This window comes from Acidocella sp. (assembly GCF_028687955.1).
GTDB lineage: Bacteria > Pseudomonadota > Alphaproteobacteria > Acetobacterales > Acetobacteraceae > Acidocella.
On the sequence record NZ_JAQTZC010000008.1, the window covers coordinates 1 to 46,121 of the forward strand.

A 46,121-nucleotide genomic window follows, 5' to 3' on the forward strand; every position below is an offset into this window, starting at 1 on the left:
CTAGCGGCTCAGGCGTCCATCTTGAGCGCGGCCAGGAAGGCGCTCTGTGGGATTTCCACCTTGCCGAATTGGCGCATGCGCTTTTTGCCTTCTTTCTGCTTGTCCAGCAGCTTGCGCTTGCGGCTGATATCGCCACCGTAGCACTTCGCCGTCACATCCTTGGACATGGCAGAGATGGTCTCGCGCGCGATGACCCGGCTGCCGATGGCGGCCTGGATGGCGATTTTGAAGAGCTGTTTTGGAATCAGATCTTTCAGCTTGGCGCAAATGGAGCGGCCGCGAGCCTCCGCCTGGGAACGGTGCGCGATGAAGGAAAGTGCATCCACCGGCTCCTGGTTCACCAGGATTGAGATTTTGACGAGATCAGCCTCGGCATAATCCTCAAGCTGGTAGTCGAAACTGGCATAGCCCCGGCTGATGGATTTCAGGCGGTCGTAAAAGTCGAACACCACCTCATTCAGCGGCAGGCGGTACACCGCCATGGCGCGGGTGCCGACATAAGTTAGGTCCGCCTGCTGGCCACGGCGCTCGTTGCACAGGGTTAGCACCGCGCCCAGGTAGTCATCGGGCACCATGATGGTGGCCTTGATCCAGGGCTCCTCGACATGGTCGATCACGCTGCCGTCGGGCATGTCGGAGGGGTTGTGCAACTCCTCCATCTCGCCGTTGGTCTTGAAGATTTTATATACCACGGAGGGCGCGGTCGCGATCAGGTTGAGGTCGAACTCGCGGCTCAGCCGTTCCTGGATGATTTCCAGATGCAACAGACCGAGGAAGCCGCAGCGGTAGCCAAAGCCGAGCGCGGCCGAGGTTTCAGCCTCGTAGTGGAAGCTGGCGTCGTTCAGGCGCAGCTTGCCCAGCGAGTCGCGCAGCTTCTCGAAATCATCGGCATCCACCGGGAACAGCCCGCACCAGACCACCGGGATCGAGGGTTTGAAGCCGGGCAGCGCCTCGGCCACCGGGTTGCGGTCGTCGGTGATGGTGTCACCCACCTTGCAATCCGCCACGGTTTTAATGGCGGCGGTGATATAGCCCATCTCGCCCGGCCCCAGGCTTTCCACGGCGCGCATTTTCGGCGTGAAGACGCCGAGCTGCTCGATGGGATGCACGGCGCCGGTCGCCATCATGCGCACCTTCTGGCCGCGTTTCAGCCGCCCGTTTTTAACGCGCACGAGGGTGACGACGCCGAGATACTGGTCGTACCAGCTGTCGATCAGCAAAGCGGAGAGCGGGGCTTCGGCATCGCCCTTGGGGGCGGGGAGGCGGGTGACGAGGGCTTCCAGCACGCCCTCGATGTTCAGCCCGGTCTTGGCGGAAATTTCCACGGCATCGGAGGCGTCGATGCCGATCACGTCCTCGATCTGCTGCTTCACGCGCGGCACATCGGCGGCGGGCAGGTCGATCTTGTTCAGCACCGGGACAATTTCATGGTGCGCGTCGATGGCCTGATACACATTGGCCAGCGTCTGCGCCTCCACGCCCTGGGAGGCGTCCACCACCAGCAGCGAGCCCTCGCACGCGGCCAGGGAACGGCTCACCTCATAGGCGAAATCGACATGGCCGGGCGTGTCCATCAGGTTCAGCACATAGGTTTTACCGTCCTTGGCAGGGTATTCCAGCCGCACGGTCTGCGCCTTGATGGTGATGCCGCGTTCTTTTTCGATGTCCATATTGTCGAGCACCTGCTCGGTCATCTCGCGCGCGGTCAGGCCACCGCAATACTGGATCAGGCGATCAGCAAGGGTGGATTTGCCATGGTCGATATGGGCAATGATGGAGAAATTACGGATCAGTTCGGTCGGCGTGTCGGTCATGGGTGTGACATACGCAGAAACGGCCGCAACGTCGACAGCTATAAAGGCGGGAAGGGGCGAATCCTTCCCGCCTGGTGGCGGCGCTACAGCGCGCCGTTGGCGAGCAGTGTAGCGCGCACGGCCTCTTCGGGCACCTCGCTGCTGGTGAATGCCTGGCCGATGCCGCGCGTCAGCACGAAATGCAGCCGCCCGCCGAGCATTTTTTTGTCCTGCTTCATGTGGGCGAGCAGATGCGCCGCCGGCAGGCCGGCGATTTGCGTGGGCAGGCCGGCGCTGCGCAGATGCGCGGCGATGCGGCTGGTATCCTCCTGCGGGCAATGGCCGAGCGCGGCGGACAAATGCGTGGCGAGCACCAGGCCGGCTGCCACTGCCTCGCCGTGCAGCAGGCCCGGGCCGTAGCCGGTCTCGGCTTCCAGCGCATGTGCGAAGGTATGGCCAAGGTTGAGCAGGGCGCGGCCGTTGTTGGGTTTGGTTTCCCGCTCGTCATCACCCACGACCTGAGCCTTGAAGCGGACTGCCCGTTCCACGGCTTCCGCCAGGGCGTGCGAATCCTCATCCAGCATTGCCGGGACGTGGGATTCGCACCATTCATAGAAGGCTGCATCGGCGATCAGCCCGGCCTTCACGATTTCCGCATAGCCCGAGCGGCGCTCGCGCGGGGGCAGGGTGGCGAGGATGCTGGTGTCGGCCAGGACCATGATGGGCTGGTGAAAGGCGCCGATGAGGTTTTTGCCATGCGGTGAGTTGATGCCGGTTTTGCCGCCAACGCTTGAGTCCACCTGGGCCAGCAGGGTGGTCGGGATCTGGATGAAGGGCAGGCCGCGCAGGGTGGCGGCTGCGGCGAAACCGGCCAGATCGCCCACCACGCCGCCGCCAAGGGCGATAATCGTGGTATGGCGGTCAACCTTCCGCACCAGCAACTGGTCCACGACGTCAGCCCAGGCGTGCAGGCTTTTGGAGGCTTCACCGGGGGGCACGATGATGGAGTCGTGGCTGACGCCGGTTTCGGTAAGGCTGTTTTGCAATGCCGCCAGATGCAGGGCCGCCACGGTTGTGTCGGTCACGATCACGCAGCGCGGTTGTGGCAACACCGGCGCGATCAGCGCGCCGGCGCGCGCAAGCAGTTGGGAGCCGATCACGACATCGTAGTGGCTCTGGGACAATTGCACGCTCACCCGGCGTGGGGCGATGTAGTTGTTCAGGGCGGTGATAACATTGCTGGTGGTCACGTGCGGGGGGTCCTCTGAACCGGTGACGATGATGTCCGCCTGGGCATAGAACGGGCTGCGTTCATGGGAAAGGCGTTGCAGGATTTGCGCCGGGTCACCGGCGTTGAGCAGTGGCCGGTGCGTACGGCCGTGGACCCGTTGCATGAGGATATGCAGGGGGCAGCGCAGCCATACCGAAATGGCGCGCTGGCGTACCGTTGCCCTGGTTTCCGGGTCCATGAAGGCGCCGCCACCCGTGGCCAGGACGATTCGTCCGTCCGCGAGCAGCCTTTGGATGACACGCTTTTCCCCGGCGCGGAAATGCGCCTCGCCATGTTTGGCGAAAATCTCCGCGATGGTGATGCCGGCGGCGCGCTCAATTTCATGGTCGGCGTCAAAAAACGGCAAACCCAACTGGGCCGCCAGGCGTTTGCCGATGGCGGTCTTGCCGGCGCCCATCAGGCCGACGAGCACGATACTCCGTTCGGAGGGGGGAAGGTTTTGGGTGTTGAGTCGCATCGTGGGAGAGGCTTATCACATCATCCGCATGACGATAGATGGCCATATCGAGGCGTTCCTGGAAATGTTGGCGGCCGAGCGCGGCGCGGCGCGCAACACGCTTGCCGCGTACCGGGCGGATCTGGAGGATTTCGCGGCATTTGCGCGTCCGCGGGGCGTAAAGCCGGGTGGGGCTAACGCTGGGCATGTGGGTGAGTATATCGGCTCGTTGCACCAATCCGGGCTGGCGGCGCGCACGCAGGCGCGGCGGCTCTCGGCGCTGCGGCAGTTTTTTCTGTTTCTGCTGCGCGAGGGCATACGCGAGGATAATCCGGCCGCCGAGGTGGCAAGCCCGCGCCTGCCGCAAAGCCTGCCGAAATATTTAAGCGAGGCCGAGGTTGACGGGCTTTTGCAGGCCGCGCGGGAGTTTCCGGGGTTGCCGGGGTTGAAGGCCTATGCCGGGCTGGAGATTTTATACGCCACGGGCTTGCGCGTCTCGGAGTTGCTGGCGCTGCCGGTCCGCGCTCTGGCCAGCGATGCCACTGTTTTGATGTTGAAGGGCAAGGGCGGGCGGGAGCGGATTGTGCCGCTTTCCGACATTGCGAAACTGGCGGCGGCGCGGTTGCGGGAGGCATCGGCCGGGCTGAAGCCGCCGCCGCGCTACCTCTTCAGTGGTCGTGACCCGGCCCAGGCAATGACCCGCCAGGGCTTTGCCCTTTTGCTCAAGCAAGTGGCGCTGCGGGCGAACACAGACCCGGCCCGCTTGTCACCGCATGTGCTGCGGCACTCTTTTGCCTCGCATCTGCTGGCGCATGGCGCGGATTTGCGGAGCCTGCAAAAACTGCTGGGCCATGCAGATATCGCCACGACGCAGATTTATACCCATGTGCTGGCCGAACGCCTGCAACGCCTAGTGCAGGCGCATCATCCGCTGGCGCGCTGAGCCAGAGCCCGGTCGCGTTAACTGCGATCGCGCTCTGGCTATTTTCAGAGGGCGTTCACGCTTTCGGCTCGCTCACCTGAGCGAACCTCAAACGATCGCGCTCTGGCTATTTTCAGAGGGTGATTCACGCTTTCGGCTGGCTCGCCTGAGTGAACCTCAAACGATCGCGCTCTGGGAGCGCTCGTGCCGGGCCTCGTTGGCGGCGATATAGCGGCGCATCTCCTTGGACATTTTGCGGCGGGTTGGAGGATCGTCGCGATAGGCGGCCCGGATGCCATCCCATGCCGCCCTCGGGCAGCCGTGCCAAAAGGCCGTTACGAGATAAGCGAGCATGCGCGGGACCAGCGCCAGCCATGAGGCGCCCCATTTGCGGCCAATGAGCAGCCGGTTGCGGACAAAAGGCGCCATATGCGTGAGGGCCTCGATGGCGGGGGCGTTTGGCGCGGTCTTATAAATGATGGCCAGCGTGCCGTCGTATGAAATGGTCCAGTTGCGGGCGATGGCGGAGAGGCAGAAGTCGTATTCTTCCCAGGCGGAAAAGAACCCTGGGTCATAACCGCCGGCGGCGTTCCAGGTTACACGGCGGATCGCATGTCCGGCGCGCGGAAGGGTTGTGGCATCGAACCGGCCGTTGGACCGGGTGATGCGATGCAAAGGGTAGGCCCAGCTTGATTTGTCCGGGGTCTGGGCGCCGGCGCTGAGGATGTTGAAGCCCAATGCTCCTAATTCTGGCCGTTGGTTGAAGGCCCGCAGAGCCTCGGCGAGCACCCATTTTCCGGCAAAGACGGCGCCGGTATCAAGCGCCACGATAATCCGGCCATGCCCAAGGGTGGCCAGAAGATTGCGTCCGGCGGCAACGCCTGGATTTTTCGCGGCGGCGTATAACGAGAAATGGGGGGTATTTGCGAATAATCTGGCCAGAGTCTGCCGGGTTTCCGGGCGGGAGCCCTGGTCCAGCACCGTGACATGGAACATGCCGCCGCGTTGCGCCAGGGCGGACTGGATTGTCTCGATTGTCTCCGTGGGCTGGTCCAGGGACAGAATGACGATGTCAGCGTCATAAGCGTCTATGGCCGGGCGGCGGCCCGCCAGTAGTTTCGGGGGCGGTTTCCTCGCTGTTACGGCGGGATGTGCCTTGAGCATCGTTGACCTACCCCAAGGTTGAATTTTAACGCTTAGACTACCTTGGATTGCATTAACTGAAGACAAATCTTCTGGAAAGAAAATAATTGAAACTCAGGCCGGCGGCGGAGCCTGCAATGATAGGGAGCACCGGCTGGGCGTGGCAGAGTTTACTTATTGAAATCAATGCGAAAAATGTTCCCCGGTTAAACACGAAACCGATGGAGTTGGCGAGGAGAAAGCGCATCCATTGCACATGTGGCGCGGTGTGGATGTGGTGGCGGAATGTCCAGATACGGTTGGCGCCCCAATTGGCTGTGGCGGCCACCAGGAAGCCCATGACGCCGGCCATGTAGAGCCCCATGACGCCGCGCAGCGCGTAGACCGTGCTGGTATCCCAGAAAAACCCCATTGTGCCGACGATGGCGAAACGGATGAATTTTTCGCTGACGCCGCTGCGCGAAAACAGCGCCACGGAGGCTTCCAGCCCGGCCAGGAGTTTTTGGTACGCCACATTCGCCACTATTCACCCCGCTTTGCGGCGCGGGGTGAAGCCATGGTGGAGCGGGGGTGGAGGACTGGCAGCACCAAATCAGCTCGCAAACGGATCCTGCACCAGGATCGTATCGTCACGCTCCGGGCTGGTTGAAAGCAGGGTGACGGGCGCTTCGACCAGTTCCTCGATTCGCTTGACGTATTTGATCGCGGCGGCGGGTAGCTGCGCCCAGGAGCGGGCGCCACGGGTGGAAGCGCTCCAGCCTTCGAGGACTTCATAAATCGGCTCGGCGGTGGCCTGGGCGGCCATGCCGGCGGGTAGATGTTTGAAGGTCTGGCCGTTGATCCGGTAGCCAACGCCGATTTTTAATTCGCTGAAGCCATCGAGCACGTCCAGCTTGGTGAGCGCGAGCCCGTTGATGCCGCCGACCTTCACGGCCTGGCGGACCAATGCGGCATCAAACCAGCCGCAACGGCGCTTACGGCCTGTTACCGTGCCGAATTCATGACCGCGTTCGCCAAGCATCCGGCCGGTATCGTCGTTCAGCTCGGTCGGGAAGGGGCCTGAGCCGACGCGTGTGCAGTAGGCTTTGGCGATTCCCAGCACGCGGCCCACGGCGTCCGGCCCCATGCCGCTGCCCGACGCCGCGGTGCCCGCGACCGTGTTGGAGGAGGTGACAAACGGGTAGGTGCCGTGGTCGACATCGAGCATCACCGCCTGCGCGCCTTCAAACAGAATACGCTGGCCATCGTGGCGGGCCTGAGCCAGCCGCTCCCAGACGGGTTCGGCGAAGGGCAGGATTTGGGGCGCCAGCGCGAGCAGGCTGGCGAGCAGGTCGGCCTTGTTGAAGGTTGGCGCCCCGAGGCCGGCCAGCAATGTGTTGTGGTGCAGCAACAGCTCGTCGAGTTTGGCGGAGAGGGTCTCCGGCTCGGCCAGATCGCAGACCCGGATGGCCCGGCGGGCGACTTTATCTTCGTAGGCCGGGCCAATGCCGCGCCCGGTGGTGCCGATTTTGCGCTCGCCGCGCGCAACCTCGCGCGCGCTGTCCAGCGCTGCGTGCAAGGGCAGGATGAGCGGCGCATTGTCGGCGATGCGCAGGGTCTCCGGCGTTACCGGCAGGCCCTGGGCGGAGAGACGGGCGATTTCCGCCAGCAGGGCGAACGGGTCTATGACCACGCCGTTGCCGATGATGCCAAGCTTGCCGCGCACCAGGCCGGAGGGCAGCAGTGAGAGCTTATACGTCTGTTCGCCGACGACCAGGGTATGCCCCGCATTGTGCCCGCCCTGGAAGCGCACCACCACATCCGCGCGGCTGGCGAGCCAGTCCACCACCTTGCCTTTGCCCTCGTCACCCCATTGCGCGCCGATAATTGTTACGTTGGTCATTTCAGATCCTTGGCAAGTGGAGCGATGGCCCCGTCTTCATAGATATAGCTGCAGCCAAGCCGGGTTGCTTCCTGCCGCGGTGCGGCGTGTGCCGCCAGCCCGGCGATGGTGGCGAAATTACGCGCCCGGCAGGAGGTCGCCTGTTCTGGCGTGGTGCCGAAGGGCAGATAGATGCGCGGACGCAGCGCCGGGGCGGGGGCAGCGCGGACAATGGTGTCAGGATACAGCGTGATGCCGGTGGCGGGTTCGCCGGCGCCGCATAGATAGCGTCCTCCCCGGCCAAGCTCCGCCTGCCGCCCGGGGGCGAACAGGGTCATGCAGATGCCGGTGTGATATTGGTAGCCGCGAAATTCCACGGGATCGGCGGTTAAGGGCAGGCCGGGCCGCTGGCGCCGTATGACGGCGACGGTCTCGGCCATGCGCACGGCCTGAATACGCGCGCTCTCCGGCAGGTTGATCGCCAGCAAGGCTGGTATCGCGCGCTCGGCGGTCCCAGTGGCATCCAGGAGCTGGAGCAGCAGCCCCGCGATGGGGCCGCCAAGCTCGGCCACCTCGGCGGCGTCCTTGCGGTCCAGCGCGCGCGCAAGGGCGGGGCGGTTTACGGCGGGGAAGTCTTCGAGCAGATGCAGGACCAGCCGGGGCACTGTGAGGTCGATGCTGATGCTGGTCAGGCCGATGGCCGCCAGAGCTTCAACGGCCGTTAAAATGATCTCGGCGTCGGCTTCGGGGGTATCATGGCCGACCAGCTCGATGCCGGCCTGGGCAATTTGGCGCTCCGGCTGCAACTGCGAGCCGCGCACCCGCAGGCATTGCCCGGCATAAGCCAGCCGCAGCGGCCGCGGGGCGCTGGCCAGCCGTGTGGCCGCCAGCCGGGCGATCTGCGGCGTCGTATCGGCCCGCAGGCCCATCATGCGCTGGCTGTCGGGGTCCATGAGCCTGAAGGTTTGCTCGGACGTGGCGGCGCCTGAGCCCGCGAACAGGCTGTCTTCAAACTCCAGCAGCGGCGGCTTCACGCGTTGATAGCCGTGCGCGGCGAAGCAATCCATGATGGCTTCGACCGAACGCGCCTCCAGCTCCGCCTCGGGAGGCAGGACATCGCGCAGGCCGGCGGGGAGCAAAGCGGGGTGGGTAAGCGAGGATTCGTTCATGGGAACCAATGACAGTGGCGCGGCGCTATAGCATTGCTGCGCCGTACGTCCAATTGCCCGGTGCTGGCGCGGCGGGGTTTGATGATAATTAGGCGATCATCGCGGCGCTCCGCCCGGCAAAGCGGGACCACGCCTCGGCTTCGTCCTCATCGAACAGTTCGGTAAGTTTGCGCATCATCGTGCCGCCCAGCTCCTCGGCGTCAACAATCGTCACGGCCCGGCGGTAATAGCGGGTCACGTCATGCCCAATGCCGATGGCGATCAGCTCCACCAGTTCGCGGGTCTCGATGTCGCGGATTACATCGCGCAGATGCCGCTCCAGATAGTTGCCGGAATTCACCGAGAGGGTGGAGTCGTCAACCGGGGCGCCGTCGCTGATGACCATGAGAATGCGCCGGTGCTCCGGGCGCGCGAGCAGCCGCCGGTAGGCCCAGACGAGTGCTTCGCCGTCGATATTTTCCTTCAGCAGCCCTTCGCGCAGCATCAACCCCAGATTCTTGCGGGCCCGGCGCCAGGGGGTGTCGGCGGATTTGTAGATGATGTGGCGCAGATCATTCAGCCGGCCCGGGTTTGGCGGTTTGCCGGCGGCAACCCATTGCTCCCGGCTCTGCCCGCCTTTCCACGCGCGGGTGGTGAAGCCCAGAATCTCCACCTTCACCGCGCAGCGCTCCAGCGTACGGGCGAGAATATCGCCGCACATCGCCGCCACGGTGATCGGCCGCCCGCGCATCGAGCCTGAATTGTCAATCAGCAGGGTGACCACGGTATCACGGAATTCCGTATCGCGTTCGCGCTTATAGGTGAGGGCCAGAAGCGGATCGACGATGATCCGCGACAGCCGGGCGGCGTCGAGCATGCCTTCTTCCAGGTCAAACTCCCAGGCCCGGGTTTGCTGCGCCTGCAGCCGGCGTTGCAGCCGGTTTGCCAGCTTGGCCACCACGGCATGCAGATGCTGTAATTGCTGGTCCAGCTGCTGGCGCAACCGGGTCAGCTCATCGGGGTCACAAAGGTCTTCGGCCTTGATCTCTTCATCATGCGTGCGGGTAAAGGCCCGGTAGGCCGCGCTGTCATCGCCATGGGCGGGCGGGCGGTGCTGCTGGGGGCCTGCGGGAGCGTCTTCAGCATCGGCGGCGCTGTCTTCGGCGTCGCTGTCTTCCCCGGTGTCCTGGTCGGCGGCTTCGCCCTCGGTCATTTCCGGCTGTGCCGCGAGCATGGCCTCTTCCTGGCTCTGGGCGTCGCTGTCCTGGGAGTTGTCCTGCTGCGAAGTTTGCTCCCCCGAATCCTCGGCGTTTTCGGATTCATCCTCCTCGGTTGCTTCTGCCTCCGCCTCCGCCAGATGGACCGCCGCCAGCAGCTTGCGCGCGGCTTTGGTGTAATGCGCCTGGCTGGCGCGGGTGGCGGCCAGTTCATCCAGGGCCGCTTCGGCGTCATCGCCCAGCGTGCCGCGCCACAAGGCTAGTATTTTTTGGGCCGGCTCGGGTAGCGAAGCAGGGTCCATCCGCTCGCGCGCAAGCAGGGCGAGAGCGCTGGCCAGGGGAAGCTGCTCACGCAGCGTCATGCGGCCGAGCCCCTCGTTTTCGCACTCCTCGTTCAGCTTGCCGCGCAAATTCGCGGCAACGCCGGCCATGTGTTCGGAGCCGAAGACCTCAACGCGGGCCTGCTCCAGCGCATCATAGGCTTCGCGCGCCTCCTTGGAGGCGGGGTTACGGGCGGCATGGATGGCATTGTCGTGATAGCGTAGGCGCAGGGCGAGTGAGTCCGCGGCACCGCGCAATTTTGCCATCTCGGGCGGCGCCAGGGCGCGCGAGGGGGCGGGCAGCCGGGCGCGCTTGCCAGCCAGCCCGGAGGGGCCGGGCTGGTAGGCAACTTCCACGTCAGGCGTCTGCGCCATGGCCCGCAGCGCATTGGCTGTGGCGCGTTTGAAGTCTTCGCTGCGGCCCTGGTCGTTATTCGCGGTCATCTGGTTTCAGGCCGGCTGGCGCAAGCCGGTTGAGATCTCCTCGTTGAAGCAGCGCTGATAATACTCAGCCACGGTGTTGCGTTCGGCCTCGTCGCATTTGTTGAGGAAGGTGAGACGGAAGGCAAAGCCGATATCGCCGAAAATCCTGGTATTTTCCGCCCAGGTGATAACGGTGCGCGGCGACATCACGGTGGAGATGTCCCCGGCGATGAACCCGGCGCGGGTGAGGTCCGCCAGCGCCACCATGCTCTCGGTCCGCTTCTTTAGGACTGTATCACCGGCTGGGATGCCGAGTTTGGCCATCACGATGGCCACCTCCTGCGCGTGGGGCAGATAATTGAGCGTGGCGACGATGTTCCAGCGGTCCATCTGCCCCTGATTGATCTGCTGCGTGCCATGGTAGAGCCCGGTGGTGTCACCCAGGCCCACGGTGTTAGCGGTGGCGAACAGGCGGAAGGCCGGGTGCGGGCGGATCACCTTGTTCTGGTCGAGCAGGGTGAGCCGGCCTTCGACCTCAAGGACGCGCTGGATCACGAACATCACATCCGGGCGGCCGGCGTCGTATTCGTCAAACACCAGCGCACAGGGGTGTTGCAGCGCCCAGGGCAGGATGCCTTCGCGGAATTCGGTGACCTGTTTGCCGTCCTTCAGCATGATCGCGTCCTTGCCGATCAGGTCGATACGGCTGATATGGCTGTCCAGATTGACGCGGATGCAAGGCCAGTTGAGCCTTGCCGCCACTTGCTCGATATGGGTGGACTTGCCGGTGCCGTGGTAGCCCTGGATCATCACCCGGCGGTTGAAGGCGAATCCGGCCAGAATCGCGAGCGTCGTCTCCCGGTCGAACTGATAGGCGGGGTCGATCTCGGGCACATGTTCGGTGCGGAGCGAGAAAGCGGGAACCTCCAGATTAACGTCGATGCCAAAAACCTCGCGGGCGTTAACCTTTATATCGGGCATGTTGATCGCCGAGGGGCCTGAGTTGCTGGTTTCGGTGAGCGCGGCGATGTTGTTCATTAAAGGTTCAATCCTGTTGCTTCGTATTTGGGTAGCGGCGTGGGGCAATTGGGCGAACGGGCTCAACCGCCGGAAGTTTGGGACGCCTGAGCAGGCTTTGCGGCCAGTTTGCCACGAAGCGCCGCATAGGCAAGGTTGATCGATTTCAACATTTCCTCGGAGTGCTTGTCGCCATTGTTTGAATCCGGATGGTGGCGCTTGGCAAGCTCCTTGTACTTTGCTTTCACGGTGGCCAGCGTGACCGGCCATGTGAGGTTCAGGACGCTGAGAGCCTCGCGGATATCAGCCGGAACGCCTGGGCTGGGCGCGGGCTTGGGCCGGGCGCCAAAAGCGAAGGCGTGCAACTCGGCTTCGAGCGTCTCATCCATCCGCGATGTTTGTCCTAACCGGCCAAGCGGCCAGCTTGGCCGCTGCCAGGAGGTGTCGGCGCGCAATTGCGCATCGATCTCTTCAGCCGACATGCCTTTGTAATAATCCCAGGAGGCGTTGAACGCGCGGACGTGATCTAGGCAAAACCAATGAAAATCCCGCGACCCGGCCCGTGATTTTGGCGCGCGGTATTCGCCTTCTTGCGGGCAGCCGGGCGAATCGCACGCCTGACCCGGGGCGTTGGGGTCTGGGGCATAGGCGCGCGGCTTGCGGGTTGGTTGCTTGCGTGTTGACGAAATCATGGCCCTAATGTGCGCGCTTGGCTTAAATTGGCAACACTCGGCTGTGGCTGATATGCGCGCGGGGCAGAAGATACCGCTACGATGATTGGATGAACGGTCGGATGATTGAAGGTATGACGTGGTGAATATGAGCAAGAGAGATGATCGGATGCGCGATCTGCTGGTGGCGGCTTTCAAGCCGGTCAGGCTGGAGATACTTGATGAGAGCCGCAAGCATGCGAGCCATGCCGCCCGCAGTGGGCTGGAGGCCGGTGAGACGCATTACCGTGTGCTCATGGTCTCGCCGGCGCTGGCCGGGCTCTCGCGCGTGGCGCGCTCGCGCGCGGTGCATGAAGCCCTGGCGGCGGAGTTTACCACCGGGTTGCATGCGCTGTCTCTAATCCTGCGCACGCCCGAAGAGGTGCAGGATTAGGAAGTTCCTCAATTGCGGCCGTAGGTATCCTCGAAGCGGATGATGTCGTCCTCTCCGAGATAGGGGCCCGATTGCACCTCGATGATGGTCAGGGGGATTTTACCGGGGTTTTCCATGCGGTGGATGCATCCCAGGGGCAGGTAGACGCTTTCATTCTCATGCACCATGAGGGTTTCGGCATCGCGCGTGACACTGGCGCAGCCGGCCACCACCACCCAATGCTCGGCGCGGTGGAAATGCTTCTGCAGGGAAAGTTTCTGCCCGGGCCAGACGACGATTCGCTTCACTTGGAAGCGGTCCCCCCGGATCAGGCTCTCATAGAACCCCCATGGCCGGTAGGTGCGGTTGTGGGTGTCGGCTTCCGGCCGTTTCATCTGCTTCAGCCGGTCGACGATTTTTTTAACGTTCTGCGCCTCGTTCTTGTGAGCAACCAGCACCGCGTCCTGCGTGGTGACCACCACCAGATCGCGCACACCGAGCAGCGCGGTCATGATACCGTCGCTGCGGGCGTAGCTGCCGTGAACGTTTTCGAGCACCACATCGCCTAGGGCAAAATTGCCATCCGTATCCTTGGGCGCGATATCGGCCAGGGCCGACCAGGAGCCTACATCCGACCAGCCGATGGCTGCGGGCACCACGACGGCCTTGCTGGTTTTTTCAGCGATGGCGTAATCGATGCTGATATCAGGCGCCGCCGCAAAGGCCTCGGCGCCAAGCCGGATGAAGTCGAGGTCGGTGGTTCGCGCCAGCATGGCGGCGCGCACAGCCTCCAGCAGCCGGGGGGCCAAGCGCTCCATCTCGCCCAGCAATACACTGGCACGGAACATGAACATGCCGGAGTTCCAGAGGTTGCCGCCTTCTGCCAATAAGCGGACGGCGGTGGTGGCGTCCGGTTTCTCGATAAAACGATTGAGGTGAAAGACGCCGGGCAGGTCCTCCAGCGCGTCGCCCTGGGCGATGTAGCCGTAGCCGGTCTCTGGCGCGGCCGGCTGCATGCCAAAGGTGACGAAGTATCCCGCCTCCGCGGCCTTGGCCGCGGTGTTCACCGCGGCTTCAAGCGCTGCGAGATCGCTGATCGAGGCGTCGGCCGCCATGATCCATAAAACCGCATCGGGATCGGTTTCCGCGGCCAGCAGCGCCGCTGCCGCAATCGCAGGCGCGCTGTTGCGCCCCACCGGTTCCAGCATGATCTGCGCTCCCGCAATGCCCGCGTTGCGTAATTGCTCGGCGACGACGAAGCGATGATCCTGGTTGGTCACGACAATTGGGGCGGCGAAACGGGCGCCGGCGGCGCGCAGCGCGGTTTGCGCCAGCATGGAGTGCTGCGAAATGAGCGGCCAGAACTGTTTTGGGAAGCTCTTGCGCGAGACAGGCCACAAGCGCGTGCCCGATCCGCCGGAGAGGATCACGGGGATAATTTTCTGACCGTGTTCTGCGAAGTCCATGATGCATCCTGCCGTTGTACAACGAAATTAAATTTGGCTCTTTACGATTGTTAACTGGAAACGGCAAAACAAGATCATGAGCGATTCCAGACAAAATTACCGGCTTGGCGATATGACGGCGGCAATCTTCGCGCAAGCAGCGGCGGCAAACCCCGTGGTCCTGCTACCGCTTGGCAGCCATGAGGATCATGGGCCGCATTTGCCGATGGGTGACTACCTGCTGGCGGAGCAGCTTGCCGTGCGTATCGCGCAGGCCGCCACGGATAAAGGTGTTGTAACCTTTGCCGCACCCTGCCTGCCCTTTGGCGTTGCGGACTATTTTGGCGCCACGCCGGGCGGTCTGGCACTTTCCCCGGCCAGTTTCCGGGCTGTGCTGGCGGAGGTGCTGGCCAGCCTGCTCGGACATGGGCTGAGCAATATTGTCATCCTGAACGGCCATGGCGGCAATGTGCCGGTGATTCATGAAGTGACGCTGGAGATCCGGCGGACGCGAAATATCATTCTACCGTCATTTTATTTATGGAAAATTGCGCGCCAGCTCATGGAAGCTCAGCTTGGCGCGGGCAGCCAGGAGCGTTTTGGCCATGGCGCGGAACCGCTGCTCTCGCTCACCAAGGCGTTGCGGGGTGCTTTTGTGCAACCCGGCGAGGTGCTGGCGCATGGGGGTGAGACCATGCTCGGTCTGCCGGTTTCAGGCTTTGGCACCTTGGATTTTCATGGTCTCGCGATTGATGCGCCGGTCGAATTCGACCAGGTGCCGCTTGCGGCCACGCAGGCCGCGTGGCCGCTGGCTTCAGCTGAACTCGGGGCGCAAACCGCCGAGTCGTTGATCAGCGCGGCGGCGCAATTCGTGGTTCACTTTGGCAGGCTGCCGCGCGGTGCCGCCGGCTGCGTGGTTTGAGCCCGGTACTACTTGAGGAATTTCAGCAAAGTGATGCCGACAGCGGCAATGGCAACCAGTGTGGCGAGAATCACGCCAAGCGGAAGCCCGAAATAATGCGGGTTGCTGGGGTCGTGGTCGTGGTTTTCAGAGCTCATGTGGTAGATCCTTTTTTCAGACAGAGGTCAAAGCGGTAATAAGAATGGTTTCCTTCTACGTATCCGGCTTGGGCTGATGGGGCAACTCGCCGCGGCGTTTCCGTTTGCAGGTGTTCTGCTCAGTTTCGCAATCCTCCCGGGTGTGGCGCCGCGTTTGTGGCACAGGTGGATGGCCCCGGTCATCGGCGGCTGGGTTGCCTTGGGTTTTGTGCTGCGGATGCTCTCAGGCGGCCTGATGGATGCGGCGCAGACGCTATGGCAGGCCTCGCTGGCCGAGTTCCTGCCATTCATCACCTTGCTGCTGGCGCTTTATGCGCTTGGCGGGGGGATTTCGATTAAAGGCGGCCCTTGGGGGCGTCCTTGCGGCAACCTGCTGCTTCTTGTCATCGGCACGGTTCTGGCCTCGATCATGGGGACGATCGGGGCCACCTTGCTGCTCATCCACCCGCTGCTGGCGGCCAATGGATATCGCGCGGAGAAACGGCACCTGATCCTCGCCTTTATTATTCTGGTTGGCAATTGCGGCGGGGCGCTCTCACCGCTGGGCGATCCGCCTTTGCTGGCCGGATTTCTCCGTGGCGTGCCCTTTTTCTGGCCGGCGGCTCATCTTTGGCGGCCGCTGCTGGTTCTGGCCGTGCCGGTATTGCTGCTTTGCTTGGTGGCGGATCTCTATTTCGCGCGGCGGGATGCCATGCCGCGTCCGCAAAAATTCCGCATCGGCGGGAGGATGAATATTTTCCTGCTGGTGGGGCTGATCCTCGCCATTCCTCTGGCCGGTATCTGGCATCCAGGCATGGTTACTATTCTGTCCGCGAAGATTCCGGGGGAGCATCTGGCGTTGATCGTGGTTGAACTGGGGTGCATCGCGCTCTCAGAGGCTCTGACCCCGCGTGCCATCCGCAGCCACAACCGTTTCGCCTGGGGGGCGATGCGCGAGATCGTCATGCTGTTTTTTGCGATCTTCGCCACCATCACGCCGGTTTTTCAGCTATTGCAGACGGCCGCCTTGGCCCCCAGCCCGCTGTCCTGGTTCTGGGCCTCGGGCATTGCCTCCGCCATTCTTGACGCCGCGCCGACCTATCTGATCTTTTTCGAGGCGGCGGGGGGGCATGCCGCCAGCCTGAGTGCCGCACCCGCTCATCTGCTGACGGCGATTGCGGCTGGTTCCGTGTTTTTTGGGCCTGTTACCTACCTTGGCAATGCCCCCAACCTCATGGTCCGCGAAATCGCGGCGCGCCGGGCCGTTAAAATGCCCGGGTTTTTCGCGTTCGCGGGACTCATGAGCCTCATCCTCACGCCGGTTTACGTGCTGATGAGTTTTTTGTTTTTTTAGACCGTCAGCGCCTGTTCGAGAACGTCCAGCCCTTCGTCGAGCAGTGCATCGGAGGCGGTGAGCGGCACGAGCAGACGGATGGCATTGCCATACACCCCGCAGGACAGCAAGATCAGCCCGTTTTCGCGGGCCTTGGCGATCACCTTTTTGGTCATCTCGGGGTCTGGTTCGTTGGTGCCGCGTGTTGCCACCACGTCAAACGCGATCATCGCCCCTGGGCCACGGATTTCAGCAATGGGGACGGTGTTGTTGCGGCGCGAGATGGCCTCCAGCCGGGGTTTCATTTTTGCACCGATATGATTGGCGCGTTCGATCAGTTTTTCTTCCTTGATGACATCAAGCACAGCCAGCGCCGCGGCGCAGGCAATGGGTGAGCCGGAATAGGTGCCGCCCAGCCCGCCTGGCTCGGCTGCATCCATGATCGCGGCGCGCCCGATGACGCCGGAAAGCGGGAACCCGCCCGCCAGCGATTTGGCGACGGTGATAATATCGGGCTTCACGGCGGAATGCTCGACCCCGAACATTTTGCCGGTCCGCGCGAAGCCGGTCTGCACTTCATCGACGATCAGCAGAATGCCGTGCTTGTCGCAAAGGGCGCGCAGGGCCTCCATCAGCTCGGTTGGCGCCTGGATAAACCCGCCTTCCCCCTGCACGGGTTCCAGCACGATCGCGGCGGTCCGCTCCGGCTCGATATCGGCGCGGAACAACATGTCGATGGCGCGCAGGCTGTCCTGCACGGCCACGCCAAAGGGGGCGTGCGGGAAGGGGACATGGTAGATCTCGGCCGGGAGCGGTGCGAATTTTTTCTTGTATGGCAACACCTTGCCGGTCATCGCCATCGTCAGCATGGTGCGGCCATGGTAGCCGCCGGCGAAAGTGATGACACCGGAACGCCCGGTGGCGGCGCGGGCGATCTTCACGGCGTTTTCCAGCGCCTCGGCGCCGGTGGTGAAAAAGATGGTCTTGGCGGGGCCTTCAATCGGCGCCAGCGCGTTCAGCCGTTCGGCCAGCGCGACATAGCTCTCGTAGGGCGAGACCTGGAAGCAGGTGTGCGAGAATCGCGAGAGCTGCTCGGTGACTGCGGCCATCACCTTGGGGTGGCGGTGCCCGGTGTTCAGGACCGCGATGCCGCCGGCAAAATCGATATAGCGCTTGCCCTCGACGTCCCAAAGCTCGGCGTTTTCGGCGCGTTGAGTAAAGACTGGGTGCGCATTGCCCACGCCACGGGGCACAGCGGCTTCGCGGCGGGCCATCAACTCACTATTCGTACTCATATTGGTTCCAACTCCTTAAGGGCCCGGTGAGCCTAGCAAGCTTTACCGGGGTGTAAACGCGATGTTGCGGATACCTGCCTTGAACGGGTTCACGGTCTGGAGGGGAGCGAGGCCCGTTTTATGAAGCCGGGCTCCGCCGGTGGTTCCGCGAGCGTATCCTTGATTGTTTCGACGATGGCGGCGCGCGGCCCGCGGCGGCAGAGCCGCAGGCATTCTTCGACCGCCACGGTGTCCCCAGCGATGAGGGCTTCCACGGCATCTTGGCCGGCATTGCGCACCCAGCCGGAAAGCCCGAGTCGCCGCGCCTCGTTTGCCAGCCATTCGCGGAAGCCGACACCCTGAACCCGGCCGGTAATGAGCAAATGGGTCGCTTTCATGCGCGGCAGAGGACCATGAAACGGGCGCTCACGGCAATATCCTGCGCGATGATCCGCCGCCGTGCGCTGGCCTCGGCGTCCATCCCCCAGCGCGCTTCCTGCCAGAGCTCCCCGAGGCTGGCGCAACGGCAGGCCGCATCAGGGTCCAGCGCCCCGGCCTCCACCGCGAGCGCCAGCACAAGGCTCCCCAATGCGGGGACGATCACGCCAAGCCCCGCCAATTTATATTCGTCCATGCGCATTAGATGCGCGGTGAAAATGTCATGGTACTCAGGCGTTTGCCGCAGCGGCATGACTCCGGAGGTCGATTCCAGCCTGATGCCGAGCTGCCGGTCCAGCCAGTTGATCCAGGGGGCCCATGCCGCGGCCTCGCTCTGCGCGAGCCCCGGCGGGCCTTCGGCGCGGTAGCAGAGCAGGTCGTTCATGCCGTAAGCCGCCAATTGCCTGGCGATCTCCGCGCGGTGCAGCCGGATACGGTCCTGCGCTGTCGTGGCGAGGCGCGTGAGGGGCAGGTCATCGGGCGTGAAATCCGCCCCGGCCGTTGCCCATTCAGTGGCAATTGCGCCGGCCAAATCCTTGAACGGCACGCGAAGCGCGCCGCCGCTGGGGAGTTTCAGGGGGCGGCTGTCCAGCAGGATGATGAAATCCACGCCTTCCGGTACGGCGGATGCTGATGTCCAGAAGCGTTTCATGGGCCGAGCAGCCCGTTCAACAGATTTTTCGGCCCGCCGGAAGGCGGGGAAACGGCGCCCGGCGTGCTGGCGGATGGCGGCTGCGTGATCGCCGCCGCCGGGCCGGGTTGGCCAAAGCGCCCCAGTTTCAGCGCCGCCGGGCAGATGTCACCGCTGGTTGCCTGGATGCTGCCGGCTGGAGCCGCCTCAACCACCGGGGCGGCGAAGCTGCCGTTAATCGCCACCGGGCTGCCCGTTCCATTGGGCAGCATTGGCAATTGGGGCAGCAGAACGACGCCCAGTGTCTCCCCTCCCGCATTCACACTGCCGCTCCCCTGCAAGCGCAGGCGGCTGGAATCCAGCGCCATGGCCCGGATGGTGGCGATGCCGCCAACGGCATCAACCCGCAACGCCATGCAGCGCACCGGCACCGGCCCCGTGGCCCCGGCCAGACCAGCGGGCAGGCCGGCGGTTTGCAGCACGCCGCCAAACAGGCTTTGCAAGACCGAGCCGTCAACAACGCCGTTGGCCATGGCTAAGCCCAGTTGCTCGTTCAGGCCGCTGGCGATGGCATGGGGGGTGTCGCCGCTGCTGGTGGCCGAGAGCCGGACTTGCATGGTGCCTTCGGCGGTGCCGGGCAGGCCAAAGGCTTTCAACATCGGAGCGAGCGCAAGAGCGGGGGCGCTCATCGCCAGGCTTTCCACCGCGGGCGCCTTGCTGGCATCCACCGACACGCGCGCGGTGAGGTTGCCGCCGGGGAGTTGCGCGGTTAGCGGGCTGACCGTGAGCTGCCCGTTTGCGAGAACGGCGTGGCCTTGGAGCGCCGTATAGGTCATCTGGCGCCAGATCAGCGTATCCACCGAGATTTGCACATCGGCGCGGGCTGATTTCAGCCACGCCAGCGCCAGCGGCGCATCGGCGAAGACGGGGGCGGCGGCCGGGGCGGGATTGGCGGGCGCCGTGGCCGGTTGCGGCATCGCCGCCAGCAAGGCGTCGGTATTCAGCCCGGTGAACTGCAAGGCGAGTTGCAGCCTGGGCTGGGGGCCGAAATACAGGCTGGCATCGCCGCCGAAGGCCGCGTTATCCATGTTGACGGTGAGGGTATCCAGGCCAATGGCATTGCGCAGGCCAAGTCCGCCGGGGTCTATCAGCGTGGTTTGCGCCGTGATGTTTTTCCATGCGGGCAGGCTGGCGCCCATGGCCGAGCTGAGTGCCGAGAGGTCGGGGATGGTCAGGTTCAGCGCCAGCGCGGCGCCAGCGAGCGTCGCGGGGGTTGCAATCGCGCCGGTGAGGCTGGCCGTGGCCGGCCCGAACTGTGCATTGATTGTAACTGGAAAGCTGCCTGGTGGCCCGGTGCGCGCCGGCAGCAGGGCGGGATTCAAAAGTGCCCAGGGCGGGCCGAAATGGCCGGCGAGGGTGAGGGGGGTGCTGCCCAGCGTGGCCGCGGCGCTGAGTGAAAGCGGCTGGTTGAGCGATGCCATCGCAATATCCAGCGTCTTGAGCGTCAGCCCCGGCCGGAGCGAGGAAAGATCAGAGGTGCCGGCTTTGACAGAAAGGTCATCGATGGCCGGGATGGTAGAATTCTGGCCGGTGATCCGGGCTGAAGCCGTGATGTCATGCACGGGAGGCAGGGGGCCGGTCAGCCCGGGCGGGAGGCTGGCGGCCAGATCCTCCAGCGCCGGAATATTAAGTGCCACGGCGAGGCTGTAGCCGCTCGCCGTGCGCGGGCGGGCGAGCGCGCCCTGCACCTTCGCGGTCGCGCTGCCCAGTTTTACAGTCAGATCAACCGGCCATGGCTCGCTGCCGATACCGGAGAACCGCGCAATGGGACCTACCACGCCGGATACGCTGAAAGGTGCCGCGCCGAGAATTGCCGTGGCTTTTATATGCAGCGGGGCGGTGGGAGAAGCCGCTGTTCCGGTCAGGTTCGGCAGGGCGATAATGGTTGGGGTGGGGGTCTTGATCGTGAGCCGCCCGTTTTCGATTTCCACCGCCTGTAGAGCGGCCTGATAGCCATGGAATTCATGGCGCGTCATGGCCGCCGCGGGTTGCGCGGTGGTGAAATCCCAGTTTGATAAGCCGCCCGGGCCGCGTTCCAGCACGATATCAGGGCTGACCAGCACCAGTTTAAGGATGTTCAGGCGGTGCGCGAGCAGGGGCAGCAGCGCGATCCTGGCCTCGACGCGCTTGAGTGTCAGCATCTGGGCGCCGGCAAAACCGGGCGGATTAGAAAGACTTATGCCGCTGGCCTCAATGACCGGATGCAGCGAAAGCTGCATGGTGAGAGGCCCGCTCAGGTGCAACTGCCGGCCGGTTGCCTGGTCCACGGCCGCGATGATTTCCGGGGCATAACGGTTCGGGTCGAAGCGTTCCACCAGAGCCAGAATGCCTGCCGCGGGCAAGGCGGCGAGCAGCAGGGCGCCAAGGGCGGCCCATCGCCACGGGCTCATCGTCCGGCGCTGCGGCTTCGCCGTATTTTCACTAGATTGGGTCATTCAAGGAGGCAGATAGTCGGTTTTACGCAGTTATACGAGTGCCAAGCTTGTGAAATGCCAGGACTCGCGCTAGACGGCGCGGCTTGATGTTGGTATCGCGCGGGGCGGCCAAGCTGGCCGCGTTCCGGCGGTTAAGCGGGCGTGGTGAAATTGGTAGACACGCCAGATTTAGGTTCTGGTGGCGAAAGTCATGGGGGTTCAAGTCCCTCCGCCCGCACCAGGTTGTGGTTTTGTTGTTGATTTTTGAGGAATTTTTCGTCGATGCAGGTTACCGAAACGCTCTCCGACGGCTTGAAGCGCGGCTTCACGGTCGTGGTTCCCGAACCCGAACTTGCCGCCAAGCGTGAGCAGCGTTTGGCCGAACTTGGCAAAACCATGCAGATGCCTGGTTTCCGGCCGGGCAAGGTGCCGATGTCGATGGTGCGCAAGCGCTATGGCGATGCCGTGGCCGCGGAAATCGTGGAAGGCGCGGTGAACGAAGCGTCTGACCGTCTGCTCTCCGAGCGCAATTTGCGCCCCGCGATGCAGCCGAAGCTGGAAGTGACCAAGCCGGGGCAGAACTCCGATCTCGAGTTCACCATGGAACTTGAGGTGCTGCCCGAAATCACGATTCCCGAACTCGGCGGCATTACGCTGAGCAAGCCGGTGGCGGCTGTTACTGATGAAGCTGTGAGCGAAGCTCTGGCCAAGATGGCCGAGCAGCGCAAGAGCTATACCCCGGTTGAAGAGCCGCGCCCGGCGGCGGCTGGTGAGCAGCTGACGGTAGATTTTATCGGCCGCATTGACGGTGAGGCTTTCCAGGGCGGCACTGCTTCGGATGTTGCGGTGGTCGTGGCCGGCCAGGGTTTCATCCCCGGCTTCTCCGAGCAGATGGAAGGCATCGCCCCCGGCGAGACGCGCACCATCACGGTTGATTTTCCCGAGGATTACGGTGCTAAGGAACTGGCCGGGAAGAAGGCTGAATTCGAAATCACCGCCAAGGTGCTCGCCGTGGCGCAGGTTCCGGTGATTGACGATGAATTCGCCAAGGGGCTTGGGCTGGAGTCGCTGGAAGACCTGCAAAAGAAGGTCTCCGAGCAGATTGGCCGCGAATATGAGCAGATGACGCGCCTGAAGCTCAAGCGCAGCCTGCTCGACGCGCTGGCTGAACGTGCGCATTTCGAGGCCCCGGTTTCACTGATTGATGCTGAGTTCGCTGAGATCTGGCGCCAGGTGGAGCAGGAAAAAGCCGCGGGCCGCGCCGATCCGGAAGACGAAGCCAAGGATGAAGAGATGCTGAAGGCGGAATATAAGGCAATTGCCGACCGCCGAGTGCGTCTTGGCCTGCTGGTTGCGGAAATCGGCCGTGCCAATGCGGTGACGGTCTCCGATCAGGATCTCCAGCGCGCCATGTTCAACGAGGCGATGAAGTATCGCGAACAGGCGATGCAGGTTCTGGAGTTCTTCAAGAAGAACCCGCAGGCGCTCGAGCGCTTCCGTGGTCCCATTTTTGAGGACAAGGTGGTGGACTTTCTGCTTGAGCGCATCACCCAGGAAGAAACCAGTGTGAGCCCGGAAGAGTTGGCGGCTGACCCTGAATCTTAATACGGGACTAGACGCGCGCGTTTGATCCACTAACTTAGGTTCATGACGTTCCGTTCCGCTCGCGCCGCGGCCTTATGAAAGGCGCGGTGCGGTGCCGGGGCGAGCGGTTAGATAGAACGAGGAATTTAGAATATGTGGGATCGGGATCCAGTCGAGGTCTATAATAATAACCTCGTGCCGATGGTGGTTGAACAGACGGCGCGCGGGGAACGCTCCTACGATATTTATTCCCGCCTGTTGAAGGAGCGGATCATTTTTCTGACGGGTCAGGTCTATGATCAGGTAAGCTCGCTGATTTGCGCGCAGCTGTTGTTTCTGGAAAGTGAGAATCCCAATAAGGATATTTCTTTCTATATCAACAGCCCCGGCGGTGTTGTGTCCTCCGGCCTCGCGATTTACGACACCATGCAGTATATCCGCAGCCCGGTCAGCACCGTGTGCATTGGGCAGGCAGCGTCCATGGGCAGCCTGCTGCTCTGCGCGGGCGCACCGGGCAAACGCTTTGCCTTGCCAAATGCCCGCGTCATGGTGCATCAGCCCTCCGGCGGCGCCCAGGGTCAGGCCACGGACATCGAAATCCAGGCCCGTGAAATCCTTAACCTGCGTAAGCGGCTGAACCAGATCTATGTGGATCACACAGGTCAGCCGCTGGAGGCGATTGAGGCCAAGCTGGAACGCGATTCCTACATGTCGGCGCAGGAAGCCAAGGATTTCGGCATCGTGGACGACGTTGTGAAAAGCCAGCCGCCATTGAGCGAAAGCCCGGCAACACCGCCCAGCCCGCAGGAAACCGCGCGATAAGCGGAGATTTGCTCATCGGGCGCTTTTCTGCCGAAATCAGCCCTGAACGCGAATTCAGGGCTGAATTTCGGATGCTTTTGATGGCTCTGATCCCCAGGTCTGGTGAAGGCCGGGGGTTAACTTTCTGAATTACTTTGGATTTTCTCCCGCATATGCCGGCGCTTGTGTGCTCCTGCGCAGGGGGCTAATCTTTTCTCTTATATTTCGCGCTGTGGAGTGGTTATGAGCAGCAAATCGAGCGACACCAAGAACACACTGTATTGTTCCTTTTGCGGGAAGTCGCAGCATGAGGTCCGTAAGCTGATCGCGGGTCCGACCGTCTTCATCTGTGATGAATGCGTCGAACTCTGCATGGATATTATCCGCGAGGAGCACAAAACTCATCTTGTGAAATCGCGTGATGGCGTGCCGACGCCGCGTGAAATCTGCAAGGTGCTGGATGATTATGTGATCGGCCAGGGGCATGCGAAAAAAGTGCTCAGCGTGGCGGTGCATAACCACTACAAGCGGCTCTCGCACGCGACCAAAAACAATGACATTGAAATCGCAAAATCCAACATCATGCTGGTTGGCCCCACCGGCTCGGGTAAAACCTTGCTGGCCCAGACGCTGGCCCGCATTCTCGATGTGCCCTTCACTATGGCTGACGCGACGACCCTGACCGAGGCCGGGTATGTGGGCGAGGATGTGGAGAATATCATCCTCAAGCTGTTGCAGGCGGCTGATTATAACGTCGAGCGGGCGCAGCGGGGGATCGTTTATATCGACGAGGTCGATAAAATTAGCCGCAAGTCGGACAATCCTTCGATCACCCGCGATGTGAGCGGGGAGGGGGTGCAGCAGGCTCTGCTGAAGATCATGGAAGGCACGGTTGCCTCGGTGCCGCCGCAGGGGGGGCGCAAACATCCCCAGCAGGAGTTTCTGCAGGTTGATACCACGAACATCCTTTTCATTTGCGGTGGCGCTTTTTCTGGGTTGGAGAAGATCATCGGGCAGCGCGGCAAGGGGTCGGGCATTGGCTTTGGCGCTGATGTCCGCAGCCCGGATGAGCGGCGCACCGGGCAGGTTTTGCGCGAGGTAGAGCCGGAGGATTTGCTTAAATTCGGCCTGATTCCGGAGTTCATTGGCCGTCTGCCCGTGGTTGCCACGCTTGATGACCTGGATGAGACGGTGTTGATTGAAATTTTGACCAAGCCGAAGAATGCTTTGGTCAAACAATACGGCCGCCTGTTCGAAATGGAGGGGGTCAAGCTCACCTTCACTGATGAGGCGCTTAAGGTTGTTGCCGGGCGGGCGATCAAACGCAAGACCGGCGCGCGAGGCCTGCGTTCGATCATGGAGGGTATCCTTCTGACAACGATGTTCGACCTGCCGGGTCTGGATGGCGTGGCGGAGGTTGTCATCAGCGGAGATGTGGCCGAGGGCCGGGCCGAGCCGCTCTTTCTGTATGCGGAGAAGCGTGCGGAGACGGCGTCCTGAGGCGAGGGTCTGGCCAAATTGAGGGGTGGCAGGTCTTGCAGCTCTGCCAAACCAAACCGATATGTCCATTTGTGGCCGGAGACCGGCACCGTGTGCTGTGCCTGTAAGGGCAGTGCATGAGGCTTAAAGGAACCTATTATGTCTGATGTTACAAAGCCTGCCCCTCTCTCCGATACTCTGGCGGTCCTGCCGCTCAGGGATATCGTGGTATTCCCGCATATGATCGTGCCGCTTTTCGTTGGGCGCGACAAATCTGTGCGGGCTCTGGAGAGCGTGATGAAGGAGGATAAGCAGATCCTTCTGGTCGCGCAGAAGAATGCCGCGCAGGATGATCCTTCCGCGGAGGATATTTACAAAGTTGGAACCATTTCCACGGTTCTGCAGCTGCTGAAGTTGCCTGACGGCACGGTAAAAGTGCTGGTGGAAGGGATAAGACGGGCGCGGATTACGAGTTTCAAAGAGACCGAGGATTATTTCGAGGTTTTTGCCGATCCGATTGAGGATCAGGCGGATGACGAAAAAGAGGTCGAAGCACTTGGCCGCACCGTTGTTTCGCAGTTCGAGCAGTACATTAAGCTCAACAAAAAAATCGCGCCCGAAGTTTTGGTCTCCGTTAACCAGATCGACTCGCCATCCAAACTTGCGGATACGGTTGCCAGCCATCTGGGTTTGAAAATCTCCGATAAGCAGGAGCTGCTGGAACTCGGCAGCACGAGCGAACGGCTTGAACGCGTGTTCAACCATATGGAATCCGAAATCGGGGTGCTCCAGGTTGAAAAGAAGATCCGCACCCGCGTGAAGCGGCAGATGGAGAAGACCCAGCGCGAGTATTACCTCAACGAGCAGTTGAAGGCGATCCAGAAGGAGCTGGGGGAAGGAGAGGACGGCAAGGACGAAACCGCCGAGCTTGAAGACAAAATTAATGCCACTAAGCTCTCCAAAGAGGCCCGCGAAAAAGCGTTGGCAGAGCTGAAAAAATTGCGCAGCATGAGTCCGATGAGCGCGGAAGCGACGGTCGTGCGCAATTATCTGGACTGGATTTTGGGCATCCCCTGGAAGAAGCGCAGCAAAATCAAGAATGACGTGGTCGAGGCTGAGCGCGTGCTCAACGCGGATCATTATGGACTCGAGAAAATCAAGGAGCGAATCGTCGAGTATCTGGCGGTGCAGTCGCGCAGTCCCAAACTGCGGGGGGCGATTCTCTGCCTCGTCGGTCCGCCGGGTGTTGGTAAAACCTCGCTGGGCAAGTCCATTGCCAAGGCCACCGGGCGTAATTTTGTCCGTATGTCGCTGGGCGGCGTGCGCGATGAAGCTGAAATTCGCGGGCACCGGCGGACGTATATCGGCTCTATGCCGGGCAAGATCATCCAGGGAATGAAGAAAGCTAAAACCTCTAATCCCCTGTTTTTGCTCGATGAAATTGATAAGCTGGGTGCTGACTGGCGCGGAGATCCATCGTCGGCCCTGCTGGAGGTGCTGGATCCGGAGCAGAACGCGAGTTTTGCTGATCATTACCTGGAGGTCGATTACGATCTCTCGGATGTCATGTTCGTCACCACGGCGAACAGCCTGAACATGCCTCAGCCGTTGCTGGACCGTATGGAGATCATCCGTATTCCCGGTTACACTGAGGATGAGAAGGTCGAAATCGCCAAGCGGCATCTGGTGTCCAAGCAAGGTGAAGCGCACGGGCTGAAAAAGGACGAATGGTCCATTACGGACGATGCGTTGCATGAGCTGGTCCGCACCTACACGCGCGAGGCCGGTGTCCGTAATCTTGAGCGTGAAATCGCCACCATTGCGCGCAAGGCGGTGAAGGAGATCGTAACCACCAAGACCAAGAAGGTTACCATCAGCAAGCGCAACCTGGAGAAATTCTCGGGCGTTGCAAAATACCGCTATGGCGAGACGGAGGCCGAGGACATGGTCGGCGTCGTCACCGGCCTGGCCTGGACCGAGGTTGGCGGAGAGATTCTCACCATTGAGAGTGTGCTGCTGCCGGGCAAGGGCAATATCAAGCAGACCGGAAAGCTTGGCGATGTCATGCAGGAAAGCGTGCAGGCGGCATATTCCTATGTCCGCTCGCGCGCTGCCCAGTTTGGGATCAAGCCGCCGTTTTTCGATAAGCGCGATATCCATGTGCATGTGCCGGAAGGGGCGACGCCCAAGGATGGCCCGTCAGCCGGTATTGCGATGGCGACTTCGATTGTCAGCGCCATCACGGGGATCCCGATTCGCCGTGATATCGCGATGACGGGTGAGATCACCCTGCGCGGCCGGGTGTTGCCAATTGGTGGTTTGAAGGAAAAACTTCTGGCCGCGTTGCGTGCCGGGATTACCACCGTCATCATCCCCAAGGACAATGAAAAGGATCTCATCGAGATCCCGGCCAACGTCAAAAAAGGGTTGACGATCATCCCTGTCTCCCATGTCGACGAGGTTATCGGCCGGGCGCTCAGCCGCAAGCCTGAACCGATTGATTGGGAAGATATAACCGATGAGATCGCCGCGGTACCCGCTGACACCAGGGCGGCATCCTTGCCGCACTAACAGCCGTTATTTGACGGGCGCACCTTAAGTTAGGTATCTACTGGCGTTACTATCACCGATGACCCACCTGCAGCTAACGCTGGATGCAGGTGGGCGTTTTTTGCATGATTCACAACAGGGAGTTTACCCATGAATAAGAATGATTTGATTGCCGCTGTCGCTGACGAGACCGACATCACGAAGGCCAAGGCGGCTGAGGTGGTAGATGCCGTGTTTGGCGCGATCGAGAAGACGCTGAAGGCGAAAGAGGAAGTACGTCTGGTCGGTTTTGGTACATTTGCCACCGCCGAGCGTGACGCTTCCAAGGGCCGTAATCCGCGTACCGGCGAAGAAATTGATATTCCCGCCTCCACCTCGGTTCGTTTCAAGGCGGGCAAAACCTTGAAGGATGCGGTTAACTAATTTTGTCCTGGTGGACGGCGAGAGCCGTCCTCTTTTAAAAGTTTGGGCGGTTAGCTCAGCGGTAGAGCGTCTCGTTTACACCGAGAGGGTCGGCGGTTCAAACCCGTCACCGCCTATTCCTTCCTTGAATTTCCTCGGTTTTTTCTTCATGGGTTGTAATTTTAGGCGTTGCGGCCGTCTTGAATAGAGTTTTGCGCATCATGCGCTTGACGATGGTCACGTAGCCCTTTACACCGCCGCTTACTGAAATGCGGGTGTAGCTCAGTTGGTTAGAGCGCCGGCCTGTCACGCCGGAGGTCGCGGGTTCGAGCCCCGTCACTCGCGCCAGCATGGCGAAAGCCTCACTGGCCCCAGAAAACAAACCTCTCCATCGTTTCGCAGTATTGACCATATCTTGTCGCAGTGCGACACGGCGGATACTGTTCTGTTGTTGGCTACGCCAACGCTGACCAAGCCAGGGATAAGGAGTTACGCGGTGCAGCCGGTCCTTTCACAGTACTTCCCGATACTTGTTTTTGGGGCAATTGCTGCGCTCATTGGCGTGGCGTTCGTATTCGGGTCACTTTTTGCAGCCCGCCAGAAGCCCTATGCCGCCAAGCTCTCGGCATATGAATGCGGCTTCGAGGCCTTTGGGGATGCGCGGCGCCGGTTTGACGTCCGCTTCTACCTGGTTGCCATTTTGTTTATTATTTTCGACGTGGAAGTTGCCTTCCTTTTCCCCTGGGCCGTCAGCCTGTCGCGAATCGGCCTTCTCGGCTTTTTCTCGATGCTGGGGTTTTTAGGTGTTTTGACGGTAGGCTTTATCTATGAGTGGAATAAGGGCGCACTGGATTGGGAGTAGCTAAATGAGCGTTTCCACGGATACCGCGCTCGCCTGGAACCGGGATCATCTGCCGCAGGGTTCTGCGCAGGATGCCGTCATCAAGGGCATCACGGGCGAGATCGCAGGCAAGGGTTTCGTTGTCGCCAATATGGATAAATTGGTGAACTGGGCCCGGACTGGAAGTCTGTGGCCGATGACCTTCGGGTTGGCTTGCTGCGCGGTGGAGATGATCCACGCCTACATGCCGCATTACGATCTGGACCGATTCGGGATCATCCCCCGTGCGAGTCCGCGGCAAAGCGATGTGATGATTGTCGCGGGCACGCTGACCAATAAAATGGCACCGGCACTGCGCCGGGTCTATGACCAGATGCCCGAGCCTCGCTGGGTAATCTCCATGGGCAGCTGCGCCAATGGCGGCGGCTATTACCATTATTCTTATTCTGTCGTGCGTGGCTGCGACCGTATCGTGCCGGTGGATATCTACGTCCCCGGTTGCCCGCCGACGGCGGAAGCACTGGTCTACGGCATTATGCAATTGCAGAAAAAAATCCGGCGGACAGGGACAATTTTGCGTGGCTGATGAATCAATCAAGGCAGATACCGTGTTGGACGCCGTTGCGGCCCTGCCCGGTGTAATGGTGGCCCGGCGCGATCTGGGCGAATTAGTGGTCGAAGCCGCGCAAGGCGACGCCTATGCGTTGTTTACCCGCTTGCGCGATGAGTTTGCCTTCGCGCAGGTCATGGACATCTGCGGCGTTGACTTCCCCGAGCGTGCCGCCCGGTTTGATGTGATCTACAACCTGCTCTCGGTTACGCGGAATGAGCGGGTCCGGGTCGTGGTGCAGGTTGCCGACTCGCTTTCCCTCACCTCGGTCTCCTCCCTATGGCCGAGCGCCACCTGGTGGGAACGCGAGGTCTGGGATCTTTTCGGCATTCCGTTTGAGGGGCTGGCCGATCATCGGCGTATCCTCACTGACTATGGATTCGAGGGACACCCGTTGCGTAAGGATTTTCCTCTCACCGGCTATGTTGAGGTTCATTATGATGATGAACAGAAGTCAGTGGTCTACGACAAGGTAAAGCTCACTCAGGAATTCCGTAATTTTGATTTTCTTTCGCCCTGGGAGGGAATGACCACACTTCCCGGCGATGAGAAAGCCCGGGGGGAGCGCAAATGAGCGAGCTCGCGCCCCGCACATCGAAGACCGTTGAAATCGATAACCATACCATAAACTTCGGGCCGCAGCATCCGGCCGCGCATGGTGTGCTCCGTCTGATCCTGGAGATGGATGGCGAGGTGGTTGAACGCGCCGATCCGCATATCGGCCTGCTGCATCGCGGTACTGAAAAGTTGATCGAGTATAAGAGCTATCTCCAGGCTGTTCCGTATTTTGACCGTCTTGATTACGTCTCGCCGATGGCCTGCGAATACGCTTTCGCTTTGGCAACAGAAAAATTGCTAGGAATTACAGCGCCGGATCGCGCGCAGTGGATTCGGGTGATGTTTTCTGAAATCACGCGTGTGCTGAACCATTTGCTTGGGGTCTCCAGTTTTGCGCTGGACTGCGGCGCGCTCACCCCTGGCCTATGGGGGTATGTGGAGCGCGAGAAGCTTCTTGAGTTCCATGAGGCTGTCTCTGGCGCGCGCTTTCATTCCAACTATTTCCGGCCAGGTGGTGTCGCCAAGGATCTGCCGGCGGGGCTTGTGGATGATATTGCGGCTTGGGCCGAAACCTTTCCGAAATTCATTGACGATGTGGAGGCGCTGCTCACCGGCAACCGTATCTGGAAACAGCGTGTTGTCGATATCGGGGTGATCCCGGCGGAGGATGCGCTGGCCTGGGGCTTCTCAGGACCTTGCCTGCGCGCCTCCGGCATTGCCTGGGACCTTCGCCGCTCTCAGCCGTATGATAAATACAGCGAAGTCGATTTCGAAATTCCCGTTGGCCGTCATGGTGATTGTTACGATCGTTATCTGGTCCGTATCGCCGAGATGCGTGAGAGTGTGAAAATCATTAAGCAGTGCCTACAAAAAATGAAGCCAGGGCCTATCAAGGTTCAGGATCATAAAATCGCACCGCCCACCCGTGCCGCGATGAAGCAATCGATGGAAGCGTTGATCCATCACTTCAAGCTCTACACCGAGGGCTACCACGTTCCCGCAGGCGCCACATATACGGTGGTTGAGGCGCCTAAGGGCGAGTTCGGAGTTTATCTCGTGTCGGATGGGACAAACCGCCCCTACCGGTGCAAAATCCGTTCAACAGGGTTCTCGCATTTGCAAGCCCTTGAGACACTTGCAAAAGGCCACATGCTAGCTGATACGGTGGCGATTATTGGTTCTCTTGATATTGTTTTTGGTGAGATCGACCGGTGAACGCTAATATAGAGCCGACAGATTTCGTGTTTGATGCCGTCGCGGAGGCCGCGGTTGCCAGGGCGATTGCGCGCTACCCGGCAGGCAAGCAGGCCAGCGCTGTTATGGCCCTGCTGGATATTGCGCAACGGCAAATGGAACGGCTGACAGGCTCCGCCTGGGTGCCCCGCTTGGCGATGGATGCGGTTGCGCAGCGTTTGGGTATTGCTGCGGCTCGTGTGTACGAAGTTGTAACTTTTTATACGATGTACAACACGAAGCCGGTTGGTAAATACCATCTGCAGGTTTGCACCACGACGCCTTGCTGGCTGCGTGGGTCGGATGAAGTTGTCTCCTCCTGCAAAAAAGTTGCGGGTATTGAAGGCTTCGGCCAGACTAGCGCGGATGGTCTGTTCACCATGACGGAAGTGGAATGCCTTGGTGGTTGTGTGAATGCTCCCATTCTGCAAATCAACGATGATTACTACGAAGATCTGGACGCGGCGCGGACGGAAGCTTTGTTGAACGCTTTAAAATCCGGCGCTCCCTTGCCGCCGGCAGGCTCAAGTATCGGCCGCCAGGCCTCGGCCCCGGTGACCAATCAGACAGCCTTGCTGAACAACACCAAGCCGGTGGAGTGAGACATGCTGAATGATGCGGACAGAATTTATCAAAACCTGTATGGTCAGCAGGATTGGCATCTCGCTGGCGCGCGTGCGCGCGGTGACTGGAATGCGACGGCGGATATTCTTGCGCGCGGCCGGGATGCGATTATTGAGGAAGTAAAAACCTCGGGTCTGCGTGGTCGTGGGGGGGCTGGTTTTCCCACCGGCATGAAATGGTCGTTCATGCCCAAGCAGAGCGATGGCCGGCCATCGTATCTCGTCGTCAATGCCGATGAGAGTGAGCCAGGCACCTGCAAAGACCGTGATATTATCAGGAATGAACCGCATAAACTGATCGAAGGCAGCCTGATTGCCGGTTTTGCCATGGGCGCGCACACGGCTTTCATCTATATCCGTGGTGAATATTATAACGAGGCAGCGCGTCTTCAAGCGGCGATTGAAGAAGCCTATGCCGCCGGGCTGCTCGGCAAAAATGCGGCCGGTTCGGGGTGGGATTTTGATCTGGTTCTGCATCGTGGCGCCGGGGCGTATATTTGCGGTGAAGAGTCGGCGTTACTGGAAAGTCTGGAAGGCAAAAAAGGAATGCCGCGGATGAAACCGCCGTTCCCCGCCGCCATGGGCTTGTACGGCTGCCCGACTACGGTGAACAATGTAGAGTCCATTGCCGGTGTGCCAACGATTCTGCGCCGTGGTGCAGCGTGGTTCTCGGCGCTTGGCCGTCCCAAAAACACTGGCACCAAAATTTTCTGCATCTCTGGTCATGTGAATCGTCCGTGTAATGTTGAGGAGGAGCTCGGCACGCCGCTGAAAGATTTGATCGAGAAACATGCCGGTGGCGTGCGCGGCGGTTGGGACAATTTGCAGGCCGTTATTCCCGGCGGAGCTTCGATGCCGATCCTCAACAAGGAAATGTGCGAAACCCAGCTGATGGATTTCGATTCTCTGGCGGCAGTTCGCAGCGGCCTAGGCTCCGGCGCCATCATCGTCATGGATAAATCAGCCGATGTCGTTAAAGCCATCTGGCGCCTTTCAAAATTCTTCAAGCACGAGAGCTGCGGCCAATGCACGCCTTGCCGCGAGGGCACCGGCTGGATGATGCGGATGATGGATCGCATCGTGCAAGGCAAAGCCTCAATGGCCGATATCGCACTTATGGAGCAGGTGACCACACAGGTTGCCGGGCATACCATCTGTGCTTTTGGTGACGCCGCGGCGTGGCCAATCCAGGGGCTGATGCGCGCTTTCCGCCCGCTGGTCGAACAACGGGCAACGGACTATAAGCCGGCCCAACCACTCGCCCAGGCGGCGGAGTAAACCATGGCAAAAGTCACTGTCGACGGCATTGAAGTCGAGATTGCGAACGGCTCTTCGGTCTTGCAGGCGGCTGAGGCCGCTGGCAAGGAAATCCCGCGCTTCTGTTATCATGAACGTCTTTCGGTCGCAGGCAATTGCCGCATGTGCTTGGTAGAGATTGAGAAAGTTCCCAAACCTGTCGCCTCCTGCGGGCAGCCGGTGGCTGATGGCATGGTCATCTTCACCGATACCGAGAACGTGCGTAAGTCGCGCCGCGGCGTGATGGAATTTCTGCTGATCAATCACCCGCTGGATTGCCCGATCTGTGACCAGGGTGGTGAGTGCGACCTGCAGGATGAGGCCGTGAGCTATGGCCGCGACACCTCGCGTTACGAGGAAGGGAAGCGGGCAGCGGCCCAGCCGGATTGGGGGCCTCTGGTTAAAACCACGATGACCCGCTGCATCCATTGCACGCGCTGCATTCGTTTCTCTACAGAAATAGCTGGAGTGCCGGAACTCGGCGCCACGATGCGCGGCGAGAACATGCAGGTTGGCACCTATGTTGACAAAGCCCTGAGCTCCGAGCTTTCCGGCAACCTTATAGATCTTTGCCCGGTCGGCGCGCTGACCTCCAAGCCTTACGCCTACACTGCCCGCTCATGGGAGCTGCGCAAGACTGACAGCGTGGATGTACTGGACGCCGTGGGCGCCAACATTCGTATCGACGCGCGGGGCGCGGAAGTGCTGCGCATCTTGCCGCGCCTGAACGACGATGTGAATGAGGAGTGGCTCGGCGATAAATCCCGCTTCTCGGTTGACGGCCTAAAGCGCCGCCGGTTAGATCGCCCCTGGCTGCGCGAGAACGGCAAGCTCCGGGCCGCCAGCTGGGAAGAGGTTTTTGCAGCCGTTACGAACAAAATAAAAGCCAGCAAGCCGGAGCGCCTTGGCGCCATCGCAGGCGATCTCGTTGATGTGGAGAGCATGCTGGCCCTGAAGGAAATGTTCACGAGCCTTGGCTCGCCGAATCTGGACTGCCGGCAGGACGGCGCGGTATTTGATGCATCGCAACGCGGTTTCTATCTCTTCAACACCACCATCGCTGGCATTGAAGAAGCGGATGCGCTGGTCATCATCGGCAGCAATCCGCGGCACGAAGCACCGGTGCTTAACGCGCGCATTCGCAAGCGCTGGCTTGCCGGGCATTTTGAAGCCGGCCTCATCGGCGTACCGCATGATCTTACCTATCCCACAACCCATGTCGGCTCTGGGCCGGATGCCATCACCGCATTGCTCGATGGCACGCATCCCTTCGCGGAAGTTCTGAAAGCGGCGAAGAAGCCGATGCTCATCCTCGGCGCGGGCGCGCTGGCGCGGCCCGATGGCGCTGCCATTCACGCCGCCGCCTGGAAACTCGCCGCGCAGTTCAACATGCTGAACGACGACTGGCATGGCTTCAACGTGCTGCATCATGCGGCGGCGCGCACCGGCGCGCTAGATATTGGCTTCCTTCCTGGCCCGGGGGGTAAGCCGACAGCTCAGATGCTCGCTGGCGGTGCGGACGTTCTCTGGCTGCTTGGTGCGGATGCCCTGGATAGCCAAGCCATCGGTGCGGACACCTTCGTGATTTATCAGGGGCACCATGGCGATGCCGCCGCCGCCCGGGCTGATGTGATCCTCCCCGGCGCCGCCTACACGGAAAAGGACGGCACCTACGTCAACACCGAAGGCCGGGTGCAGCAAGGCTTTATCGCCGTTAAACCGCCTGGCGATGCGCGTGAGGATTGGCGCATTCTGCGCGCCATCAGCGCCTATATGGGCCACGCCCTGCGGTATGACACGTTGCAGGAATTGCGCGCGCATTTGGCGCAGACCTATCCTGCGTTTGCACTCACCGGTGAGCTGCGCCGCCTCGCGGGGGGCAGCCTCACGGCCCCGGCGGGTGATCCTGCAGCGGTGAGCGCCGTGCCGTTTGAACCGATTTTCGACAATTACTATCAGACCGACCCGGTCAGCCGTGCCAGCCCCACCATGGCCGCCTGCGTTGAGGCCCATTATCCTAACCTGGCGGAGGCTGCGCAATGAGCGTGCTTCTGCAAACCAATCTCGGCATCGCCGTCCTCACGCTGCTTGAGTCGCTGGCCATTATCGTACCGCTGCTGCTTGGCGTTGCCTATCTCACTTGGTTCGAGCGTAAGGTGATGGGCGCGATCCAGCTGCGCAAAGGCCCTAATGTCGTGGGGCCGTTCGGCCTGTGGCAGCCTTTCGCCGATGCCATCAAAATGCTGTTCAAGGAAACCATTTTTCCGGCCGGCGCCGATAAGGTGCTGTTCACCATCGCGCCGATGATTACCTTTGGTCTCGCTGTTGTGGCCTGGGCGGTAATCCCGGTGAACGACCATTGGGCGGTTGCCAACATTAATGTCGGCATCCTCTATCTGTTCGCGATCTCCTCGCTCGGCGTATATGGCATTATCATCGCCGGTTGGGCCAGCAACTCCAAATACGCCTTCCTCGGCGCGTTGCGCAGCACGGCGCAGATGGTGTCCTACGAAGTCTCGATGGGTTTCGTTATCGTCACGGTGCTCATCTGCGTTGGTAGCCTGAACCTTAACGACATTGTGCTGGCGCAGCGGCACATCTGGTTCGCTATTCCGTTGTTGCCGCTTTTCGTCATCTTTTTCATCTCTGGCTTGGCCGAAACCAACCGCGCCCCGTTCGATCTGGCCGAGGGTGAAACCGAAATCGTCGCCGGCTTCTTCGTTGAATACAGCGCCATGACCTTCGCGCTGTTCTTCCTCGGCGAATACGCGAATATGATCCTGATCAGCGCGATGACCACGACGCTCTTTCTCGGCGGCTGGCTCTCTCCCATTCCCTTCGCGCCGTTCACGCTCATCCCAGGCGTGTTCTGGTTTCTGCTCAAGATACTGGTCTGCCTGTTCGTCTTCGTCTGGGTGCGCGCCACCCTGCCACGTTTCCGTTATGATCAGATTATGTCTCTCGGGTGGAAGGTGTTTCTTCCTATTTCACTCGTATGGCTGGTGCTGACAGCCGGCTTCCTGGAAATTTTCGGGATGCTCCCCCATGCTTGAGGTTTGTAAATGACACGTTTAGGCCGGATGGCGTGGGGGCTGGTGCTGTGGGAAATCCTCTGCGGCCTGGCGCTGACTTTGCGGTATTTCTTCAAACCCAAAGCCACCATTAACTACCCGTATGAGAAAAACCCGACCAGCCCGCGCTTCAAGGGGGAACACGCGCTGCGCCGTTACCCGAACGGCGAGGAGCGCTGTATCGCCTGCAAATTGTGCGAGGCGGTCTGCCCCGCGCAGGCGATCACCATCGAGGCTGCGCCGCGTGACGATGGTTCCCGCCGCACCACGCGGTATGACATCGACATGACCAAATGTATCTACTGCGGTCTGTGCGAGGAAGCATGCCCGGTTGATGCCATCGTGGAGGGGCCGAACTTTGAGTTCGCTACCGAAACGCGCGAAGAACTTCTGTATAACAAGGCAAAGCTGCTTGATAATGGCGACCGGTGGGAACCGGAATTAGCCAAGCGGCTAGAACTTGACGCGCCGTACCGGTGAGAGTCCAACCATGATCCAAAATCTTCTTTTTGATCTTTTTTCCTTTATCCTGCTGGGTTCAGCAGCGATGGTGGTGACCAGCCGCAACCCCGTGCATGCGGTGTTGTTTCTCATTCTCGCCTTCATCAACGCCGCGGCGTTGTTTCTTCTGGCCGGGGCTGAGTTTCTCGCGATGGTCCTGGTTATCGTTTATGTCGGCGCGGTTGCGGTGTTGTTCCTCTTCGCCGTGATGATGCTGGATGTGAATTTCGCCGTCCTGCGGGAAGGCTTTCAACGATACGCCCCCATTGGCGCCTTGGTGGCGCTCATCCTGTTCGTGGAACTGGCGCTGTTTGTCACCGGGTCGGCCATCGCGCCCGGCGCGGCCGCGGCCCGGTTGTTTCCCACGCCGGACAACATTACCAACTCCCAGGCGCTGGGCTCGCTCATCTACACTAATTATCTAGTCTTGTTCCAACTCTCGGGTATCATTTTGCTGGTCGCGATGATCGGCGCCATCGTGCTGACGCACCGTGACCGCAAGCGCGCCAAGCGGCAAAATCTGGATATCCAGCATGCCCGCCTCCCGTCGGAAACCCTCACCATGGTCTCAGCCAAGCTTGGCGCCGGCGCCGCGATGCCTCAGCCGGAAAAGGAGACGCTCTAATGCTGATCCCACTATCGCATTATCTATTTGTTGCCGGCCTTCTGCTCGTTATCGGTGTTTTCGGCATCTTCATGAACCGCAAGAACATCATCATCATCATGATGTCGATCGAGCTGATCCTGCTGGCCGCGAACATCAACTTCATCGCATTCTCCGGTGCCTTGCATGACATGGTGGGGCAGGTCTTCACCATGTTCGTGCTCACCGTTGCTGCCGCTGAATCCGCCATTGGCCTTGCCATCCTGGTCATCTATTTCCGCAATCGTGGCTCGATCGAGGTCGAGGACGTGACATTGATGAAGGGTTGAAATGCTCACCTTAATCGCCGTTTTTGCGCCGCTCATTGGCGCGGTCCTCGCGGGCGTCGCGCGTCCGTTCATAGGAAAGCAGGCAGCCATTGGCGCCAGTGTGCTGTTCATGGTCATCTCGGCCGTGGCGGGTGTGTCTTCCTTCATCGCGTTCGTGCAGGGCTGCGTGCCCATCGCGCCGCTGCATCTTGCAAGCTGGATTTCCGTCGGGAGCTTCTCGCCAGGCTGGACCTTGCGGCAGGATACACTCAGCCTGGTCATGGTCGCCATGGTCAGCAGCGTTTCCATGCTCATCCATGTCTACAGCATGGGCTACATGGCGCATGACAAAACCGTTCCCCGGTTCTTTGCCTATCTTTCCCTCTTCACCTTCGCCATGCTGATGCTAGTGACGGCGAACAACCTGCTCCAGCTTTATTTTGGCTGGGAGGGGGTTGGTCTCGTCTCCTACTTGCTCATCGGCTACTGGTATGAGCGCCCTTCAGCGAACGTGGCGGCCATCAAGGCCTTCATCGTCAACCGCGTGGGCGATCTGTCCTTTGCGGTCGGCATCGCGCTGACATATTTTGTTTTCAAAACGATCTCGTTTGATGGGATTTTCGCCGCGGTCGCCGCCCATACGGGAGACCAATACAGGCTGCTGGGCACCTCGTTCCCGGCGCTGGAGGTTATCTGCATTCTTTTGTTCATCGGCGCCATGGGCAAATCCGCGCAGATTTTCCTGCACACCTGGCTGGCTGACGCGATGGAGGGCCCCACCCCGGTCTCGGCGCTCATCCATGCCGCCACCATGGTTGCCGCAGGCGTATTCCTGATCGCGCGGATATCGCCGCTGCTGAACGCGGCGCCAGCCGCCATGGATTTCGTCACGATCATCGGTGCGTCCACCGCCCTTTTCGCGGGCACCATCGGCTGCGTGCAGAACGACATCAAACGCATCATCGCCTATTCCACCTGCTCGCAGCTTGGCTATATGTTCCTGGCGGCGGGGCTTGGGGCCTATCCGGTGGCGATGTTCCACCTCATCAACCATGCCTTCTTCAAGGCGCTGTTGTTCCTGGCGGCCGGTTCGGTCATTCACGCGATGTCGGATGAACAGGATATCCGCCTGATGGGCGGCCTGGCCCGCAAGCTGCCCATCACCTGGCTCGTCATGCTTGTTGGTGCCCTGGCCCTGGCCGGCATCCCCCCCTTTTCCGGTTATTACTCCAAGGATGCGATCCTTGATGCAGCCTTTGGCGCGAACACCGCGGTTGGAATGTATGGCTGGGTTTGTGGCGTTATCACAGCAGGTCTCACGGCATTCTATATTTCGCGGCTTTTTCTGCTCACCTTCCACGGCACCTCGCGCGCGCCGAAGCATGTTCAGGAGCATGTGCATGAGAGCCCGCTGGTCATGCTGGTGCCGCTCGTGCTTCTCGCTTTCGGTGCTCTGGGCAGCGGATTTGTTCTCAGGAGCAGCTTTATCGGCGCGGGCTTCGCGCATTTCTGGGGCGCGAGCATTGCGATTCCCGCAAACGGCGTGATGAGTGCTTTGGCCCATCCAACGGCAGTTGCTGAATTCTCGCCGCTCGTTGCTTCCGTGTCAGGGATATTTGTCGCCGTCATCTTCTACATTCTGGTGCCGTCGCTCCCCGCAGCCCTCTCGCAAAACCTTGGCGGGCTGTATCGCTTCGTCCTCAACAAATGGTATTTCGATGAGGTTTATGACGTAGTTTTGGTCAAACCTGCCTTGCGCCTCGCCAAATTTGCCTGGCGTTTCGGTGACGAGCAGGTGATCGACGGCGTGCCCAACGGTCTTGCGAGCCTCACCACCGATGCCTCAGTGCAGACGGTTAAACTGCAGACCGGCTCGATCGCGCTATATGCTTTCATTATGCTGATCGGCCTGCTTGCCTTCCTCAGTCTCTTCCTGTGGGTGCGTTAACCATGAACCAGATCGGTTTTCCCATCCTCTCGCTGCTTACGTTTTTGCCGCTTGCAGGTGTTGCCTATCTTGCCACGCTACGCGGCGATGAAATGGCCGTGGCGTCCCAGGCGCGCAACGGCGCTCTCATCACAAGCCTCGGCGTGCTGGCGCTGGGGATTTATCTCTGGGTGGCTTTTGATCCATCACAGGCTGGCTTCCAGTTTGTTGAAGCACTGCCCTGGCTTTCGGGGCTGGACGTGCAGTACCGCATGGGGGTGGACGGCATCAGCCTGTTCCTCATCCTGCTCACGGCCTTCCTGACGCCCATCGCCATTCTCTCCAGCTGGTCCATCACCAAGCGTGTCCGTGAACTCATGATGGCGTTCCTGCTGCTTGAGACCATGACGATCGGCATGTTCTGCGCGCTCGATTTTGTGGTTTTTTATATCTTCTTCGAGGCCGTGCTCCTGCCGATGTATCTCATCATCGGCATTTGGGGCGGCGAGCGCCGGATTTATGCGGCGGTCAAATTCTTCATCTTCACCCTGGCCGGTTCGCTGTTCATGCTGCTGGCCCTGGTTTGGCTGTGGCGCAACGCCGGAACAACCGACATCGTGACATTGCTGCACACGCCCATCGCGCCGCAGGCGCAGATGTGGCTGTTTGCCGCATTCCTGGCTTCTTTTGGTGTCAAGGCTGCTGTCTGGCCGCTGCACACCTGGTTGCCTGACGCCTATGGCGAGGCGCCGATCCCCGGCACCATCATGCTGGCAGCGGTGCTTTCAAAAATGGGCGCCTATGGTTTCCTTCGCTTTGCGGTTCCCATGCTCCCGCAGGCTGCTGCCGCCGCTGAGCCCTTGATGTTTACATTGGGCGTCGTCGCCGTCATTTACATCTCTTTCGTCGCGCTGGCGCAGACCGACATGAAGCGCATGATCGCCTATTCATCAGCCGCTCACATGGGCATCATCATCATCGGCATTTTCACCTTCACGGTGGAAGGTATCGAGGGCGCGTTGTTTCAGATGCTCTCGCACGGTCTTGTCATCGCCGGTTTGTTTGTTTGCACCGGCATTTTGCTCTCTCGCGGCCAAACGCTCACGCTCTCGCGTTTAGGTGGCCTGGCCGCGAAAATGCCGGCCTACGCGGCATTGCTCATGCTGTTTTCGCTGGCGAATGTCGGTCTGCCCGGGACTTCCGGCTTTGTTGGTGAGATTTTGGTCATCGTCGGGGCCATGAAGGTCAATTTCTGGGTCGCGCTGCTGGGCGCCGGAGGCATGGTGCTGGGCGCCGCCTATATGTTGATGCTTCTTCGCGCTGTATTGTTCGACAAATTGAGCCGCCCCGAGCTTGGCGCGCTAGCTGATCTGAAACCCAGAGAATACGCCATGCTGCTGCCCCTGGCGGCCATGGTGCTCTGGCTCGGCATCTACCCCGGCAGCTTCACCCATATGTTTGACGCATCGGTGAATGCCATGGTGCAGGCACATATCGCCGCCCTCACACCCCATACGGCGCTTGCCATGGTGACCAAATGAACCCGATGTATCTTCCCCTTATCCCCGGCCTGATACTGGGCCTGGGCGGCATGGTTTTGTTGCTTATTGGGGTGCTCTCTAAGCGCGATCAGACCTGCACCTGTACTTACGGCGCCGTGCTGGCGCTGGGTCTCGCAGCGGCATTTTGCCTGGCCGCGCCAGATGGAGTGCTTTTCGCAGGGTTGTTGAAAACCAGCCTGTTCACTCGCTTTGCCGATACGCTGGTCTACCTTGGCGCCGCCGCCGCCTTGCTGTTGTCGCTGGACTATAACCGGCGCGAGGCCATGGCCCGCTTTGAGTTTCCCGTTCTGGTTCTCTTTGCGGTCCTGGGGATGATCGTGATGATCTCAGCGGCTGATCTCATGAGCCTTTACATCGGGTTCGAGCTGCAATCCCTGACACTGTATATTCTTGCCGCTTCGGCGCGGGATTCACTGCGTTCAACCGAAGCCGGCCTGAAATACTTTGTCCTGGGCTCTCTTGCCTCCGGCCTGCTCATTTATGGTATTTCCTTGGTTTATGGTTTCGCGGGGACCACCAATTTCATCTCCCTCGCGGCAATCCTCGCCAACGGCGCCGGCTATGGGACAATTATCGGCATCGTCTTTGTCCTGGTCGGCCTTGCCTTCAAGGTTTCGGCGGCGCCCTTCCATATGTGGACACCTGACGTATACGAAGGCTCCCCCACCCCGGTGACCGCTTTGTTTGGCACCGCGCCAAAAATCGCGACCATGGCGCTGCTGTTTTCGGTCATGCTCGGGCCGTTCGGCCACCTGCTCGCGCAATGGCGCATGATTATTGAGGTCCTTAGCATCCTCTCGATGGCCCTGGGCGCCCTGGCCGCCATCGGCCAGAAGAACATAAAGCGGCTGCTGGCTTATTCCTCTATCGGCCACATGGGCTACGCCCTGATGGGTCTGGCCGCTGGCACGATGGCGGGAACGCAGGCGACCCTGGTTTATCTCGCGATTTATCTGGTTATGTCCTTTGGCGCCTTCGCTTGCGTCATCGCCATGCGCCGGAAGGGCCAAGCCGTGGAAACCATTGCCGATCTGGCCGGGCTCTCCACGGAGAACCCAAGCTTTGCCCTGGCTCTGGCGATATTCATGTGGGCCATGGCGGGCATCCCGCCGCTCTCGGGCTTCTTTGGCAAGCTCTATGTATTCTCCGCCGCCATTAACGCGGGGCTTACAACTCTGGCCGTCGTTGGTGTGGTTACCAGTGTCATCGGCGCGTTCTACTATCTGCGCGTGATCAAGGTGATGTATTTTGACGCCGGAACCCCCGGCTTCGATAAAACCGCCAGCAGTGTGCGCTTCGTGATGTTCGCGGGCGCGCTTGTCACCTGTCTGTTCGTCTTTATTCCCGGTCCGCTCATTACCGCAGCGGATGCCGCGGCGAAGGCTCTTATTGGTTGATCTCCTGGCGGCTTGAGACCTATGACGAGTTAGGATCAACCTCCGATCTTTGCACCGCTCGTGCTAAAGCGGGGGAACCGGAAGGCTTTGCCGTACTTGCCCGCAAACAAACTGCGGGGCGCGGCAGCCGCGGGCGCAGCTGGCAGGCGCCTGAGGGGAACCTCAACCTCTCGGTCCTGCTCCGCCCAACCATGCCGGCCGCGCTGGCTGGTTTCTATTCCCTTCTGGCTGGCGTCGTGGCGGCCGAGGCGATTGAGCCGTTTTTTGCCCCGCCGACTATGCTGAAATGGCCAAACGATGTGTTGCTGGGCGGTGCCAAGCTCGCAGGGGTGCTTATCGACGCTGCCCCCAACGGCCAAAATCTTGATTGGCTGGTTATCGGCATCGGCATGAATTTACGCGCCGCGCCGCAAATCCCCGGCCGGGCCACCACCTCCCTGGCTGCTCATGGCCTTACTCTTTCGGCCCTTGATGCCGCAAACGCTATTTTATCAGGCTTCTCCCGCTGGCACAGTGCCAGCATCGAGGCGATCCGTGACGCCTGGCTCAACCGCGCCCACCCGCTCGGCACACCCCTTGAGATTAAATCCGCACAGGCCACCCGGAGCGGTACGTTCGCCGGCCTCTCGCCTTCGGGCGAATTGCTGTTGCAGAGCAATAATCGTATCCACCAGATCAGCACGGGCGATGTCATGCTGAGTCCGGTGTGAGGAGGGTCAAATGCTTCTGGTGATCGACACCGGCAACACCAACATCGTATTCGCGGTGCATAATGGCACGGAATGGCGCGGCACCTGGCGGCTGGCCACCTCGGCGCAGCGCACCTCGGATGAATACGGTGTCTGGCTGGAAGCCCTGCTGACCCGCGCGGGCATAACCCCAAGTGAGATCAGCCGCGCGGTCATTGGCACCGTTGTTCCAGCCGCCCTGTACGACCTGCGCCGCCTTTGCCGCGAATGGTTCGATGTCGAGCCGCTGGTCGCCAACGCCCGGCTGGATTGGGGTTTTGAGATCAAGGTTGACACCCCCGACGAGGTCGGCGCTGACCGTTTGCTCAACGCGCTCGCCGCCCATAACCTTTATCATGGCCCTCTGGTGGTGGTTGATTTCGGCACCGCCACCACCTTCGATGTCGTGGACGCCGACGGCGCCTATCTCGGGGGAGCCATCTCGCCGGGCATCAATCTATCCATTGAGGCTCTGCATCAGGCCGCGGCCCGGTTGCCGCGCATCGGCATCGGCCGGCCGCAATCGGTCATCGGCCGCTCCACGATCCCCGCCATGCGCTCAGGCACTTACTGGGGCTATATCGGGTTGATAGAAGGCCTGCTCACCCGCATTGAAGGCGAGTACGGCACACCGCTCAAGGCAATCGCCACCGGTGGACTCGCCCCCTTGTTCGCCGAGGGCACATCGCGGTTCACCGCCATTGATTCCGACCTGACGCTCTATGGCTTGCGTCTGCTTTCGCTGCGCAATAACCCGCCCCCTTTGCCGCGCGACCGCGCACGGTTTATCGAGGCCGAATAATCTAAAACCTACCCAGGAGTTTTGTATCTGATGAAAAAATCCACCGGCAAATCCCCGGCACCGGCCCGGGGCGATGCCCAGGGCGGGTTCATTTTCGTGCCCCTCGGCGGCACCGGCGAAATTGGCATGAATTTCAACCTCTATGGTTGCGATGGTGCCTGGCTTGCTGTTGATTGCGGCATGGGCTTCTCCGGGCCGGAAACGCCTGAAGCTGAAATTCTGTTGCCCGACCCGGCGTTTATCGCCGAACAACGCGACGCCCTGCTGGGCCTGGTCGTCACGCATGCGCATGAGGACCATATCGGGGGCATTGCCCGGCTCTGGCCGCAACTGCGCTGCCCGGTCTATGCAACCCCCTTCGCCGCCGCGATTATCCGCCGCAAACTGGCCGAGGCCGGGCTTGGCCGCGAGGTTAAGCTCAAGATCATCAAGCCCGGCGCGGCGTTTGAGCTTGCGCCCTTCAGCCTGCGTTATATCCAGATGACGCATTCCACGGTGGAGGCGCAATCACTTGCCATCACAACCAGCTACGGCACCGTTCTGCATACCGGCGACTGGAAGCTTGACCCCGACCCCGTGGTCGGCGCCTTGTCCGATGAAGCCGGCCTGAAAGCCTTGGGCGATGCCGGCGTGCTCGCCATTGTCTCGGATTCCACCAACGCGATGGTGGAAGGTCATTCCCGCTCCGAATCAGAGGTCAAGCGGAGCCTCAGGGGGCTGATTGCCGACATCCCCGGCCGTATCGCCATCACCTGTTTCGCCAGCAACGTGGCGCGCGTCGCGAGCATCATCGCCGCCGCCCAGGCGGCAGGGCGGCACATCGCCCTGGTGGGCCGGAGTCTGGGCAATTACGTCGCCGCGGCGCAGGAGGCTGGTTATTTGCAGGATGCGCCAGACTTCATCCCCGAGGAGGATATCGGCTCCATCCCCGACGAAAATCTGCTGCTCCTGGTTACAGGAAGCCAGGGTGAACCCCGCTCGGCTCTGGCGCGTATCGCAGCTGACACGCATCGCCACGCGGTGCTGGGGGAGGGCGATACGGTTATTTTCTCATCGCGCATGATCCCGGGCAACGAGCGGTCCATTACCGCGGTGCAGGACGCACTGGTCCGCCGCGGCGTTGATGTTATCACCGATGAAGATGAATTCACCCATGTCTCCGGCCACCCCAAGCGCGACGAGCTGCGTAAGCTCTACAGCTTGGTCCGGCCTAAATATGTCGTCCCCACCCATGGGGAATGGCGCCATCTCTCCTCCCAGGCGGCGCTTGCGGAGGAGGAGGGGCTGATTCCCCTCATGATGGAAAACGGTGACGTGCTGCAGTTCGGGCCGGGGACACCTGCGGTTGTTGACTCTGTCCCCTCCGGCCGCCTGGTCTTGGATGGTGAGCGCGTTATCCCGCTTAAGGGCGGCGTGTTGTCCGCCCGCCGGCGCATGTTGTTCAACGGTGTTGTTATCGGCAGTTTTGCCGCCGATGCCAGCGGTAAATTGCTTGGCCCAGCCAGGATTTCCGCACCGGGACTGCTGGATGAGGCAGATGGGATGCTCAGGCTGGAAGCCGAGGCGGAGTTTTTCGAGCTGCTCGCGGATCTGCCCGCCGCGGTTCGCCGCAACGAGACCGCCTTCCTGGAAGCTGCCCGCACAGGGCTGCGCAAGGTCGTCGGCAAGCGCTTTGGTAAACGTCCGATGGTAGAGGCACATCTGTTGAGAGTTTAGATTTGCATAAAATACAATCATTTATGAAAATAAAAACGCCTTTTCGACTAAAAAAATGTCAAATTTTTATTTTAAGGATAAAAAACCATCAATAAAAGGGTGCTTTTTGCTGGACTTCTGTTTTTGTGCGGCGCACTATAAGTCCGGGGTGAATTTTGGTTCTTCATCCTGCTGTGTGACTGGTGTTTCCTCCCTAACCTTGGCCCGCCGCCCGAAAGGGCTGGCGGGCTTCTTTCTGTTT

General features: G+C 60.9%; 42 protein-coding genes and 3 tRNA genes. 30 read left to right on the top strand and 15 right to left on the bottom strand.

All coding sequences use genetic code 11. From position 1 onward, the window contains the following. Positions 1–8 precede the first annotated feature (8 nt). Together lepA and aroB are read right to left on the bottom strand one after the other, a co-directional pair. On the bottom strand, positions 9–1,814 hold the full coding sequence (gene lepA, locus PHE40_RS01795; protein WP_299957148.1) for a translation elongation factor 4: 1,806 nt from the start codon (positions 1,812–1,814) through the stop codon (positions 9–11). An 83-nt stretch (positions 1,815–1,897) separates the two neighbouring features. After that, complete coding sequence (gene aroB, locus PHE40_RS01800; RefSeq protein WP_299957151.1) at positions 1,898–3,541, bottom strand: 3-dehydroquinate synthase; 1,644 nt, start codon at positions 3,539–3,541, stop codon at positions 1,898–1,900. A gap of 28 nt (positions 3,542–3,569) precedes the next feature. Between aroB and PHE40_RS01805 the strand changes: the two genes are divergently transcribed. Further along, on the top strand, positions 3,570–4,463 hold the full coding sequence (locus PHE40_RS01805) for a site-specific tyrosine recombinase XerD (RefSeq protein WP_299957262.1): 894 nt from the start codon (positions 3,570–3,572) through the stop codon (positions 4,461–4,463). 156 nt (positions 4,464–4,619) lie between these two features. On the opposite strand, the gene PHE40_RS01810 is transcribed toward PHE40_RS01805, so the two are convergent. From PHE40_RS01810 to PHE40_RS01840, 7 genes are all read right to left on the bottom strand, one after another. Further along, complete coding sequence (locus PHE40_RS01810) at positions 4,620–5,606, bottom strand: glycosyltransferase family 2 protein (protein WP_299957154.1); 987 nt, start codon at positions 5,604–5,606, stop codon at positions 4,620–4,622. A 52-nt stretch (positions 5,607–5,658) separates the two neighbouring features. Continuing rightward, a complete protein-coding gene (locus PHE40_RS01815) occupies positions 5,659–6,060 on the bottom strand; it encodes a GtrA family protein (RefSeq protein ID WP_299957159.1) in 402 nt (133 codons plus the stop codon). A gap of 117 nt (positions 6,061–6,177) precedes the next feature. After that, on the bottom strand, positions 6,178–7,467 hold the full coding sequence (locus PHE40_RS01820; RefSeq protein ID WP_299957162.1) for an adenylosuccinate synthase: 1,290 nt from the start codon (positions 7,465–7,467) through the stop codon (positions 6,178–6,180). Next, complete coding sequence (locus PHE40_RS01825; RefSeq protein ID WP_299957165.1) at positions 7,464–8,615, bottom strand: ATP phosphoribosyltransferase regulatory subunit; 1,152 nt, start codon at positions 8,613–8,615, stop codon at positions 7,464–7,466. Before PHE40_RS01825 ends, PHE40_RS01820 begins: the two co-directional genes overlap by 4 nt. Positions 8,616–8,703: 88 nt before the next feature. Further along, positions 8,704–10,575, bottom strand: coding sequence for a cobaltochelatase subunit CobT (gene cobT / locus PHE40_RS01830; protein ID WP_299957167.1), 1,872 nt, complete (start codon positions 10,573–10,575; stop codon positions 8,704–8,706). A gap of 6 nt (positions 10,576–10,581) precedes the next feature. Beyond that, positions 10,582–11,592: a cobaltochelatase subunit CobS gene (cobS, locus tag PHE40_RS01835; protein WP_299957170.1), complete on the bottom strand. Its 1,011-nt coding sequence runs from the start codon at positions 11,590–11,592 to the stop codon at positions 10,582–10,584. 62 nt (positions 11,593–11,654) lie between these two features. Next, positions 11,655–12,053 carry a J domain-containing protein gene (locus tag PHE40_RS01840; protein WP_299957173.1) on the bottom strand — a complete coding sequence of 133 codons (399 nt, stop codon included), beginning with the start codon at positions 12,051–12,053 and terminating at the stop codon, positions 11,655–11,657. Between the two features lie 337 nt (positions 12,054–12,390). Between PHE40_RS01840 and PHE40_RS01845 the strand changes: the two genes are divergently transcribed. Beyond that, positions 12,391–12,675, top strand: coding sequence for a BolA family transcriptional regulator (locus PHE40_RS01845; RefSeq protein ID WP_299957176.1), 285 nt, complete (start codon positions 12,391–12,393; stop codon positions 12,673–12,675). An 8-nt stretch (positions 12,676–12,683) separates the two neighbouring features. Here the strand turns inward: PHE40_RS01845 and PHE40_RS01850 are convergent, their stop codons facing one another. Next, positions 12,684–14,120 (bottom strand): mannose-1-phosphate guanylyltransferase/mannose-6-phosphate isomerase, encoded by a 1,437-nt coding sequence (locus PHE40_RS01850; RefSeq protein ID WP_299957179.1) that lies wholly within the window; start codon positions 14,118–14,120, stop codon positions 12,684–12,686. A gap of 76 nt (positions 14,121–14,196) precedes the next feature. Between PHE40_RS01850 and PHE40_RS01855 the strand changes: the two genes are divergently transcribed. Then, positions 14,197–15,021 carry a creatininase family protein gene (locus PHE40_RS01855; protein WP_299957182.1) on the top strand — a complete coding sequence of 275 codons (825 nt, stop codon included), beginning with the start codon at positions 14,197–14,199 and terminating at the stop codon, positions 15,019–15,021. A gap of 8 nt (positions 15,022–15,029) precedes the next feature. On the opposite strand, the gene PHE40_RS01860 is transcribed toward PHE40_RS01855, so the two are convergent. Next, the gene (locus tag PHE40_RS01860; RefSeq protein WP_299957185.1) at positions 15,030–15,158 is read right to left on the bottom strand and encodes a hypothetical protein; all 129 of its coding nucleotides are present in this window, start codon (positions 15,156–15,158) and stop codon (positions 15,030–15,032) included. 76 nt (positions 15,159–15,234) lie between these two features. Between PHE40_RS01860 and PHE40_RS01865 the strand changes: the two genes are divergently transcribed. Further along, positions 15,235–16,491 (top strand): sodium:proton antiporter, encoded by a 1,257-nt coding sequence (locus PHE40_RS01865; RefSeq protein ID WP_299957187.1) that lies wholly within the window; start codon positions 15,235–15,237, stop codon positions 16,489–16,491. On the opposite strand, the gene gabT is transcribed toward PHE40_RS01865, so the two are convergent. The 4 genes from gabT to PHE40_RS01885 form a co-directional block, all read right to left on the bottom strand. Next, positions 16,488–17,765, bottom strand: coding sequence for a 4-aminobutyrate--2-oxoglutarate transaminase (gene gabT / locus PHE40_RS01870; protein WP_299957189.1), 1,278 nt, complete (start codon positions 17,763–17,765; stop codon positions 16,488–16,490). The genes PHE40_RS01865 and gabT overlap by 4 nt on opposite strands. An 89-nt stretch (positions 17,766–17,854) precedes the next feature. Continuing rightward, a complete protein-coding gene (locus PHE40_RS01875) occupies positions 17,855–18,142 on the bottom strand; it encodes an acylphosphatase (protein WP_299957191.1) in 288 nt (95 codons plus the stop codon). Further along, positions 18,139–18,834 carry an ATP12 family chaperone protein gene (locus PHE40_RS01880; RefSeq protein WP_299957193.1) on the bottom strand — a complete coding sequence of 232 codons (696 nt, stop codon included), beginning with the start codon at positions 18,832–18,834 and terminating at the stop codon, positions 18,139–18,141. The genes PHE40_RS01875 and PHE40_RS01880 overlap by 4 nt, the downstream gene beginning before the upstream one ends. After that, on the bottom strand, positions 18,831–21,308 hold the full coding sequence (locus PHE40_RS01885; protein WP_299957196.1) for an AsmA family protein: 2,478 nt from the start codon (positions 21,306–21,308) through the stop codon (positions 18,831–18,833). The genes PHE40_RS01880 and PHE40_RS01885 overlap by 4 nt, the downstream gene beginning before the upstream one ends. Before the next feature lie 135 nt (positions 21,309–21,443). On the opposite strand from PHE40_RS01885, the gene PHE40_RS01890 reads away from it, so the two are divergent. The 26 genes from PHE40_RS01890 to PHE40_RS02015 all read left to right on the top strand — a co-directional run. Next, a tRNA-Leu gene (locus PHE40_RS01890) sits at positions 21,444–21,528 on the top strand. A 41-nt stretch (positions 21,529–21,569) separates the two neighbouring features. After that, complete coding sequence (gene tig, locus PHE40_RS01895) at positions 21,570–22,892, top strand: trigger factor (protein ID WP_299957199.1); 1,323 nt, start codon at positions 21,570–21,572, stop codon at positions 22,890–22,892. 132 nt (positions 22,893–23,024) lie between these two features. Then, on the top strand, positions 23,025–23,693 hold the full coding sequence (gene clpP, locus PHE40_RS01900; RefSeq protein WP_291424259.1) for an ATP-dependent Clp endopeptidase proteolytic subunit ClpP: 669 nt from the start codon (positions 23,025–23,027) through the stop codon (positions 23,691–23,693). A gap of 222 nt (positions 23,694–23,915) precedes the next feature. Further along, on the top strand, positions 23,916–25,172 hold the full coding sequence (gene clpX / locus PHE40_RS01905; protein ID WP_299957207.1) for an ATP-dependent Clp protease ATP-binding subunit ClpX: 1,257 nt from the start codon (positions 23,916–23,918) through the stop codon (positions 25,170–25,172). Between the two features lie 138 nt (positions 25,173–25,310). After that, on the top strand, positions 25,311–27,722 hold the full coding sequence (gene lon / locus PHE40_RS01910) for an endopeptidase La (protein WP_299957209.1): 2,412 nt from the start codon (positions 25,311–25,313) through the stop codon (positions 27,720–27,722). A gap of 129 nt (positions 27,723–27,851) precedes the next feature. Further along, positions 27,852–28,124, top strand: a complete 273-nt coding sequence (locus PHE40_RS01915; protein WP_291424265.1) for an HU family DNA-binding protein — start codon at positions 27,852–27,854, stop codon at positions 28,122–28,124. Positions 28,125–28,168: 44 nt separating this feature from the next. After that, positions 28,169–28,240: transfer RNA gene (locus PHE40_RS01920), tRNA-Val, on the top strand. 134 nt (positions 28,241–28,374) lie between these two features. Then, positions 28,375–28,451: transfer RNA gene (locus PHE40_RS01925), tRNA-Asp, on the top strand. Positions 28,452–28,599: 148 nt separating this feature from the next. Then, positions 28,600–28,965, top strand: a complete 366-nt coding sequence (locus PHE40_RS01930; protein ID WP_299957212.1) for an NADH-quinone oxidoreductase subunit A — start codon at positions 28,600–28,602, stop codon at positions 28,963–28,965. 4 nt (positions 28,966–28,969) lie between these two features. Further along, positions 28,970–29,530: an NADH-quinone oxidoreductase subunit B family protein gene (locus tag PHE40_RS01935; RefSeq protein WP_284256848.1), complete on the top strand. Its 561-nt coding sequence runs from the start codon at positions 28,970–28,972 to the stop codon at positions 29,528–29,530. A gap of 55 nt (positions 29,531–29,585) precedes the next feature. Continuing rightward, complete coding sequence (locus PHE40_RS01940; RefSeq protein WP_299957265.1) at positions 29,586–30,128, top strand: NADH-quinone oxidoreductase subunit C; 543 nt, start codon at positions 29,586–29,588, stop codon at positions 30,126–30,128. Then, on the top strand, positions 30,125–31,327 hold the full coding sequence (locus PHE40_RS01945; RefSeq protein WP_299957218.1) for an NADH-quinone oxidoreductase subunit D: 1,203 nt from the start codon (positions 30,125–30,127) through the stop codon (positions 31,325–31,327). The genes PHE40_RS01940 and PHE40_RS01945 overlap by 4 nt, the downstream gene beginning before the upstream one ends. A 26-nt stretch (positions 31,328–31,353) precedes the next feature. Beyond that, positions 31,354–31,947, top strand: coding sequence for an NAD(P)H-dependent oxidoreductase subunit E (locus PHE40_RS01950; protein ID WP_299957221.1), 594 nt, complete (start codon positions 31,354–31,356; stop codon positions 31,945–31,947). 3 nt (positions 31,948–31,950) lie between these two features. Next, positions 31,951–33,246: an NADH-quinone oxidoreductase subunit NuoF gene (gene nuoF / locus PHE40_RS01955; RefSeq protein WP_299957224.1), complete on the top strand. Its 1,296-nt coding sequence runs from the start codon at positions 31,951–31,953 to the stop codon at positions 33,244–33,246. A 3-nt stretch (positions 33,247–33,249) separates the two neighbouring features. After that, positions 33,250–35,307, top strand: coding sequence for an NADH-quinone oxidoreductase subunit NuoG (gene nuoG / locus PHE40_RS01960; protein ID WP_299957227.1), 2,058 nt, complete (start codon positions 33,250–33,252; stop codon positions 35,305–35,307). After that, the gene (nuoH, locus tag PHE40_RS01965) at positions 35,304–36,317 is read left to right on the top strand and encodes an NADH-quinone oxidoreductase subunit NuoH (protein ID WP_299957231.1); all 1,014 of its coding nucleotides are present in this window, start codon (positions 35,304–35,306) and stop codon (positions 36,315–36,317) included. The genes nuoG and nuoH overlap by 4 nt, the downstream gene beginning before the upstream one ends. Positions 36,318–36,326: 9 nt before the next feature. Continuing rightward, positions 36,327–36,815, top strand: a complete 489-nt coding sequence (nuoI, locus tag PHE40_RS01970) for an NADH-quinone oxidoreductase subunit NuoI (protein ID WP_291422252.1) — start codon at positions 36,327–36,329, stop codon at positions 36,813–36,815. 10 nt (positions 36,816–36,825) lie between these two features. After that, positions 36,826–37,461 (top strand): NADH-quinone oxidoreductase subunit J, encoded by a 636-nt coding sequence (locus PHE40_RS01975; protein ID WP_299957238.1) that lies wholly within the window; start codon positions 36,826–36,828, stop codon positions 37,459–37,461. After that, positions 37,461–37,769, top strand: coding sequence for an NADH-quinone oxidoreductase subunit NuoK (nuoK, locus tag PHE40_RS01980; protein ID WP_299957241.1), 309 nt, complete (start codon positions 37,461–37,463; stop codon positions 37,767–37,769). Before PHE40_RS01975 ends, nuoK begins: the two co-directional genes overlap by 1 nt. A 1-nt stretch (position 37,770) precedes the next feature. Beyond that, positions 37,771–39,696: an NADH-quinone oxidoreductase subunit L gene (gene nuoL / locus PHE40_RS01985; RefSeq protein WP_299957244.1), complete on the top strand. Its 1,926-nt coding sequence runs from the start codon at positions 37,771–37,773 to the stop codon at positions 39,694–39,696. Positions 39,697–39,698: 2 nt separating this feature from the next. Continuing rightward, on the top strand, positions 39,699–41,216 hold the full coding sequence (locus tag PHE40_RS01990; RefSeq protein ID WP_299957247.1) for an NADH-quinone oxidoreductase subunit M: 1,518 nt from the start codon (positions 39,699–39,701) through the stop codon (positions 41,214–41,216). Next, complete coding sequence (gene nuoN, locus PHE40_RS01995) at positions 41,213–42,634, top strand: NADH-quinone oxidoreductase subunit NuoN (protein ID WP_299957250.1); 1,422 nt, start codon at positions 41,213–41,215, stop codon at positions 42,632–42,634. Before PHE40_RS01990 ends, nuoN begins: the two co-directional genes overlap by 4 nt. Then, positions 42,631–43,344: a biotin--[acetyl-CoA-carboxylase] ligase gene (locus PHE40_RS02000; protein ID WP_299957253.1), complete on the top strand. Its 714-nt coding sequence runs from the start codon at positions 42,631–42,633 to the stop codon at positions 43,342–43,344. The genes nuoN and PHE40_RS02000 overlap by 4 nt, the downstream gene beginning before the upstream one ends. 10 nt (positions 43,345–43,354) lie before the next feature. After that, positions 43,355–44,164, top strand: coding sequence for a type III pantothenate kinase (locus PHE40_RS02005; protein WP_299957256.1), 810 nt, complete (start codon positions 43,355–43,357; stop codon positions 44,162–44,164). 30 nt (positions 44,165–44,194) lie between these two features. Further along, the gene (locus PHE40_RS02010) at positions 44,195–45,880 is read left to right on the top strand and encodes a ribonuclease J (RefSeq protein WP_408838345.1); all 1,686 of its coding nucleotides are present in this window, start codon (positions 44,195–44,197) and stop codon (positions 45,878–45,880) included. Between the two features lie 55 nt (positions 45,881–45,935). Continuing rightward, positions 45,936–46,121: hypothetical protein (locus tag PHE40_RS02015; protein ID WP_299957259.1), on the top strand; the 186-nt coding region annotated here is incomplete at its 3' end.

Bases quoted from the DNA above. Each gene is read 5' to 3' on its own strand.
- lepA (WP_299957148.1), bottom strand. From the start codon at position 1,814: ATGACCGACACGCCGACCGAACTGATCCGTAATTTCTCCATCATTGCC.
- aroB (WP_299957151.1), bottom strand. From the start codon at position 3,541: ATGCGACTCAACACCCAAAACCTTCCCCCCTCCGAACGGAGTATCGTG.
- PHE40_RS01805 (WP_299957262.1), top strand. From the start codon at position 3,570: ATGACGATAGATGGCCATATCGAGGCGTTCCTGGAAATGTTGGCGGCC.
- PHE40_RS01810 (WP_299957154.1), bottom strand. From the start codon at position 5,606: ATGCTCAAGGCACATCCCGCCGTAACAGCGAGGAAACCGCCCCCGAAA.
- PHE40_RS01820 (WP_299957162.1), bottom strand. From the start codon at position 7,467: ATGACCAACGTAACAATTATCGGCGCGCAATGGGGTGACGAGGGCAAA.
- PHE40_RS01825 (WP_299957165.1), bottom strand. From the start codon at position 8,615: ATGAACGAATCCTCGCTTACCCACCCCGCTTTGCTCCCCGCCGGCCTG.
- cobT (WP_299957167.1), bottom strand. From the start codon at position 10,575: ATGACCGCGAATAACGACCAGGGCCGCAGCGAAGACTTCAAACGCGCC.
- cobS (WP_299957170.1), bottom strand. From the start codon at position 11,592: ATGAACAACATCGCCGCGCTCACCGAAACCAGCAACTCAGGCCCCTCG.
- PHE40_RS01840 (WP_299957173.1), bottom strand. From the start codon at position 12,053: ATGTCGGCTGAAGAGATCGATGCGCAATTGCGCGCCGACACCTCCTGG.
- PHE40_RS01845 (WP_299957176.1), top strand. From the start codon at position 12,391: ATGAGCAAGAGAGATGATCGGATGCGCGATCTGCTGGTGGCGGCTTTC.
- PHE40_RS01850 (WP_299957179.1), bottom strand. From the start codon at position 14,120: ATGGACTTCGCAGAACACGGTCAGAAAATTATCCCCGTGATCCTCTCC.
- PHE40_RS01855 (WP_299957182.1), top strand. From the start codon at position 14,197: ATGAGCGATTCCAGACAAAATTACCGGCTTGGCGATATGACGGCGGCA.
- PHE40_RS01860 (WP_299957185.1), bottom strand. From the start codon at position 15,158: ATGAGCTCTGAAAACCACGACCACGACCCCAGCAACCCGCATTATTTC.
- PHE40_RS01865 (WP_299957187.1), top strand. From the start codon at position 15,235: ATGGGGCAACTCGCCGCGGCGTTTCCGTTTGCAGGTGTTCTGCTCAGT.
- gabT (WP_299957189.1), bottom strand. From the start codon at position 17,765: ATGAGTACGAATAGTGAGTTGATGGCCCGCCGCGAAGCCGCTGTGCCC.
- PHE40_RS01875 (WP_299957191.1), bottom strand. From the start codon at position 18,142: ATGAAAGCGACCCATTTGCTCATTACCGGCCGGGTTCAGGGTGTCGGC.
- PHE40_RS01880 (WP_299957193.1), bottom strand. From the start codon at position 18,834: ATGAAACGCTTCTGGACATCAGCATCCGCCGTACCGGAAGGCGTGGAT.
- PHE40_RS01885 (WP_299957196.1), bottom strand. From the start codon at position 21,308: ATGACCCAATCTAGTGAAAATACGGCGAAGCCGCAGCGCCGGACGATG.
- tig (WP_299957199.1), top strand. From the start codon at position 21,570: ATGCAGGTTACCGAAACGCTCTCCGACGGCTTGAAGCGCGGCTTCACG.
- clpP (WP_291424259.1), top strand. From the start codon at position 23,025: ATGTGGGATCGGGATCCAGTCGAGGTCTATAATAATAACCTCGTGCCG.
- clpX (WP_299957207.1), top strand. From the start codon at position 23,916: ATGAGCAGCAAATCGAGCGACACCAAGAACACACTGTATTGTTCCTTT.
- lon (WP_299957209.1), top strand. From the start codon at position 25,311: ATGTCTGATGTTACAAAGCCTGCCCCTCTCTCCGATACTCTGGCGGTC.
- PHE40_RS01915 (WP_291424265.1), top strand. From the start codon at position 27,852: ATGAATAAGAATGATTTGATTGCCGCTGTCGCTGACGAGACCGACATC.
- PHE40_RS01935 (WP_284256848.1), top strand. From the start codon at position 28,970: ATGAGCGTTTCCACGGATACCGCGCTCGCCTGGAACCGGGATCATCTG.
- PHE40_RS01940 (WP_299957265.1), top strand. From the start codon at position 29,586: ATGGTGGCCCGGCGCGATCTGGGCGAATTAGTGGTCGAAGCCGCGCAA.
- PHE40_RS01945 (WP_299957218.1), top strand. From the start codon at position 30,125: ATGAGCGAGCTCGCGCCCCGCACATCGAAGACCGTTGAAATCGATAAC.
- nuoF (WP_299957224.1), top strand. From the start codon at position 31,951: ATGCTGAATGATGCGGACAGAATTTATCAAAACCTGTATGGTCAGCAG.
- nuoG (WP_299957227.1), top strand. From the start codon at position 33,250: ATGGCAAAAGTCACTGTCGACGGCATTGAAGTCGAGATTGCGAACGGC.
- nuoH (WP_299957231.1), top strand. From the start codon at position 35,304: ATGAGCGTGCTTCTGCAAACCAATCTCGGCATCGCCGTCCTCACGCTG.
- nuoI (WP_291422252.1), top strand. From the start codon at position 36,327: ATGACACGTTTAGGCCGGATGGCGTGGGGGCTGGTGCTGTGGGAAATC.
- PHE40_RS01975 (WP_299957238.1), top strand. From the start codon at position 36,826: ATGATCCAAAATCTTCTTTTTGATCTTTTTTCCTTTATCCTGCTGGGT.
- nuoK (WP_299957241.1), top strand. From the start codon at position 37,461: ATGCTGATCCCACTATCGCATTATCTATTTGTTGCCGGCCTTCTGCTC.
- nuoL (WP_299957244.1), top strand. From the start codon at position 37,771: ATGCTCACCTTAATCGCCGTTTTTGCGCCGCTCATTGGCGCGGTCCTC.
- PHE40_RS01990 (WP_299957247.1), top strand. From the start codon at position 39,699: ATGAACCAGATCGGTTTTCCCATCCTCTCGCTGCTTACGTTTTTGCCG.
- nuoN (WP_299957250.1), top strand. From the start codon at position 41,213: ATGAACCCGATGTATCTTCCCCTTATCCCCGGCCTGATACTGGGCCTG.
- PHE40_RS02005 (WP_299957256.1), top strand. From the start codon at position 43,355: ATGCTTCTGGTGATCGACACCGGCAACACCAACATCGTATTCGCGGTG.
- PHE40_RS02010 (WP_408838345.1), top strand. From the start codon at position 44,195: ATGAAAAAATCCACCGGCAAATCCCCGGCACCGGCCCGGGGCGATGCC.